This window comes from Rhizobium sp. Root1334 (genome assembly GCF_001426665.1).
Taxonomy (GTDB): Bacteria; Pseudomonadota; Alphaproteobacteria; order Rhizobiales; family Rhizobiaceae; genus Pararhizobium.
On the sequence record NZ_LMEY01000027.1, the window covers coordinates 55724 to 110968 of the forward strand.

The 55245-nt window shown below is 60.1% G+C and carries 59 protein-coding genes and 1 tRNA gene (2 of these 60 only partly in view); 34 read left to right on the top strand and 26 right to left on the bottom strand.

Annotated features, from left to right (window positions below):
• Nucleotides 1-15: the 3' end of a hypothetical protein gene (locus tag ASD36_RS22105; protein ID WP_060506382.1), read on the top strand. 273 nt of this gene lie to the left of the window's left edge; the window shows 15 of its 288 coding nt (coding positions 274-288); its start codon lies off the left edge, out of view; its stop codon occupies nucleotides 13-15.
• A gap of 975 nt (nucleotides 16-990) precedes the next feature.
• Here the strand turns inward: ASD36_RS22105 and ASD36_RS22110 are convergent.
• The 3 genes from ASD36_RS22110 to ASD36_RS22125 all read right to left on the bottom strand — a co-directional run bounded on the left by ASD36_RS22110 (nucleotide 991) and on the right by ASD36_RS22125 (nucleotide 4354).
• Nucleotides 991-1689, bottom strand: a complete 699-nt coding sequence (locus ASD36_RS22110; protein ID WP_060506383.1) for a recombinase family protein — start codon at nucleotides 1687-1689, stop codon at nucleotides 991-993.
• A gap of 1068 nt (nucleotides 1690-2757) precedes the next feature.
• Nucleotides 2758-4179, bottom strand: a complete 1422-nt coding sequence (locus ASD36_RS22120; protein ID WP_060506385.1) for a site-specific integrase — start codon at nucleotides 4177-4179, stop codon at nucleotides 2758-2760.
• 90 nt (nucleotides 4180-4269) lie between these two features.
• Nucleotides 4270-4354 (bottom strand) — tRNA-Leu (locus ASD36_RS22125).
• Between the two features lie 177 nt (nucleotides 4355-4531).
• Between ASD36_RS22125 and ASD36_RS22130 the strand changes: the two genes are divergently transcribed.
• Both ASD36_RS22130 and ASD36_RS22135 read left to right on the top strand, forming a co-directional pair.
• The gene (locus tag ASD36_RS22130) at nucleotides 4532-5119 is read left to right on the top strand and encodes a YqaA family protein (RefSeq protein WP_060506386.1); all 588 of its coding nucleotides are present in this window, start codon (nucleotides 4532-4534) and stop codon (nucleotides 5117-5119) included.
• A 7-nt stretch (nucleotides 5120-5126) separates the two neighbouring features.
• Nucleotides 5127-5648, top strand: a complete 522-nt coding sequence (locus tag ASD36_RS22135) for a disulfide bond formation protein B (RefSeq protein ID WP_060506387.1) — start codon at nucleotides 5127-5129, stop codon at nucleotides 5646-5648.
• Nucleotides 5649-5820: 172 nt separating this feature from the next.
• Here the strand turns inward: ASD36_RS22135 and ASD36_RS22140 are convergent, their stop codons facing one another.
• Nucleotides 5821-6378, bottom strand: coding sequence for an HNH endonuclease (locus ASD36_RS22140; protein ID WP_037125657.1), 558 nt, complete (start codon nucleotides 6376-6378; stop codon nucleotides 5821-5823).
• Between the two features lie 108 nt (nucleotides 6379-6486).
• Nucleotides 6487-7134, bottom strand: a complete 648-nt coding sequence (locus tag ASD36_RS22145; RefSeq protein WP_060506388.1) for a DNA-3-methyladenine glycosylase — start codon at nucleotides 7132-7134, stop codon at nucleotides 6487-6489.
• A gap of 88 nt (nucleotides 7135-7222) precedes the next feature.
• Between ASD36_RS22145 and gluQRS the strand changes: the two genes are divergently transcribed.
• Entirely contained in the window at nucleotides 7223-8110 is an 888-nt protein-coding gene (gene gluQRS, locus ASD36_RS22150; protein WP_060506389.1) for a tRNA glutamyl-Q(34) synthetase GluQRS, read from the top strand.
• On the opposite strand, the gene ASD36_RS22155 is transcribed toward gluQRS, so the two are convergent.
• On the bottom strand, nucleotides 8105-9037 hold the full coding sequence (locus ASD36_RS22155) for a YihY/virulence factor BrkB family protein (protein WP_060506390.1): 933 nt from the start codon (nucleotides 9035-9037) through the stop codon (nucleotides 8105-8107). The genes gluQRS and ASD36_RS22155 overlap by 6 nt on opposite strands.
• 93 nt (nucleotides 9038-9130) lie before the next feature.
• Here ASD36_RS22155 and ASD36_RS22160 point away from each other — a divergent pair, with 93 nt between their 5' ends.
• The 8 genes from ASD36_RS22160 (at nucleotide 9131) to ASD36_RS22195 (ending at nucleotide 16382) form a co-directional block, all read left to right on the top strand.
• Nucleotides 9131-9964 (top strand): SDR family oxidoreductase, encoded by an 834-nt coding sequence (locus tag ASD36_RS22160; RefSeq protein WP_060506391.1) that lies wholly within the window; start codon nucleotides 9131-9133, stop codon nucleotides 9962-9964.
• A 23-nt stretch (nucleotides 9965-9987) separates the two neighbouring features.
• Nucleotides 9988-10185 carry a twin transmembrane helix small protein gene (locus ASD36_RS22165; RefSeq protein ID WP_037099680.1) on the top strand — a complete coding sequence of 66 codons (198 nt, stop codon included), beginning with the start codon at nucleotides 9988-9990 and terminating at the stop codon, nucleotides 10183-10185.
• A 2-nt stretch (nucleotides 10186-10187) separates the two neighbouring features.
• Nucleotides 10188-10766, top strand: a complete 579-nt coding sequence (locus ASD36_RS22170) for a cob(I)yrinic acid a,c-diamide adenosyltransferase (protein WP_060506392.1) — start codon at nucleotides 10188-10190, stop codon at nucleotides 10764-10766.
• Nucleotides 10767-10805: 39 nt separating this feature from the next.
• Nucleotides 10806-11600 carry a rhomboid family intramembrane serine protease gene (locus ASD36_RS22175; RefSeq protein ID WP_060506393.1) on the top strand — a complete coding sequence of 265 codons (795 nt, stop codon included), beginning with the start codon at nucleotides 10806-10808 and terminating at the stop codon, nucleotides 11598-11600.
• Between the two features lie 287 nt (nucleotides 11601-11887).
• Nucleotides 11888-12637, top strand: coding sequence for an electron transfer flavoprotein subunit beta/FixA family protein (locus ASD36_RS22180; protein WP_060506394.1), 750 nt, complete (start codon nucleotides 11888-11890; stop codon nucleotides 12635-12637).
• Nucleotides 12638-12664: 27 nt separating this feature from the next.
• The gene (locus ASD36_RS22185) at nucleotides 12665-13594 is read left to right on the top strand and encodes an electron transfer flavoprotein subunit alpha/FixB family protein (RefSeq protein ID WP_060511836.1); all 930 of its coding nucleotides are present in this window, start codon (nucleotides 12665-12667) and stop codon (nucleotides 13592-13594) included.
• A 230-nt stretch (nucleotides 13595-13824) separates the two neighbouring features.
• Nucleotides 13825-14697 carry a 3-hydroxybutyryl-CoA dehydrogenase gene (locus tag ASD36_RS22190; protein WP_060511838.1) on the top strand — a complete coding sequence of 291 codons (873 nt, stop codon included), beginning with the start codon at nucleotides 13825-13827 and terminating at the stop codon, nucleotides 14695-14697.
• Nucleotides 14698-14786: 89 nt separating this feature from the next.
• Nucleotides 14787-16382, top strand: a complete 1596-nt coding sequence (locus ASD36_RS22195; protein ID WP_060506396.1) for an EAL domain-containing protein — start codon at nucleotides 14787-14789, stop codon at nucleotides 16380-16382.
• A gap of 22 nt (nucleotides 16383-16404) precedes the next feature.
• Here ASD36_RS22195 and ASD36_RS22200 read toward each other — a convergent pair whose 3' ends face one another.
• Complete coding sequence (locus ASD36_RS22200) at nucleotides 16405-16989, bottom strand: glutathione S-transferase N-terminal domain-containing protein (RefSeq protein WP_060506397.1); 585 nt, start codon at nucleotides 16987-16989, stop codon at nucleotides 16405-16407.
• Between the two features lie 34 nt (nucleotides 16990-17023).
• On the bottom strand, nucleotides 17024-17491 hold the full coding sequence (locus tag ASD36_RS22205) for an SRPBCC domain-containing protein (RefSeq protein ID WP_060506398.1): 468 nt from the start codon (nucleotides 17489-17491) through the stop codon (nucleotides 17024-17026).
• Nucleotides 17492-17600: 109 nt separating this feature from the next.
• On the opposite strand from ASD36_RS22205, the gene ASD36_RS22210 reads away from it, so the two are divergent.
• The gene (locus ASD36_RS22210) at nucleotides 17601-18638 is read left to right on the top strand and encodes a helix-turn-helix domain-containing protein (protein ID WP_244482362.1); all 1038 of its coding nucleotides are present in this window, start codon (nucleotides 17601-17603) and stop codon (nucleotides 18636-18638) included.
• A gap of 5 nt (nucleotides 18639-18643) precedes the next feature.
• On the opposite strand, the gene ASD36_RS22215 is transcribed toward ASD36_RS22210, so the two are convergent.
• Nucleotides 18644-19270, bottom strand: a complete 627-nt coding sequence (locus tag ASD36_RS22215) for a TlpA disulfide reductase family protein (protein WP_060511911.1) — start codon at nucleotides 19268-19270, stop codon at nucleotides 18644-18646.
• 84 nt (nucleotides 19271-19354) lie between these two features.
• Between ASD36_RS22215 and argH the strand changes: the two genes are divergently transcribed.
• From argH to ASD36_RS22235, 4 genes are all read left to right on the top strand, one after another.
• Nucleotides 19355-20758 carry an argininosuccinate lyase gene (argH, locus tag ASD36_RS22220; RefSeq protein WP_060506399.1) on the top strand — a complete coding sequence of 468 codons (1404 nt, stop codon included), beginning with the start codon at nucleotides 19355-19357 and terminating at the stop codon, nucleotides 20756-20758.
• Nucleotides 20759-20852: 94 nt separating this feature from the next.
• Nucleotides 20853-21047 carry a lipoprotein gene (locus ASD36_RS22225; protein ID WP_060506400.1) on the top strand — a complete coding sequence of 65 codons (195 nt, stop codon included), beginning with the start codon at nucleotides 20853-20855 and terminating at the stop codon, nucleotides 21045-21047.
• Between the two features lie 12 nt (nucleotides 21048-21059).
• Nucleotides 21060-22328 carry a diaminopimelate decarboxylase gene (gene lysA, locus ASD36_RS22230; RefSeq protein ID WP_060506401.1) on the top strand — a complete coding sequence of 423 codons (1269 nt, stop codon included), beginning with the start codon at nucleotides 21060-21062 and terminating at the stop codon, nucleotides 22326-22328.
• A gap of 144 nt (nucleotides 22329-22472) precedes the next feature.
• On the top strand, nucleotides 22473-25106 hold the full coding sequence (locus tag ASD36_RS22235; protein ID WP_060506402.1) for a TIGR02302 family protein: 2634 nt from the start codon (nucleotides 22473-22475) through the stop codon (nucleotides 25104-25106).
• A gap of 98 nt (nucleotides 25107-25204) precedes the next feature.
• On the opposite strand, the gene ASD36_RS22240 is transcribed toward ASD36_RS22235, so the two are convergent.
• The 4 genes from ASD36_RS22240 to ASD36_RS22255 all read right to left on the bottom strand — a co-directional run bounded on the left by ASD36_RS22240 (nucleotide 25205) and on the right by ASD36_RS22255 (nucleotide 27352).
• Nucleotides 25205-25555: a DUF6719 family protein gene (locus tag ASD36_RS22240; RefSeq protein ID WP_060506403.1), complete on the bottom strand. Its 351-nt coding sequence runs from the start codon at nucleotides 25553-25555 to the stop codon at nucleotides 25205-25207.
• On the bottom strand, nucleotides 25552-25911 hold the full coding sequence (locus ASD36_RS22245) for a response regulator (RefSeq protein ID WP_060506404.1): 360 nt from the start codon (nucleotides 25909-25911) through the stop codon (nucleotides 25552-25554). The genes ASD36_RS22240 and ASD36_RS22245 overlap by 4 nt, the downstream gene beginning before the upstream one ends.
• A 157-nt stretch (nucleotides 25912-26068) precedes the next feature.
• A complete protein-coding gene (gene hpt, locus ASD36_RS22250) occupies nucleotides 26069-26614 on the bottom strand; it encodes a hypoxanthine phosphoribosyltransferase (RefSeq protein ID WP_060506405.1) in 546 nt (181 codons plus the stop codon).
• 69 nt (nucleotides 26615-26683) lie between these two features.
• Nucleotides 26684-27352 carry a hypothetical protein gene (locus ASD36_RS22255; protein ID WP_156393905.1) on the bottom strand — a complete coding sequence of 223 codons (669 nt, stop codon included), beginning with the start codon at nucleotides 27350-27352 and terminating at the stop codon, nucleotides 26684-26686.
• A gap of 277 nt (nucleotides 27353-27629) precedes the next feature.
• Here ASD36_RS22255 and ftsE point away from each other — a divergent pair, with 277 nt between their 5' ends.
• The 4 genes from ftsE to ASD36_RS22275 all read left to right on the top strand — a co-directional run bounded on the left by ftsE (nucleotide 27630) and on the right by ASD36_RS22275 (nucleotide 30975).
• Nucleotides 27630-28289, top strand: coding sequence for a cell division ATP-binding protein FtsE (gene ftsE / locus ASD36_RS22260; RefSeq protein WP_060506591.1), 660 nt, complete (start codon nucleotides 27630-27632; stop codon nucleotides 28287-28289).
• Nucleotides 28282-29292 (top strand): ABC transporter permease, encoded by a 1011-nt coding sequence (locus ASD36_RS22265; RefSeq protein ID WP_060506407.1) that lies wholly within the window; start codon nucleotides 28282-28284, stop codon nucleotides 29290-29292. Before ftsE ends, ASD36_RS22265 begins: the two co-directional genes overlap by 8 nt.
• Before the next feature lie 100 nt (nucleotides 29293-29392).
• The gene (locus ASD36_RS22270) at nucleotides 29393-30088 is read left to right on the top strand and encodes a YdcF family protein (RefSeq protein ID WP_060506408.1); all 696 of its coding nucleotides are present in this window, start codon (nucleotides 29393-29395) and stop codon (nucleotides 30086-30088) included.
• Nucleotides 30089-30180: 92 nt separating this feature from the next.
• A complete protein-coding gene (locus ASD36_RS22275; protein WP_060506409.1) occupies nucleotides 30181-30975 on the top strand; it encodes a 1-acyl-sn-glycerol-3-phosphate acyltransferase in 795 nt (264 codons plus the stop codon).
• Here the strand turns inward: ASD36_RS22275 and ASD36_RS22280 are convergent.
• On the bottom strand, nucleotides 30972-31511 hold the full coding sequence (locus ASD36_RS22280; protein WP_060506410.1) for a gamma-glutamylcyclotransferase: 540 nt from the start codon (nucleotides 31509-31511) through the stop codon (nucleotides 30972-30974). The two genes, ASD36_RS22275 and ASD36_RS22280, sit on opposite strands and share 4 nt — an antisense overlap.
• Before the next feature lie 198 nt (nucleotides 31512-31709).
• Between ASD36_RS22280 and ASD36_RS22285 the strand changes: the two genes are divergently transcribed.
• Nucleotides 31710-32753: a DUF2125 domain-containing protein gene (locus ASD36_RS22285; protein WP_060506411.1), complete on the top strand. Its 1044-nt coding sequence runs from the start codon at nucleotides 31710-31712 to the stop codon at nucleotides 32751-32753.
• Between the two features lie 177 nt (nucleotides 32754-32930).
• Here ASD36_RS22285 and ASD36_RS22290 read toward each other — a convergent pair whose 3' ends face one another.
• From ASD36_RS22290 to ASD36_RS22300, 3 genes are all read right to left on the bottom strand, one after another.
• Entirely contained in the window at nucleotides 32931-33854 is a 924-nt protein-coding gene (locus ASD36_RS22290; protein ID WP_060506412.1) for a prephenate/arogenate dehydrogenase family protein, read from the bottom strand.
• On the bottom strand, nucleotides 33854-34960 hold the full coding sequence (gene hisC / locus ASD36_RS22295) for a histidinol-phosphate transaminase (RefSeq protein WP_060506413.1): 1107 nt from the start codon (nucleotides 34958-34960) through the stop codon (nucleotides 33854-33856). The genes ASD36_RS22290 and hisC overlap by 1 nt, the downstream gene beginning before the upstream one ends.
• Before the next feature lie 79 nt (nucleotides 34961-35039).
• A complete protein-coding gene (locus ASD36_RS22300; protein WP_060506414.1) occupies nucleotides 35040-35810 on the bottom strand; it encodes a class I SAM-dependent methyltransferase in 771 nt (256 codons plus the stop codon).
• Between the two features lie 87 nt (nucleotides 35811-35897).
• Between ASD36_RS22300 and gloB the strand changes: the two genes are divergently transcribed.
• Together gloB and ASD36_RS22310 are read left to right on the top strand one after the other, a co-directional pair.
• Nucleotides 35898-36668, top strand: a complete 771-nt coding sequence (gene gloB, locus ASD36_RS22305; protein WP_060506415.1) for a hydroxyacylglutathione hydrolase — start codon at nucleotides 35898-35900, stop codon at nucleotides 36666-36668.
• Entirely contained in the window at nucleotides 36668-37111 is a 444-nt protein-coding gene (locus tag ASD36_RS22310; protein ID WP_060506416.1) for a cupin domain-containing protein, read from the top strand. Before gloB ends, ASD36_RS22310 begins: the two co-directional genes overlap by 1 nt.
• Nucleotides 37112-37113: 2 nt before the next feature.
• Here the strand turns inward: ASD36_RS22310 and ASD36_RS22315 are convergent, their stop codons facing one another.
• Both ASD36_RS22315 and ASD36_RS22320 read right to left on the bottom strand, forming a co-directional pair.
• Nucleotides 37114-38004, bottom strand: coding sequence for an EamA family transporter (locus ASD36_RS22315; protein ID WP_060506417.1), 891 nt, complete (start codon nucleotides 38002-38004; stop codon nucleotides 37114-37116).
• A gap of 29 nt (nucleotides 38005-38033) precedes the next feature.
• A complete protein-coding gene (locus ASD36_RS22320) occupies nucleotides 38034-38810 on the bottom strand; it encodes a DUF3108 domain-containing protein (protein WP_060506418.1) in 777 nt (258 codons plus the stop codon).
• 370 nt (nucleotides 38811-39180) lie between these two features.
• Between ASD36_RS22320 and rpmB the strand changes: the two genes are divergently transcribed.
• Together rpmB and ASD36_RS22330 are read left to right on the top strand one after the other, a co-directional pair.
• Nucleotides 39181-39477, top strand: a complete 297-nt coding sequence (gene rpmB, locus ASD36_RS22325; RefSeq protein ID WP_037163865.1) for a 50S ribosomal protein L28 — start codon at nucleotides 39181-39183, stop codon at nucleotides 39475-39477.
• A 163-nt stretch (nucleotides 39478-39640) separates the two neighbouring features.
• Nucleotides 39641-40279 (top strand): VUT family protein, encoded by a 639-nt coding sequence (locus tag ASD36_RS22330; protein WP_060506419.1) that lies wholly within the window; start codon nucleotides 39641-39643, stop codon nucleotides 40277-40279.
• 57 nt (nucleotides 40280-40336) lie between these two features.
• Here the strand turns inward: ASD36_RS22330 and ASD36_RS22335 are convergent, their stop codons facing one another.
• The 4 genes from ASD36_RS22335 to ASD36_RS22350 form a co-directional block, all read right to left on the bottom strand.
• Nucleotides 40337-41302 (bottom strand): esterase-like activity of phytase family protein, encoded by a 966-nt coding sequence (locus tag ASD36_RS22335; protein ID WP_060506592.1) that lies wholly within the window; start codon nucleotides 41300-41302, stop codon nucleotides 40337-40339.
• A 161-nt stretch (nucleotides 41303-41463) separates the two neighbouring features.
• Nucleotides 41464-43368 (bottom strand): cobaltochelatase subunit CobT, encoded by a 1905-nt coding sequence (cobT, locus tag ASD36_RS22340; protein ID WP_060506420.1) that lies wholly within the window; start codon nucleotides 43366-43368, stop codon nucleotides 41464-41466.
• A gap of 3 nt (nucleotides 43369-43371) precedes the next feature.
• Nucleotides 43372-44367 (bottom strand): cobaltochelatase subunit CobS, encoded by a 996-nt coding sequence (gene cobS, locus ASD36_RS22345; RefSeq protein ID WP_060506421.1) that lies wholly within the window; start codon nucleotides 44365-44367, stop codon nucleotides 43372-43374.
• 93 nt (nucleotides 44368-44460) lie between these two features.
• Nucleotides 44461-45096, bottom strand: a complete 636-nt coding sequence (locus ASD36_RS22350) for a J domain-containing protein (RefSeq protein ID WP_112834521.1) — start codon at nucleotides 45094-45096, stop codon at nucleotides 44461-44463.
• A gap of 152 nt (nucleotides 45097-45248) precedes the next feature.
• Here ASD36_RS22350 and ASD36_RS22355 point away from each other — a divergent pair, with 152 nt between their 5' ends.
• Complete coding sequence (locus tag ASD36_RS22355; protein WP_037099750.1) at nucleotides 45249-45530, top strand: BolA family protein; 282 nt, start codon at nucleotides 45249-45251, stop codon at nucleotides 45528-45530.
• Between the two features lie 219 nt (nucleotides 45531-45749).
• Nucleotides 45750-47333 (top strand): caspase family protein, encoded by a 1584-nt coding sequence (locus tag ASD36_RS22360; protein WP_060506422.1) that lies wholly within the window; start codon nucleotides 45750-45752, stop codon nucleotides 47331-47333.
• A 19-nt stretch (nucleotides 47334-47352) separates the two neighbouring features.
• Here the strand turns inward: ASD36_RS22360 and ASD36_RS22365 are convergent, their stop codons facing one another.
• The 3 genes from ASD36_RS22365 to ASD36_RS22375 are packed head-to-tail and all read right to left on the bottom strand — an operon-like array spanning nucleotide 47353 to nucleotide 50400.
• On the bottom strand, nucleotides 47353-48687 hold the full coding sequence (locus tag ASD36_RS22365) for an HlyC/CorC family transporter (RefSeq protein ID WP_060506423.1): 1335 nt from the start codon (nucleotides 48685-48687) through the stop codon (nucleotides 47353-47355).
• Complete coding sequence (gene aroB, locus ASD36_RS22370) at nucleotides 48684-49817, bottom strand: 3-dehydroquinate synthase (protein WP_060506424.1); 1134 nt, start codon at nucleotides 49815-49817, stop codon at nucleotides 48684-48686. The genes ASD36_RS22365 and aroB overlap by 4 nt, the downstream gene beginning before the upstream one ends.
• A 4-nt stretch (nucleotides 49818-49821) precedes the next feature.
• Complete coding sequence (locus ASD36_RS22375) at nucleotides 49822-50400, bottom strand: shikimate kinase (RefSeq protein ID WP_037099760.1); 579 nt, start codon at nucleotides 50398-50400, stop codon at nucleotides 49822-49824.
• A gap of 158 nt (nucleotides 50401-50558) precedes the next feature.
• On the opposite strand from ASD36_RS22375, the gene ASD36_RS31055 reads away from it, so the two are divergent.
• The 6 genes from ASD36_RS31055 to ASD36_RS22400 form a co-directional block, all read left to right on the top strand.
• Nucleotides 50559-50708 (top strand): hypothetical protein, encoded by a 150-nt coding sequence (locus ASD36_RS31055; protein WP_037099764.1) that lies wholly within the window; start codon nucleotides 50559-50561, stop codon nucleotides 50706-50708.
• Entirely contained in the window at nucleotides 50705-51661 is a 957-nt protein-coding gene (xerD, locus tag ASD36_RS22380) for a site-specific tyrosine recombinase XerD (RefSeq protein ID WP_060506425.1), read from the top strand. The genes ASD36_RS31055 and xerD overlap by 4 nt, the downstream gene beginning before the upstream one ends.
• 79 nt (nucleotides 51662-51740) lie before the next feature.
• Nucleotides 51741-52694: an acetyl-CoA carboxylase carboxyltransferase subunit alpha gene (locus tag ASD36_RS22385; protein WP_060506426.1), complete on the top strand. Its 954-nt coding sequence runs from the start codon at nucleotides 51741-51743 to the stop codon at nucleotides 52692-52694.
• A 202-nt stretch (nucleotides 52695-52896) separates the two neighbouring features.
• Entirely contained in the window at nucleotides 52897-54567 is a 1671-nt protein-coding gene (locus ASD36_RS22390; protein WP_347360140.1) for a L,D-transpeptidase family protein, read from the top strand.
• Nucleotides 54567-54797 (top strand): sulfurtransferase TusA family protein, encoded by a 231-nt coding sequence (locus ASD36_RS22395; RefSeq protein ID WP_060506428.1) that lies wholly within the window; start codon nucleotides 54567-54569, stop codon nucleotides 54795-54797. Before ASD36_RS22390 ends, ASD36_RS22395 begins: the two co-directional genes overlap by 1 nt.
• Before the next feature lie 171 nt (nucleotides 54798-54968).
• Nucleotides 54969-55245 carry the 5' portion of a YciI family protein gene (locus ASD36_RS22400; protein ID WP_060506429.1) on the top strand. 146 nt of this gene lie beyond the right edge of the window, so 277 of the gene's 423 nt are visible here — the first part of the coding sequence; it begins with the start codon at nucleotides 54969-54971; the stop codon falls past the right edge of the window.

Below are 55245 nucleotides of genomic sequence, written 5' to 3' on the forward strand. Positions count from 1 at the left end.
CATTCGAATTGGTAGAACGTACAACGGAATTGAAATAGACTGCAGCATCCGGCCAGCCTGAAAGCTTTCCTATGGTCGAACCGAGGTGAAGACGCAGCCATGACCCAAGAACGCTCTGGCAATGACCTCGTGTGTTGGAGACCACACGCCACAAATCGTCCGGGGTGATGACCATGGTTCCGCTGTGGTCTGCCTTGGGCTGTCTGTGTAAGAAAGGGGATCGCTGATCCTCCTCTTCCCGGTTCGGAGCCTTGGTCTGGATCATGGAAGGCTCTTGCGTGGGCTCCACGGTGATCACCTGCGAGAGAGGACCACAGTCTCAGTCCGAGGCTCAGGCGCAGGTACAGACCGTGGTTACCTGCAGGGGCTACTATGGTGAAGAGGTGGAGGTGTAGACACCCTCCTCCTGATCAGGGAACCCTAGCCAGACTTCAGTCTACCATAGTTATAACTATAGTAAGGGAACCTCGGCCTACCTACTGTTGTCCCAATTCACCAGCCACGCCATCAGCCGGTGTCCGTCAGGTCATCCAAGACATGATCGATACGCCTCCCGCAACCGATTGAAGGCGGAGAAGCTGATCTCGACAAGCTACATCCTGTCGGCATGGTCTGGCATGGTGGAACGGGCAATGCGTTTGGCTCGGTTCAGTCGCTTCGAACGAAAGACCGACTGACGGCTACAGCCAAGAGCCGTATTGCCATCGAAGTAGGTGACCGCGAAGCAGCGGGTGGGCCGAACTGTGGGGCGCTGCGGTAAACCAGTGGCAGCAGCGGTGGAAGAACGGGCGTTCATCGAGGGCGTTTCCTTGTGAGGGTGACGAGAGGCGAAATCGAGAAATCGAAATCGCTACTGTTGCCCCCTGCTCGGCCCTGCTTCATGACGCCGTGGAAGGCCGCTGAGGGCCTTAGGCGGTTTCGGCTATGTCGGCCCCCGAATTGCTATGAACGCTGTGGATCGGCGCTACCGTATCAGGCAGCGGGGCTCTGCTATACGACCGCAGTTCCCCGCCCCAGCACCCTCGATACCTGCGTAGGCGTCCACTTGCCGCCTCGGGATGTTGGGATGCTCATGCTGTGCAGTGTCTCGGCAATCGAGCTCAGGGTCTGCCCTGCCGCCCTTAACGGGCCGATGATCTTCATGACCTTGGCGGCTTCGGTATCTGCTTTCACTTGGATCGCCTCGTTGCGCTTCATCGTCTTGTCGCGAAGACCACCAATACGCTTGGTATAACCGGGGTCTTTCGACCGTGCATCCTGATGGCGAACCTTGGCCGCTGCGAGTGCCGCCTTGGTCCGCTCCGAGATGAATGTCCGCTCCTGCTCTGCCAATGCCGCGTAGATGTGAAGCTGGAACTTGTCGGCCTGTGGCATCTGCGCGACCCGGAGCTTGACCTTCTTGTCATCCATGAGCGTTGCGATGAACGACATCTTGCGGCTCAGCCGGTCCAGCTTGGCAATCAACAGTTCGGCTCCGGTCTTGCGCACCAGTTCCAGCGCCTTGGTCAACTCGGGCCGGTCGGCATCAGCACCCGACTGGATGTCTTGGAACTCCCCGAGGACTTCGAAGGGAATGTGGGAGAACTTGTCGAGGAAGATGGCGATGTCTCGCTCCTGAGCTTCCAACCCGAGACCGCTGCGGCCTTGGTCCTCGGTGCTAACTCGGGTGTAGATGACGTACTGCTGCATGGTCTTTTCTCCTGCGTTGGAAGGAGCATGTCAGCGACATTATCTAATGTCAACGTTCGTTGTGAATGTAAATTACAATGAAATCAGTAACGTCTTCGATCAACCTAGCGGCGTCCATAGCAGCGACATCAGCAATCGGCCGTGCAGCAGCCACACGCTACGGAACGGGCATCATTCCGCTGATCAGCCAAAGCGCCGCTGCGGTCGCTATCCAAGGGAGACCTGACGACCTGTGATGTGGCAGAACAATTACTGCCCTCTGCAGTAGAGATCGAACGGGGGGGCATGGGGGAAACCAGCCTGTGCTGTTTATCTGATTGGGTCGCGGAGAAATTTCTAACAAACATTCCGGGGCTGTCGATGTCTTCTGCTGGCGATAATCACCATCCCGATGTGAACCGGCACACGACAGCTTGACCAGAACGACTCTCGCCTTCATTCTCAATCGACAGTTGCCTTGGAGGCGCCATGGATTTCCTTTCAGTAATTTTGGCAGCGTTAGGATGGGGCAGAGACCATTCGGCTGAATCTGGCGGTCGAAAGACGGAAGCTTATCGGCTCAATGCTGAGGTGGCGGGGGAGTGCCTTCGGTCCCTGAGTGCGCTTGCTCTAGCAACACCCCCGCTGATCCGAAGGCTAGAAGCATTGTACCCGGGCCAGCCAGAGGCATACAAAAGTTGCGCCGAAGCCCTCGCCACCCTCCAATCGCAGTGCCAGCAGATTTACACGATGGCGGAGACGAACAAAGCGGCGATAGAGAACGCTGGTCGCTGGCACGATTGGGAGAAGGCGCTCAGGGCCTCACATCAATGGAGGGCGACCATCTCGTCTATGTGCCCCCATGTCGAGGGCGTGATAAGACAGCTCGAAGCTGTGGTCACGCAGGAGGAGCAACGGAGAATTGCCGGAACGCCACCAGCCTCACCGACAAGCTTTCTGAGCCAACGCGACCGGGGGTGGGATGCTCCGCCGTTATGAGTCCGCCCCCCCAAAGTTCGTGCCGTCGCTTGTGGCGAACCGCGTCGGCTAAGATGCCCTTCCTGACTACTCCTCGCTGCATCTCGGTCCTCAGGCACCAGTGACCGCAACGGGCTCCTCCACACCGAACGCCCTTTTCATCGCCTTGGTGATCGCTCTGAGTTTGGCCTTCTCGCCGCCATAAGTCCGGCTTCCGACACCACCGAGGGAATGACCAAGAATAAGGTTCTGCTCCATCTCGGCCACCTCTGCCAAGATTAGCCGATCTTTCATGTTGTGACGCAGTGAGTGGACTGCATGGGCCGTGTCCTCGGTTACCTTGCGCACATACTTCATGAGGGAAGCCGAAGCGTTCGTTGGGCCGCTTTCTTTTCCGTACCGGGCGAACAGCATCTTTCGTCCAGCAGCCCCTGCGAGGGCCTCCTTCGCCGCGTCCAAGGCATCGCCCACCAACGGAACCTCCCGTTTGGAAGCATTGTTCTTGATCCTGCGTTCCTCGTGCCACGTCACGACGAGGTGCGGACATTCGTCGTCAAGAACCATGTCCTCGGTTCTGAGGCCAACGACCTCGGCCAAGCGACAACCAGTCCCCTCCAAAAGACGCCAGACAGCCTGAAGGTCATCATTAGCGCTGTTGAGGATCAGGCGCCGGATGGATTGGAGAATGTCGTCGGGTAGCGGATCGCGAAGTTCGTCCTCGGGGTCTTCATTGAGACCAGCAATGGGCAGCTTGGCGAACGGGTTCATACATCCCGCTAGCTGCATTTCGGTGATGATGTGATTGAACATCGCCTTCACGACGTTGAGGTCACGCTTCACTGACGACGGTTTGAGGCTACCGGAAAGCATATCATCGCGCACCAGCTTTGCGTCGGAGCGACTGAATTGTGGGATCGTCGGAGGGCGACCCAAGGCAGCTTCGATATACCCCGTGATGCGGTCAAGGCGCTGGACCTTCTTCTTGATCTCAGTCTCGGTTCCCGTAACCCTCTCGGCAATGTAGAGCTTCTTGGCATCTTCCAGTGTCGGCTCAGGGGCCGGAGGTGCGCCACCGTTGAGCGCTCGCACAACAAACTCATCCAGCCTTGTAACGCCTACAGGGTCACCGGAAGTCGGGTCTCTCATGTAGTCGCCCAAGATCACGTCTGCCACGGAAGTTCGGGCATGGTCCTCCATGACGCTCTCGGGGTCGTCTAGATCGACGGTCGCATCGTGGGGATCGAAACCCATGCGCCGAACCTTGGCGATACCCTCAAGATAAAGATCGAGCTTCGTCAGTATCGGTAAATTCTTCGGGTCGGTCTGCTCTGCGAGAAATCGCTCAGCTTTATGGATGACACCTTCGAACTCTGCGTGAACCTGTGGGTAGGCGCTTAAAGCCTCGGCTCGGGTCTTACCCAGTGCCTTGATAAATTCCTTCTTATCTACGATCGGCTTAAGCAGTTTTGGAACCACGCGGCGATAGCGCCACCCCGACTTAACCTCTTGCGCATAAAACAAAACAAGACCCACGAATGTACTCTCCCTGTACCATCGAATGTACCAAAGGAGAGGCCTAAAGCATTGAAACTGTTGATTTAACTGGATAATTCCAGTGATTAATGGTGCCCCGTGCCGGAATCGAACCAGCACTCCTCTCGGAACCTGATTTTGAGTCAGGCGCGTCTACCAATTCCGCCAACGGGGCACGGATACCTTTCGGGGTAGCAAAAAGCGTTTACACGAACCTTTTCGGAACGGTCAACCGGGATTTTCAAGATCAGCGGGCGGGAATCACAAAACTGTGCAATTCGCATCCGCAGCAAATCATTTACAGCATGGCCAATCCTGCCTAAAAGGCGGGAAGCGAAACTGGAAATCCTTGATGCTTCGACGCCTTTACGACTGGACAATGTCGCTCGCCGCCCGGAAATCCGCCGAAGCGTGGCTCGCCGTCATCGCATTCGTTGAAAGCTCCGTCTTTCTGGTTCCTGCTGACGTGCTCTACCTGCCGATGGCACTTGCCCGGCCGGAACGGGCCTATCGCTACGCGCTGGTGGCGACCATTGCCTCCGTGCTCGGCGGCATTGCCGGCTGGTATATCGGCCACTACGCCTTCGAGGCGCTGGCCAAGCCGATCCTGCATTTCTACGGCAAGCTCGAAGCCTTCGAGACGATGAAGGCATCAGTTGGCTACGAAACGCTCGTGCTTCTGCTTGTCACCTCCGGCCTGGCGCATCTGCCACCGATCAAGGTCGTGACCATTCTGTCCGGTGCTGCCAACATCAATCTCGGGCTTTTCATCGTCTCGGCGATCGTTGCCCGTGGCGCGCGTTTCTTCCTTCTGGCCTGGCTGTTGCAGCGCTATGGCGAAGAGATCCGCGACTTCATCGAAAAGCGCCTGGGACTTTTGGCAGCCGCCGCCGCCGGCTTGCTGATCGCCATCTTCGCCGCCTACCGTTTCCTTGCCTGACATCCCGATGGAGCCCGCCGTGAGCGCAAGCCTGACCCAGCCCCCCCGTGGCCTTCTGCCGTCCGTCCTCGCCACACTCGGCATGACGGGCACTGTCGGCGGCGCGCTCGCCTTCGAGCATATCGGTGGCTATATCCCCTGCGCGCTCTGCCTGATTCAGCGCACGCCCTATTATTGGGGCATTCCAATCGGCATCGTCGCGATTGCCACTTCTGTTCTCAAATTACCCGTTTGGACGACGCGCGCACTGCTTGTGGTCATTGCTATCCTGATGCTGGTGGGGGCCGGAACCGGCATCTATCACGCCGGCGTCGAATGGCATTTCTGGGAGGGCCCGGCGACCTGCGCGACGTCGGCATCCGGCGTTTCCGGCAATGTCGGCGACCTGCTCGGCGATCTCGACAGCAAGCACGGCCCATCCTGCACGGATGCGTCCCTGCGCGTACTCGGTCTTTCCTTTGCCGGATGGAACGTCATTGCCAGCCTCATCCTGGCAGCAATCGCGCTGCGTGGCGCTGCAAAGGCCTAAATCCTGCCACCGGTGCTCCTCGCTTTAATGGCGGGGATTCGGTTGCTCAGACCCTGGAGCAAGCGACCTTTTCACGCGAAAGATATCGCACGGCTGGATTCCTGTGACAGGCGCAGGAATGACGAAAGATGTTGGGGCACCTGCCCTGGCCTGCTCTCAAGCAATGGAATAGCTACGGCTGCAGTTCGACATCCCAGTAGAGATAGTCCATCCAGCTGTCATGCAGATGGTTTGGCGGGAACAGCCGGCCGTTGTTGTGCAGGTCCTGCACCGTCGGATGGAACGGCTTCTGATGCGGGAACATGCCGGCCTGGCGCGGCAGTTTGCCGCCCTTGCGCAGATTGCAGGGCGAGCAGGCGGCAACGACATTTTCCCATGTGGTCTGGCCGCCGCAGCAGCGCGGGATCACGTGGTCGAAGGTCAGGTCGTCGGGCGAGCCGCAATACTGGCATTCGAACCGGTCACGCAGGAACACGTTGAACCGGGTGAAGGCCGGATGACGGGATGGCTGCACGTAGCTTTTCAGGCAGACGACACTCGGCAGGCGCATGGAAAAGCTGGGGGAAGAGACCTGATGATCGTATTCGGCCAGGATATGCACACGGTCTAGGAAAACGGCCTTGATCGCGTCCTGCCAGGACCACAGCGACAAGGGATAGTAACTCAGCGGCCTATAGTCAGCGTTCAGCACGAGCGCTGGGAGGCCGTGTGGTGAGACTGCAATCGTCAAGCCAGTATACTCCTGCTCGATTCGGCACCTGCACCTTCTATATTAGGCCCGTTGCGTCAGGATTGTGAAGCCAAAAGCAAAAACGGAACAAAAGATTCGCTTTTTGACTTAAAGGGCCACCGGCGTGCCGTCCCGGCGCATTTCCGTGGCATAATAAGCCCAGAACAGACGCGCGGCGACACTGCGCCAGGGTGCCCAGAGTTCGGTCAGCGAATCAAGCTCGCGAACCGACGGACGCATCTCCAGCATCAATGCGTGACCGACGGCATTTTGAAGCGCCACGTCTCCAACCGGAAACACATCGGGGTGGCCGGCGCAGAACAGCAGATAGACCTCCGCCGTCCAGCGGCCGACGCCCTTGATCGCCGTCATTTCGCGGATTGCCGCACTGCCTTCGATCGAACAGATCGCCTCCAGATCGAGTTCGCCGGCAAGAACCGCGCGGGCGACAAGCCGAAGCGTGTCGGCCTTGGCGCGCGACAGGCCGACCAGTCGGCAGTCCTCATCGGACATCGCCGTGACACTGGCTGCATCGATGCTGCCGAGCGCCGTTTCCATCCGGTTCCAGATGGCGGCGGCGCTGGCTTTGGAGACCATCTGCGAGACAATGATATTGGCGATGCCACGATATCCGGGATCGGCGCGGCGCAGCGGCACCGGGCCGGCCTTCGACACGACATGCTCCAGCCGCGCGTCGAGCATGACCAGCCCGCTCAGGCCCGCATTGATATCCTCGTGCGTGCGGATGATCCGCATCTCCACCCCTCCGCTGCGCCACCGGCGTCCGGTCTATATAAGGGCAAAATCAATGGCTGGAAGCCCGCTTCCATGCCAAGAAGAAACTATGAACAAAACTGTGTCAAAACAACCGGTGTTCCGGTTCGCGCCAAGCCCGAACGGCCAGCTTCATCTTGGCCATGCGCTATCGGCAATCCTCAATCATGACATGGCAAAGGCAGAAGGCGGACGTTTCCTGCTGCGGATCGAGGATATCGATATTGCCCGGTGCACGCCGGAATTCAAAGCCGGGATCGTCGAGGACCTGGAATGGCTGGGGCTCGATTGGGAAAAACCGGCGCGGAGGCAATCGGAGCATCTCGATCTTTACCGGGAGGCGCTCGGCCAGTTGATAGATAGGAGTCTCGTCTATCCGGCCTTTTTGACACGCGGCGCGATCAAGGCTGCGGTTGCGGAATTCGAGGCGGATGGCAAGAGCTGGCCACGCGACCCGGACGGCGCGCCGCTTTACCCCGGCGAAGAGCGCAAACTATCGGTCGATGCCCGGCAACGTTTGCTTGCCAGTGGCAAGCCACATGCGTGGCGGCTGGACATGGGAAGGGCAATGGCTGAGCTGAAAGCGCCTTTGACTTGGCAGGAGACTGGCGCGGGGCCTAATGGAGAAACCGGCATGATCCCGGCCGACCCGGCCGCCTGGGGCGATGTCGTGCTGTCGCGCTCGGATGCACCGTCGAGCTATCATCTGGCGGTGACCGTTGATGATGCCTTGCAGGGGGTAACCCATGTCGTCCGCGGAAGGGACCTTTTCCACGCAACGGCCGTACACCGGTTGCTGCAAAGATTGCTGAACCTGCCGGAACCCATCTATCATCATCACCGGCTGATCCCAGGGCCGGACGGCCGCAAATTGTCGAAGAGCAACCGGGACACCGGCATCGCCGCATTCCGCGACGCTGGCAAGACGCCTGATGATATCCGGGCAATGATCCTATAGGACGTTTTGCCGGGGGGACTCAGCCTCCTCCGGTGCTGTATCCGCCTTCACCTCCTCCTGCCTGCGCCCCATGATGTGGCGGATCACCATGCGCTTGACCTTGTATTTCATGATCGCCGCGTTGATCTCCGCGCCGAGGATGAAGATGACCCCGACGATATAGAGAAAGACCAGCGCGATCATGATCGAGGCGAGGCCGGCATAGGTGGAGACGTAGGTGGCGAAGGTGGTGATGTAGGACGCAAAGACATAGGCGCCGATCGACCAGGCGATCAGCGTCAGGATGATACCCGGCAGGACGTCCATGATCTTGCGGCGCCCATCCGGCAGCCAGAGATGGCTGACGATGAGACCGGTGGTCAGCATGACAAAAACGCCGACAAGGCTCCAGCTGTCGATCATGGTCAGGAGGCCATTGAACCAGGGGAGATAAGTTCCGGCATAGCGGATGGCGAGCGGGACGGCGACGAGCAGCAGGCTGACGATCGCAAGAACAAGGACGCCAGCCAGAACGAAGGCAAGGCTTGCAACGCGTGTCTTGTACCAGCGACGGCTTTCCGCCACCCGATAGGCACGGTTGAGCGAGACCCGCAAGGCCTCGACACCATTGGACGCGAAATAGGCGGCAGCCAGCACCGACACTGTCAAAAGACCACCACGCGGGATGGTCAGCACCCGCACGACCTCATCGGAAATCGGCTTGGCGATCGATTCAGGCCAAGTATCGAAAATGAAATGGACGGCTGTCGTCGCGAATTGGTCAGCCCCCAGAAAGCTGCCGAGCGCGGTTCCGAAGATCAGAAACGGAAAGATCGCCAGCAGGGTGGAAAGCGCCACATGGCTCGCCATGGCCCAGCCATCGTCTTCACTGAAATGCCAGACGGCATCGAAGACGACCTTCCAGGCTATGCGAATGAAGGCCGGCATTCTCTCTCCAACTGTCTGATCATGCGACTGCGATTGTAACCCGTTCATGAATATGGGAAACCGGGCAGCAATTTCTACAGGAAACGATCCATTATGACCGACCGTCCCTCGATAATCGTCACCGGCTGCTCGTCCGGCATCGGTGCCTGGTGCGCCCGCGCGCTCCTGAAGGACGGCTGGCGGGTCTTTGCCACGGTCCGGAAGGCGGAGGATCTGGCTGCACTCGAAAACGACGGCATCGAAGCCTTCCTGATGGATTATACCAAACCGGACACCATATCCAAACTTGTCGATGACGTGTTTGCCCGCACCGGCGGCAGACTGGATGCCCTGTTCAACAACGGCGCCTATGGCCAGGCGGGTGCCGTCGAGGACTTGCCGGTGGAGGCGCTGCGGCTGCAGATGGAAACGAATGTCATTGGTTGGCACGACCTGACGCGGCGGGTCATCCCGGCAATGCGGGCACAGGGCCACGGACGCATCGTCCAGTGCTCATCCATTCTGGGAATAGTTCCCTATAAGTGGCGCGGCGCGTATAATGCTTCGAAATTCGCCCTGGAAGGCCTGACACTCACCATGCGCATGGAGCTTGAAGGCAGCGGTATCGAAGTGAGCCTGATCGAGCCGGGACCGATCACCTCGCGCTTTACCGCCAATGCGCTGATCAATATCGAGCGCTTCATCGATCTCAAGGGATCGGTTCATGCGGTGGAATACGAAAAGCAGCTGCGGAGGCTGAAGGGCGAGAGTACCCCGGCCAGAGGCAAGCTCGGGCCCGATGCGGTGTATACTGTGCTGAAACGCGCATTGACCGCGAAGAGGCCGAAGCCGCATTACATCGTGACGCAGCCGGCCAAACAGGGTGCGCTTTTGAAGAAACTGCTGCCGGCCGGGCTGTTCTATCGTTTTATCGGCCGCCTCGGCTGAGCTGAAAGGCAAGGGTAAGTCACATGCATAGTTTTCTCACAGGTTTGACACTGCTCGTCATGGGCCTTGTCGCCATCGTTCTCGTCCGCGGCCTTGTCCATATGGCCAAGGGTGGCGACGGCAATACGTCCAACAAGCTGATGCAGGCCCGCGTGTTCCTGCAGGCGGTGGCGATCGTCCTGATCATGCTGACCCTGTGGCTCACCGGCGGCGGCCGCTGAGCATGGTCAAACTCAACAAGATCTACACAAAGACCGGCGACGATGGCACGACGGGGCTGGCCACCGGCCCTCGCCGCCTGAAGAGCGACCTGCGCGTCGAGGCCTATGGCACGATCGACGAGACCAATTCCTTCATCGGGCTGGCACGCCAGCATACCCAGGAACTTGCCACGCTCGACGCGATGCTGATGCGCATCCAGAACGACCTGTTCGACCTCGGCGCCGACCTGTCGACGCCTGACACCGGCGAGACGCTGGCCTATGAGCCGCTGCGGATTATCGCAGCGCAAGTGACCCGGCTGGAGACCGAAATCGACGAACTGAACGCCGATCTCGATCCGTTGCGCTCGTTCGTCCTGCCCGGCGGCAGCGGTGCCGCAGCCACCTTGCACATCGCCCGCACCGTGGCGCGGCGGGCAGAGCGGCTGATGGTTGACCTTGCCCGGATGGACGGCGAGATCGTCAGCAGCGAAGCGCTTGCCTATGTCAACAGGCTCTCGGATTTCTTCTTCGTCGCCGCCCGCTGGACCAACGGCAAGGGTAAATCGGATGTGCTTTGGGTTCCCGGAAAAAACAGATAAGCTTGACGCTCATCACCGTTTCGAGAGACTGACGCGCCTATGTTCATACCGCTGCACGACGCGAATTCCCTCAAGCATATCAAGGTCCAGTATGTCACGATCAGCCTGATCGCCATCAATACGCTCGTCTGGTTGCTGACCGGGCCGCTGCTGGTACCGGAAGAATTCACCAATGCCGCAACGATGGGCCTTGGTTACATTCCCGCCATCGCCTTCGATTATGCGCATCTGGCGCCCAACCTCGTGCTGGTTCCCGATGACGTCACCTACCTCACCTACTCCTTCCTGCATGGCGACTTCTGGCATCTGGCCGGCAACATGCTGTTCCTCTGGGTCTTCGGTGACAATGTCGAGGATGCGCTGGGGCATTTCCGTTTCCTCATCTTCTATCTTCTCTGCGCAGCCGCCGGTGCCCTCACGCACGGTCTGATCAACACGGAATCGCAGGCGCCACTGATCGGCGCATCAGGCGCCATTTCCGGCGTCGTCGCCGCCTATTTCCTGCTGCATCCGAAAGTGCGCGTCTGGGTGCTGGTGCTGTTCCGCATTCCCCTGCCCCTGCCCGCCTTTATTCCACTGGCATTCTGGATCGGCCAACAGTTTTTCATGGTGCTCATCGATCCGGAAGGAGACGTTTCGTGGGGCGCGCATGTCGGCGGCATCATTGCCGGGTTGATCCTGGTGGTCATTTTGCGACGCCGCGACGTACCGCTGTTCGACCGTACGATCGTCACGCCGCGCGCCGTGCGGCATGTTGAAGCAGCAACGACGGGGGCGCCACCCGCTGTTGCCGAGACGATCAAGAAGCCCACGCCTTGGGGCAGGCCCACCTGATCTTAACCCGACAGACGCCAAAAGACTGAGGTTATTGATTGAAAACAGCGCATTAGTCGAGCAAGCACAACAGCAAGCCATCGAGGCCCTGCAGAAGATGATTGTATTCTTCCAATTAATTATTGACGCGCACGTAAACGTTAGTATTTTTCCCATGGCAATCTTGCGGGGGAGCAATGGGCAAAGATTGTAATTGGAGAAAAAACGCGTATCGATGTCGCCAACCGACAATCAGGCCGCTGCGTTAAAGCGCATTTTCTCGCAAACGTTTCGTAAGGAAGGACATCATGAAAGTTCTGGTCACCGTCAAGCGTGTCGTCGATTACAACGTGAAGATCCGGGTGAAGCCGGATGGCACGGGGGTCGAGCTTGCCAACGTCAAGATGTCGATGAACCCATTCGACGAAATCTCGGTCGAGGAAGCGCTGCGGCTGAAGGAAGCCGGCAAGGTCGAGGAAGTGGTCGTCGTCTCCGTCGGACCGGCCAAGGCCGAGGAAACGTTGCGCACCGCTCTTGCCATGGGCGCCGACCGGGCAATCCTGGTCGAGACCGACGATGCGGTCGAGCCTTTGGCCGTTGCCAAGATCATCAAGGGCGTGGCGGAAGCCGAACAGCCCGGCCTGGTCATTGTCGGCAAGCAGGCGATCGATGACGATAGCAACCAGACCGGCCAGATGCTGTCGGCGCTGCTCGGCTGGGCCCAGGGCACCTTTGCCTCGAAGATTGAACTCGGTGACGGCAAGGCTGCGGTCACCCGCGAAGTCGATGGCGGCCTGCAGACCATCGAGATCAAGCTGCCAGCGGTGGTGACCACCGACCTGCGCCTGAACGAGCCGCGTTATGCCTCGCTGCCAAACATCATGAAGGCTAAGAAAAAACCGCTCGACAAGAAGAGCCCGGCCGATTTCGGCGTTGACACCGCACCGCGTCTGAAAGTTCTGAAGACCGAGGAGCCCTCGGGCCGCAAGGCCGGCATCAAGGTCAAGACGGTTGCCGAGTTGGTTGACAAGCTCAAGAACGAAGCCGGCGTCCTTTAAGACATCCAGAATAAGGAGACTAACATCATGGCCATTCTTCTTCTGGCTGACCACGACAATGCAACGCTTTCCGACCAGACCGCCAAGGCGCTGACGGCTGCTGCCAAGATTGGTGGCGACGTGCATGTGCTGGTGGCAGGCTCGGGTGCCAAGGCTGCAGCCGATGCAGCTGCCAAGCTCACCGGCGTTTCCAAGGTGCTGCTCGCAGACAGCAGCGATCTTGCCAATAATCTGGCCGAACCGCTGGCAGCCCTGATCGTGTCGCTGGCCGGTTCCTACGACACCATCATCTCGGCCGCCACCTCGACCGGCAAGAACGTTCTGCCGCGCGTTGCAGCCCTGCTCGACATTGCCCAGATCTCGGAAATCACCGAAGTGGTTTCGGCCGATACGTTCAAGCGGCCGATCTATGCCGGCAACGCCATCCAGACGGTTCAGTCCGGTGAAGCCAAGAAGGTGATCACAGTGCGCACGGCCTCGTTTGCCTCGGCAGCCGAAGGCGGCTCGGCATCGGTCGAGACCATCTCGGCCGCCGCCAATCCGGGCCTGTCGACCTTCGTCAAGGACGCCCTGTCCTCGTCGGACCGTCCGGAACTGACATCGGCCAAGATCATCATTTCCGGCGGCCGCGCACTCGGCTCCTCGGAAAAGTTCCAGGAGGTCATCCTGCCTGTCGCCGACAAGCTCGGTGCCGCCGTCGGCGCCTCGCGCGCTGCCGTTGACGCCGGTTACGCGCCGAACGACTGGCAGGTCGGCCAGACCGGCAAGGTCGTTGCCCCGCAGCTCTATATCGCGGTCGGCATCTCCGGCGCCATCCAGCATCTGGCCGGCATGAAGGACTCCAAAGTCATCGTCGCCATCAACAAGGACGAGGAAGCCCCGATCTTCCAGGTTGCAGACTATGGCCTCGTCGGTGATCTCTTCACCATCCTGCCGGAGCTTGAAAAAGCGCTCTAAGCGTTTCGAGAATACAACCAACGGCCGCGCAACTCTGCACGGCCGTTTTTCGTTTTAGAAGCAATGCGTTTCCTTAACTCACAATGACCTCCACCTCGAATAAAGGCTGGAAAATTGGGCGCGATGCCTTTATCACTGGCATCTAAATACCTCGCCCCAACGGGCGCTTTGCTTTTTGCACGAACGGAAGCGCAATCGCCCTTTCGTATGGATGATGGAAAATCGGCTCGATGATCAAGAATGTCGGAATTGTTGGCGCTGGACAAATGGGCTGCGGCATTGCCCAGGTATCGGCTTCGGCCGGCTACAAGGTGCATATCTACGACATTTCGGCCGACCGCGTTGAAGCCGGTCTTGCGACCATCAACGGTAACATGGCGCGTCAGGTTTCCTCCGGCAAGCTGACAGACGAGGAGCGCAAGAAGGCGCTGTCGCTGATCAAGGGCTCGGCCGACCTTAACGATCTGTCGCCGATGGATCTGGTGATCGAAGCTGCAACCGAGGACGAAAGCGTCAAGCGCAAGATCTACGGCCAGGTCTGTCCGGTGCTGAAAGCCGACGCCATCCTTGCCACCAATACCTCTTCCCTGTCGATTACGCGGCTCGCGTCCGCGACCGACCGGCCGGAACGCTTCATGGGCATCCACTTCATGAACCCGGTTCCGGTGATGAAGCTGGTCGAACTGGTCCGCGGCATTGCCACCGAGGAAGGCACCTTTGCCACCGCCAAGGAATTCGTCGCAACGCTCGACAAGACGATCACCGTTGCCGAAGACTTTCCGGCCTTCATCGTCAACCGCATCCTCTTGCCGATGATCAACGAGGCAATCTACACGCTCTATGAAGGCGTCGGCAGCGTCGATGCCATCGACACGGCGATGAGGCTCGGCGCCAATCACCCGATGGGACCGTTGCAGCTAGCCGATTTCATCGGTCTCGACACCTGTCTGTCGATCATGCAGGTGCTGCATGATGGCCTGGCGGATTCCAAGTACCGCCCCTGCCCGCTGCTGGTCAAATATGTCGAGGCCGGCTGGCTTGGCCGCAAATCCGGCCGTGGTTTCTACGACTACCGTGGCGAAGTTCCTGTCCCGACACGCTAACCTGCGATCGCCACTAAATCAGCAGTAGAACATTCAAGCGATCTTAACCTGTTTCCGTCACGGTCCAGACCTCACAAAAAGGCCGGGCCATGACAGTTCAGCAGAAACTTCGCTTCGCAGCCTTCATGCTGTGTTTTGCCGGCCTGTTTGTCGGCGTTCTGTATTACGTTCATTCGGCTTTCATCACCTCGTGGAACGAGAAGCAACTGCGCCAGATCGCCACCGACACGGTGGTGCGCACAGAACTGGCAATCGATTCCGCCACCATGAAAATGAGTGACGTCATCGTCAACCGCAGTACATCCTGCGCAACCGTCGATCCGGCGGCGATGACCAAGGCGCTCTACGGCTCCAGCATCATGAAGAACATCCGGCTGGAAACGAAGGATGGCATCTGCTGGAGCCATGATGAAAGGGACGAGGCGCTCGAACAGTCGATCACGAACGCAAAGCCCAACCGGACCAACAGTCCCGGCTACTCGCTCTTTTCGCTTGGTTTTCCGGGGTGGGCAGGTCTCGGCGTTCGCTGGCAGTATGGCGAGCACGAAAATATCGTCGAGGTTCTCGCAACAGGCGGCTTGCTCTTTGGTATCCTGCCACAGGAACTGCGTGAAAGCGCGCTGATGCAGTTGACCCTTGAAGATGGCTCCTCCTTTGCCACCTATCGCCCCGAGCGCAAGTGGTCCACCGAGAGTGCCGGTCTCGTCACCTTCACTGAGACGTCCACCAAGTATCCCATCTCCTTGAGCATGAAGATCGATGCCGCCGCGCTGGGCCATTGGAACCAGACGCTATCACCACAGATGATCGCCGCTGCAGCGGCCTTCGGCCTGGGTTTCGGGTTTCTTGCCGCCCGCGGCATGATGCGCAACACATCCATCCTCGACAACCTCGACCGGGCCTTGTCGAGCGGTCAGATCCAACCCTATTTCCAACCGATTTTCGGTCTTGAGGACAGGGAGCTTCTTGGCTTCGAAATGCTGGCGCGCTGGATCAAGCCGGACGGCACGATGATCCCGCCACTGGCCTTCATTCCGCTTGCCGAAAGCAGCGGCCGGATCGAGCGATTGACCATGGAACTGCTCAGACAAGCGGGAGAGCAGCTTGGCGGGCTTCTCGAAGTACAAACACAACTCAAGCTGACCTTCAACGTCACGCCTGACCAGTATCTGGCTGATGATTTCGTCACGAACCTGGTCGCCAACACCACCCGCTTCAACCTTCCCCACCGTGCGCTTGTGGTCGAGGTAACCGAACGGCAGGCCATTGCCGACAAGAAACGGGCAGCGGTCGTCACCGGCAAACTGAACGATGCGGGCCTGCGCGTTGCCATCGATGATGCGGGCACGGGTCATAACGGGCTTTCGGCAATCTATGCGCTCGGTGCCAACTACCTGAAGATCGACAAATTCTTCATCGACGGGGTCACGCTCGATCGGAAATCGTCGGAACTGGTGGAGATGCTGGCCGGGCTCGCAACGAAATTCGGCATGATTGTCGTTGCCGAGGGTATCGAGACGGAAGAACAGATCACTGCGCTTCTGCAGCTGGGCATCCGGGAGGGACAGGGATTTGTCTATTCCCGCCCGGTCCCGGCCGCAGCGATCCTCGCGATGGCGGCGAAGGACATGGCTGCGCCCGGGCCAAGAAAAAAGAGCCGCGTCACTTTCCTCATGAGCGCCTGAGCGAGCTCTGGCGAGAGCAAGTCTATAGCAACCCCTCCGCCCGCAATGCGCGCTGAACTGCAGGCCGGGCCTCCACATCGGCGACATAGACAAGCAGTCTTTCAGGAACCGGCATCTCGACCATCCGCGCCCAGCGCAAGGTGACATAGAGCAAGGCATCGGCCACGCTGAACCGGTCTCCCAGCAGATAACGCCCGGCGATCTGTCCGGCAATCAGGATGAAGCGCTCCTCGACCATGCCACGCAGCATCGCGACCGCTTCGTCGCCCGGCAGGAAGAAGGAGAAGGCAAACGGCCTCTGCACTTCGGTCGACAGAAACGCCAACGTCTCGATCAGCCGGTGCCGCTCCATTCCTCCTGCTCCTTCGTGGCCAGTAGTGTGCTGATCGATCCAATCGAGGATCGCCACGGTTTCCGTCAGCGGCACGCCGTCTTCGATTTCAAGCAGCGGCACATAGCCCTTCGGATTGACGGCGAGATAGTCTCCCGGACGCTCCAGCGTCCGCGTCATGATGTCGACCTTGACCAGCACCGGCTCAAACCCGGCTTCAAGAAGGGCGATGTGGCCTGCCAATGCGCTGGTGCCCGGAGAGAAATAGTACTTCATCTCAAAAATCCTTCCATGTTGAACGACGCGGGATTCAGGCTGCAGCAGTGCGGCCAAGATAGGCGACCAAGCCTTCGAGCATCGCGCCCCAACCTTCCTTGTGCCCTTCCGGGCTATCCCCATCGAAATAGAAACCGCTCTCGGTCAGCCTCAGATCCGTACCGTTGGCCGCCGGGGCCAGTTCCAGCAAGACCGTACCGGCGAAAAGCATGCCGTTCTCATGCGACACGGTGCTCGAAGAGAGGACGAATTGATCGGTGCGAATGGCATGATAGTGGACCGTGTTGACATACGGCTTCGCGCCAGACGGGCCGAAGGTCAGGACATCGGTATGACCAGCGCGAAATTCGAAGACCTGATAGGCCATCTCCCACCCGTCCCCCGGTGCGCTCCAGTCAAGAAGTGCCTCGCGGCTTGACCAGGCAGCAAAGACCTCTGCCGGTGCCGCGGCAAGAGTGCGTTCAAAAACGATGGTTGCGTGATCGATATGCTGAATTGTCATGGGCTTGCTCTCTGTGCGGTGTTGAATATGCGGGAACCCTAGCTGCTTACAGTGGCGCCCTTTAGTGGCAGGATGGACAAAACCGGGGCATACGTGCCAAATTGCCATCATGTTTCCAAAACAGTTCACGCCCCCGCCGCTGCGCATCAGTATTCTGGTTTTGCCGGAAACCGCGCCGATGGCCGTCTACGGGCTCTATGAAGTGCTTGGTTCGGTTGGAAAAATCTGGCCGCAATTGACCGGCGAGACGGAGAAGGTCCGCGGCATCGTCCCCCGCATCGTTGCAAAGACTGCAGAGCCTTTCCAATCCGTCATCGGCGTTCCCATCACACCGCAGGCATCAATCAGCGACGACAATGACGCCGATGTGGTAATCGTCTGCGATATCGAGTTGCCGCTGCGAGGTAGCCCTGAGGGCCGATGGGCGGAGGAAATTGCCTGGGCGCGCGCAGCCCTTGCGAGAGGTGCGCTGGTGTGCTCGACCTGCAGCGGGTCCGTTCTGCTGGCCGAGGCTGGCCTTCTCGACGGATGCGACGCCGCTTCGCACTGGAGTGCGGCAGAACTGTTTCGCGACCGCTATACGCGCGTTCGCTTCCGGCCCGACCGTATTCTTTGCGACAGCGGCCATGAGGGCCGGCTACTCACCGCCGGTGGCGCATCCTCCTGGCAGGACCTGTCGTTGTACTTGATTGGCCGCTATTGCGGATCCGCAGAGGCCATGCGTGCCGCAAAGATCTTTCTGATCGGCGATCGCAGTGGCGGACAACTACCCTTTGCCGCGATGACGCGTCCGCGCCAGCATGACGATGCCGTGATCGCTGAAAGCCAGACCTGGATTGCCGATCATTATCCGGAGCCAAACCCGGTGACGAGGATGGTCGCGCAATCGGGTCTTGCCGAACGCACCTTCAAGCGGCGGTTCACCAATGCGACCGGCTATACGCCGGTCGACTATGTGCAGGCGATCCGCATCGAGGAAGCCAAGCAGATGCTGGAAACCACCCGTGACAGCATCGACGGCATTGCCGCCGAGGTCGGCTACGAAGACCCGACGTTCTTCCGCCGCCTGTTCAAGCGGATCACCAGCCTCAGCCCGGCGCAATACCGGCAGCGGTTCCAGACCGCTGGCATCCGTCAGGGTGCTTGAAAGGCCTAAACCCCGCCGGCGGCGGCCTTGATCAGCGCCCTGGCATCGTCGCTATCCCATGCGGCCGGCCCGTTCATCGACGAGATCAGGCAACCCTTGTCGTCCATCAGCAGCGTGACAGGCAGGCCAAAGGCCAGGCCTTCCTTCTTCAGCGAATTGAAAACGCCCATCGATGCATCACGGTAATAGCCGAGGTCATGCACGCCGGTTTCGTTGAGAAATGCCGTCGGCTTCTCATCGTCACCGATATCGATATTGACGGCAACCACCTCGAACTTGTCGCTCCCCGCAGCCTTTTGCAGCGCATTGAGGGCCGGCATCTCTTCGCGGCAAGGGCCGCACCATGTCGCCCAGAGATTGAGCAGCACGGTCTTGCCGCCAAAATCGGCAAGCGTCAGATCCTTGCCATCCTTGCCCTTGAAACTGAGGCTGGACATGGAGCGCGGCTCGCTGACCGGCGCCATCGCGGCGACCTGGCCCTTGAGGAACGGTGTGATGGCCGCAACCTTGCCTTTTGCCGCTTCGCAGATCTTGGCGTCTGCGGTTTCCACCGCCACACCATTGCCAGACCCGCTTTCCCTGACGTATACCGCTGCCGCACCGGCGATCACGCCTCCAAGGGCAGCGATCATTACCAGTCTGGCAGGAGGAAAGCGTTTCTTCTTGTCGTTTACTTCATTTTCCAAAACGGGTCATTCTCCAGGGCGGGCATCTTCATGGCTGACGGCACTTCTGAAACCAAAAGCTCCAACCAGATGTGGGGCGGTCGCTTTGCTCAAGGACCGGCGGCGATCATGGAGGAGATAAATGCCTCGATCGGCTTCGACAAGAAGCTTTTCGCCCAAGACATCCGCGGCTCAATGGCGCATGCGACCATGCTGGCGCATCAAGGCATCATTTCGGCCGATGATAAAGACAAGATCGTTCACGGCCTGAGCACGATCCTGTCAGAGATCGAAAGCGGCCAGTTCGAATTCTCCCGCCGGCTCGAAGACATCCATATGAACGTGGAAGCACGGCTTGCAACCCTGATCGGCCCGGCCGCCGGACGCCTGCACACAGCGCGCTCGCGCAACGACCAGGTGGCGCTCGACTTCCGCCTGTGGGTAAAGGAAGAGTTGCAAAAATGCGAGGGAATGCTGACGAGCCTGATCGCGGCCTTCCTCGACCGCGCCGAAGAGCACGCCGAGACGGTGATGCCAGGCTTTACCCATTTGCAGACGGCCCAGCCGGTGACCTTCGGCCATCACTGCATGGCCTATGTCGAAATGTTCGGCCGCGACCGCCAGCGCGTGCGCCACGCCATCGAGCATATGGACGAAAGCCCGATCGGTGCTGCAGCACTCGCCGGCACCGGCTTTCCGATCGACCGCCACATGACCGCCAAGGCGCTTGGTTTCCGCGAGCCGACCCGCAATTCGATCGACACCGTTTCGGATCGCGATTTCGCGCTGGAATTCCTGTCAATCGCCTCGATCTGCGCCGTGCATCTGTCGCGGCTGGCCGAAGAAATCGTCATCTGGTCGACACCGCAATTCGGCTTCGTGCGCCTGTCGGATGCGTTTTCGACCGGCTCCTCGATCATGCCGCAGAAGAAGAACCCGGACGCTGCCGAACTGGTACGCGCCAAGACCGGCCGCATCAACGGCTCGCTGATCGCGCTTCTGACCGTGATGAAGGGCCTGCCGCTCGCCTATTCCAAGGACATGCAGGAAGACAAGGAACAGGTCTTCGACAGCGCCGAGAGCCTGGAACTGGCAATTGCAGCGATGACCGGCATGGTCCGCGACATGACCATTCGTGCTGACCGGATGAAGGCCGCTGCAGGCTCCGGCTATTCCACCGCTACCGATCTTGCTGACTGGCTGGTGCGCGAAGCGGGGCTTCCCTTCCGCGACGCCCACCACGTCACTGGCCGCGCCGTGGCGCTGGCCGAACAGAAGGCCTGCGAACTGGCTGAACTTTCTCTCGAAGACCTGCAGACGATCCATCCGGATATCACCGACAAGGTGTTCGGCGTGCTGACGGTCGAGGCTTCGGTTGCCAGCCGCACATCATTTGGCGGCACAGCGCCGAGCGAAGTCAGGAAGCAGATTGCCTGGTGGCGGACCCGCAACTGAGAATACGATTCAGGGTGCACAATGCCCCGAAAAGCCGTTATGAGTTTTGGCGAATTTGCGAAGAAGGGCTGATTGCCCGGACCGGGAACCATCGATGCTGTCACGAAACACCACCATTCTGCTTGCAGTCCTTGCCATTGCCGGCCTGACGCTGTCCGGCTGCGGGCGCAAGGGCGACCTCGATCGTCCGGGCTCCTCCGCTCCGATCAACACCAAGGCGGTACCCGGCAGCGTTGAAAAACAGGACGAAGCGCGCGGCAAGCCCTTCTTCCTTGATCCCCTCCTGTAACAGAGCACACTCGTGAACCATTTCGAATATCGTGACGGCATTCTGTTTGCTGAAGACGTCTCCGTCATCGACATCGCCAAGGCGGTGGGAACCCCGTTCTACTGCTATTCTACCGCAACGCTGGAACGGCACTACTCGGTCTTCTCCAAGGCATTTTCCGATATTGACGCCATGGTCTGTTACGCCATGAAGGCCAATTCCAACCAAGCCGTACTGAAGACGCTCGGCCGTCTGGGCGCCGGTGTCGACGTGGTATCCGGCGGCGAACTGCGCCGGGCGCTGGCAGCCGGCATCCCGGCCAGCCGCATCATGTTTTCCGGCGTCGGCAAGACCGCCGCCGAAATGGACCTGGCGCTCGACGCCGGTATCTACTGCTTCAACGTCGAATCCGAGCCGGAGTTGGAAGTGCTCAATGCCCGCGCCGTGCGCGAAGGCAAGAAGGCGCATGTGTCCTTCCGCATCAACCCGGATGTCGACGCCAAGACCCATGCCAAGATTTCGACCGGCAAGAAAGAAAACAAGTTCGGCATCGCCTATGAGCGCGCCCGCGCCGTTTATGCCCATGCCGCGACCCTGCCCGGTATTCAGGTGACCGGCATAGACATGCATATCGGCAGCCAGATCACCGAGCTGCAACCTTTCGCCGACGCTTTCAAACTGTTGCGCGAGCTGGTCGATACCCTGCGCGCCGACGGCCACAACATCGATCACGTCGACGTTGGCGGCGGCCTTGGCGTGCCCTACAAGCTGGACAACAACCCGCCGCCCCTGCCCGACGCCTACGCGACGATCGTCAAGGACCAGCTGCGCGAACTCGGCTGCAAGATCGTCATGGAGCCCGGCCGGCTGATCGTCGGCAATGCCGGCATAATGGTGACGGAAGTCGTCTACGTGAAGGACGGCGGCTCGAAGACCTTCGTCATCGTCGATGGTGCCATGAACGACCTGATCCGCCCGACGCTCTACGACGCCTATCACGAAATCCAGCCGGTGCGGATTTCCGCCGCCAACGCGCCGCGTATCAAGGCCGACATTGTCGGTCCGGTCTGCGAGACCGGCGATTATCTGGCGCTCGACCGGGAAATGGCCATGCCGAAGCCCGGCGACCTGATTTCGATAGGTACCGCCGGCGCCTATGGTGCGGTGCAGGCAGGCACCTATAACAGCCGTTTGCTGGTGCCCGAGGTTCTTGTCAACGGCGATCGCTTCCACGTGATTCGTCCGCGCACGACCTATGAGGACCTGATCGGGCTGGATTCCGTGCCTGACTGGCTCGACTGACGGCCTTTCAGCAGCTCCCGGTCCGGCGTTGTTGATAGCACCGCGGCGGACCACCGAAATCGATCACGATTGCGTTGCCGCCCTCGTCTTCGCCACAAAGAGTGTTATCCTTCGCGGTACGTTTCAAACGTTGAAAGGGAACGGATGACGGAAATCCGGCGGGACAGCTCGACGGCGGCGGCAGGCTTCATGCGAAGCCTTGCGGTCAAGCGGACGCTTGCGCGTATCGTCCTTATCGCCGAACAGATGGCGCCCCGCGCCCTGCCGCTCATTGCCATCGTCTTGCTGTTTCTCTCCGCCGCCTGGTTCGGTTTCTTCCGCACCGCCCCCGGCTGGCTGCATGTCACCGCCCTGATAGCCTTTGCCGCTGCCTTCGTCGCCGTATTGATCCCGCTGCTGCGCATCCGCATTCCCGGCAATACCGAGGCCGACCGGATGCTGGAGGAGCGCAACCACCTGCCGCATCAGGCAATCCGAGTTCAGGACGATCAACCGGCCACCAGCGGCGCCTTCGGCCAGGCGCTCTGGCAGGAGCATCAGACCCGCATGGCGCGGATGATCGGTTCGCTACAAGCTGGACTGCCCAAACCGGACATCGCCCGCACCGACAGCTATGGCCTGCGTGCGGTTCCGGTGCTGCTTGCCTGCGTTGCCTTTGCCTATTCCTACTCAAACCGCGCCGGTCTGATTTCCGATGCCTTCCGCCCGCCGCAGCAGATCGCCGCGATACCCGATGTGCGCATTGATGCCTGGGTGACGCCGCCTGCCTATACTGGCAGGGCGCCGGTTTTTCTGACGGACAGGCAGGGCGCTGAACAGATTGCCGGCAGCGCAGAGCCGCTGCGTATCCCGCAGTTCAGCGAATTGACCGTGCGCATCACCAGCGGCGGTGAAGGCACGCCCGTCACGTATCTGGAAGACGGCGCGGCCCAACCGCTGGTAATCGCCGCACAGGCGGCCAAACCCGGCAAGGACGGCAAAGTACCTGTGGTAGCTGCTGCTGCCGATCCGGCAAAACCCGGCAGCGACACCCATATGATGAAGATCACCAAGGACGGTTCGCTCTTTGTTGGTGGCGAACAATGGGCCTTCACGGTGATCCCCGACAGCGTTCCGGATATTGCCTTCGACGGCATTCCGCGCACTACGGTCAACGCTGCGCTCGAAATTGGTTTTGCAGCCAAGGACGATTACGGCATCCAGGATGCCTGGGCCGAAATCGTCCCTCTGGACAAGCAGGCTGCCGATGCGCGGCCGCTTTATCCCCTGCCGGAATACCGCCTCGATCTGCCCAAGCGCAACGCCCGCGAGGCCAAGGGGCTGACCAGCCGCAACTTGAGCGAACACCCGCTTTCTGGAAAGCGCGTCCGCGTCACGCTGGTTGCCAAGGATGCCGCCGGACAGGAAGGCCGCAGTGTGCCACAGGACATGATTCTGCCCGCCCGTCCCTTCTTCGAACCTTTGGCCGGAGCGGTCGCCGAAGAGCGGCAGGTGTTTGCGCTCAATGCCAACGATCTGCCACGCGCGATTGAACTTAACGACGCCCTCTCGGTGCGGCCCGACGAAACCATCCCGAACCTGACGCACTTCCTGCTTCTGCAATCGGCCCGAACCCGCATGGCGCTTTCGCGCAATGACGACATGCTGCGCGATGCAGCAGCCTATCTCTGGGATATCGCACTCGGCATCGAAGGTGGCGACATGGCGCTGGCCGACAAGCGGCTGCGCGATGCTCAGCAGAAGCTGTCCGAGGCGCTGGAAAGAGGCGCATCGGACGAAGAAATCACCAAGCTGATGCAGGAACTGCGCGACGCCATGAAGGACTACATGGAGGCGCTGGCCAAGCAGGCGGCAAAGAACCCGCAAGTGGCGGCCAACCCCAACCAGAACAACGTGCTGCGTCAGCAGGATCTGGAAAAGATGATGAACCAGATCGAAAACCTCGCCAAATCCGGCGCCAAGGATCAGGCGCGCCAGATGCTGTCGGAAATGCAGCGCATGATGAACAATCTCCAGGCCGGCCGGCCTCAGCAACAGCAGCAGGGCCAGGAAAACAGCGAGATGCGCAAGCAGATGGACAAGCTCGGCCAGCTGATGCAGGAGCAGCAGCAACTGATGGACGAGACGTTCAAATACGATCAGGCCCTGCGCGACCGCATGCAGCGCGGCGATCCGCTGGAGGGAGAGGACCATGAACTCTTCGACCAGGAGATGCCGCAGGAACCCGGCCAGCAGCAGGATCAAAATGCCCAGCAGCCCGGCCCGCTCGACAATATGACGGCGGAAGAACTGAAGCAGGCGCTAAAAGACATGCAGGCGCAGCAGGACCAGCTGGGCAAGCAGCTTGGTGAATTGCAGAAGGGCCTTGAAGGCATGGGCATCAAGCCCGGCAAGGGTTTTGGCGAGGCTGGCCGCGAAATGAAGGGCGCTTCCGGCGCTCTCGGCAAGGGCCAGGGCGAACAGGCTGTCGGTAGCCAGGGCCGCGCATTGCAGGCGCTGCGTGATGGCGCGCAGGACATGATGCAACAGATGCAAAGCCAGGGCCAAGGCCCCGGGCAAGGCCAGGGCGTGCCGCAATATGGCCAGAACGGCCGTGACCCACTGGGCCGCCGCCAGCAGAACGCTGGGCCGGACTTTGGCGATCAAGTCAAGGTGCCTGATGAAATCGATACGCAGCGCGCCCGCGAAATCCTCGACGAAATCCGCCGCCGCCTTGGCACCAACTCGTCGCCGGAGACGGAGCGGCAATATCTGGAAAGGCTGTTGGATATTCGGTGAAGGCCAGCTCCCAAACGCGCCGCATCAAGATGCGGTGCCGCTCCACAGCCAGAGCGGCGCAAGAACAGGCCTAAAGCACCGACATTTTCGCCGGCTTCTCAGAATGGCTTGCTGATACAGGCGTATTTCCGGTCCAGGCCCAATCTCATATTTCCGCCGGTCACCTGTTTGATTTTACCCGCGCCACACGAGTTATCATCAACCAGAACCTTGATCCCGCTTTGAATTTTCCCGGGACGGGGTTCCGTTTGGTATATTTTCGGGCCTTTGTGGCCGGTTGCCTGCGTACATCCCACCAAGAAAAACGGAAATAGAAAAAGAACCATAGCTTTCTTCATCACGCCCCTCAGCAACGAACCATTAATAAAGCATCTCACTTTAATAATTTTAGGGATAATGAAAACAAGAAAAATTGTGAGACCGGAAAGTCTAAAGCCGACGCCGCTCAAGCCGCCAATGCAACGGCAACGGCCTTGCGAATATCCGGCAGCGAAAACGGCTTGGAGACCACATCGATAACCTTGCCGGTCAGATTGTCGGCCCGCTCGCGCTGTTCGGCATAGCCGGTCATCAACAGGATCTTCAATGCCGGAAAGGCGGCTGATGCCTGGTGGGCAAGCTCGATACCGTCCATCACGGGCATACGGATATCGGAAAGCAGCAGGTCGAATCTATCGCCCTGAAGGCAGGCAAGGCCCTCGGCGCCATCGGCAGCCTCGACGGTCTCATGACCATCCAGCTGCAAGGCGCGGGCAACGAAACGGCGCAGGCCGTCCTCATCTTCGGTAATCAGGATTTTCGCCATCATGGCCTCCGTTTCGGCAACAGCTCTGCCGGGACGTTTGCCATGACGGCATCCGGTCCCTGACCCGCAGCACAGGCTGCGGGTCAACACCACCAGAGTTTTGTTTGTTTTCCGTAAACGCGGATGGCCAGATCAGGGACTGTCCACAGGCGGATGATTATTCGGCATCGCCAGTGACAATGCCGACGAACGGCAGCTCGCGGAAAGCATAGGCCACATCCATACCGTAGCCGACGACAAAATAGTCGGGGCATTCGAAACCGACATAATCGGCTTCGAGATCGGTCTGGCGCTTGACCTTTTTGTCGAGCAGAACGGCGATTGTCACCGATTTTGCGCCGCGCTCCAGCATCAGTTCCTTGGCGAAGCGCAGCGTGCGGCCCGACTCAAGAATGTCATCAATCAGCAGAACATCGCGGCCATGCACGTCGCTGTCGATGTCCTTGATGATCTTGACGCCCTGCGACACCGTGCCTGTGCCATAGCTGGACAGCGTGATGAACTCGACTTCCGGCGCAAGGCCGACGGCGTGCATCGCGCGGATGAGATCGGCGGCGAAGATGAACGAGCCCTTGAGGACGGCGATGACCAGGAGGTCATTGAGCGGTCCCTTGGCAATTTCTTCCGCCATTTCAACGTTTCGCGCCGAAATGACCTCGGCAGTATAAAGCGGATCGATGTTCTTTCCACGAACGACGGGCATGGGAATGGTCTCCAGAAATAAAAATGGAGACTGCGTTTTATGCCTCCGGAACCTAGCCGCTTAGCACAGTCAGGGCGCCGAATCACCCGGTTGGCCGAAGGAAACGGCCACGCCCGGCAGTTTTCCACCTGTGTGTAGGAGACGGGTCGAGAACGGGCGGCTCTCGCCGGGGGCCAGAACAGCCTGGCCTTGCTCAATCCGCGTGGCCGTCCGCCGATGTCCATTGGCAACCACATCGACCAGGAGTGGGGGAACCATCTTCGGTGCATCGGATTGATTTTTGACTGCACCATAGACCGACAGGATCTTCATGCCGTTGGCATCATTGAGCGATGTGGTGACATCACTGATCGACAATGCCTGTACAGGGGCAATATCGGGCTGGTACTGGGGCAGGCTGGCAAACAGCACGAAGACCGGGGCACACAGGCAGGTGACGAGGACGGCAAATGCCTTGGGGGATGCCGTCTGGAGCAGGCGCTCGAAATGGTTCACCACTCGCCCGAACCCAGATGCTACACGATGCGGGTTCTGGTTCGCCGGGACTGCAGTGCGCATCCGATTGTCGTTGAAGACGGGATAGACGTTACGCCGGCCATTTGCCGTCACGGTTTCGAATTCGGCATCGACGATATTGGTGCGATCGGGCATGCCCCTTGCGGGCGTGGCCCGCCCCCGCCGCTCAGGCGGCAGAAAATCCATGCGGGTTGCGGTGCCGTTGGAACGGAAAGCGTTCATCGTCTCTCCTTCGCAGCCACGCTGGCCGCGCCAGAATGCCCGGGGCATCGACAGGCCAGAATCGGGCATTGAAACAAACCTTTCTCAGACGTAAACCTAAATGGTTAATGCTTCGAAAACGGCGCTGCCAGAGTGCGTGTTTTCACGCTAAATTAACTACTGTTTAACCATGTTGGCGCTGTAACAGCGAATATCGCGCCATATGCTGCAACAAGGGCCATCAGCCTGCCGCGAACAGGTGGCATGCTGGATTGAAGAGAAGCTGGACACTGACCCGTTGATTCATTTTGAAAATGTCGGATTGCGCTATGGAATGGGCCCGGAAATTCTCCGCGACCTGACCTTCGACATTCCCAAGAAATCATTCCAGTTCCTGACCGGCCCTTCGGGTGCCGGCAAAACGACGCTGCTGCGGCTGCTGTTTTTATCGCTGCAGCCGACACGCGGCTTGATCCGCATGTTCGACCGCAACATCTCGACCATTCCCCGCGACGAATTGCCAATGCTGCGCCGCCGCGTCGGCATCGTTTTCCAGGATTTCCGCCTGCTCGATCATCTGACGACATACGAGAACGTCGCTCTACCGTTGCGCGTGCGCGGCAAAGACGAATCGTCCTACCGCTCCGACGTTCTCGAACTGCTTGGCTGGGTCGGACTTGGCGAGCGCATCAATGTTTTGCCGCCAGTTCTTTCCGGCGGAGAAAAACAGCGCGCAGCCATTGCCCGCGCGCTGATCGACCGGCCGGAAATTCTGCTTGCCGACGAACCGACCGGCAACGTCGACCCGCCGATGGCGCGCCGCCTGCTCAATCTGTTCCTCGAACTCAATCGGCTCGGTACCGCTGTCGTCATCGCCACCCATGATCTTTCGCTGATGGATCAGGTCGAAGCGCGGCGGATGATTCTTTCCCAAGGGCGGCTCGATATCTATGAGTGAAGCGCCCGCCAGCAATCACGCCGGTCAGACCGCGCCGCAGGAGCGCAAGGCATCGCTGCGTGTGCGTCCAACGGCGCCGATCGTCCCGCCCGCAAACGTCTCCGGCAATGCGCTGGTGCTGGTCATCGCCATCATGGCCTTCCTCGCCTGCCTAACGCTCGGTGCCGTCAGCATGGTGCGCTCGACGGCGCAAAGCTGGGAAAGCCAGATTTCCCGCGAGATCACCATTCAGATCAAGCCGGACGAAAAGCTCGACATGGAAAAGGCGCTGGCCGACGCCCGCGACCTTGCCCTGACCTTCGAGGGCACCACCAACGGCACCATCGTCGACAAGGCAGCGACCGCACGGTTGCTGGAGCCGTGGCTGGGAGCCGGGCTCGATCTTGACGACCTGCCGGTGCCACGCCTCGTGATCATCACCATCGACGAGCAGAACCCGCCGGACTTTGCGGCGATGCGGACGATGCTGACGGAGACCATTCCGCAAGCCTATCTCGACGATCACCGCACCTGGGTCGACCGGCTGGTGGCGATGGCGCATACAACGGCCCTGATCGGTACCGGCATCCTGGTGCTGGTGTTTTCCGCGATGGTGCTGACCGTGATCTTTGCCACGCGCGGGACGCTGTCGGGCAACCGGCACATCGTCGAGGTCTTGCATTTCGTCGGCGCGGAGGCCGGGTTCGTCGCTTCCGAGTTCCAGAAGCACTTCTTGAAGATCAGCCTGAAGGGCGCAGGCGCAGGCGGGCTTCTGGCAGCGGCCTGTTTTGCGATCGCGGGCTTCTGGCAATCGCGCTCGCTGGCCACCCCGCAGAGCGACCAGACGACGGCCATGTTCGGCAGCTTCTCCATCGGCTTTACCGGCTATCTTGGCATTGCCGCCATCATGATTGTCATCGCGCTGCTCACGACGCTCACGGCCCGCTTCACGGTGATGCGGACCATCGACGAGATCGATCTGATCCGGTCGGACCCGGCTCGCATCGACGGCAATCAGACCTGATCGTCATGATTGCTTTGTCCTGCATCCATCCGTTGCCGCAATCTGCTTCTATGGAAGAATCGGAAGCGGTCCTGATTCTAGCGGAGCAGCCGGAACAGCAATGAGCGACAACGGCGAAACACGGCGGAGGGGAGCGCTGGTGCGACGGCATGTAAGCCTTCGCCGCAGGATCGTGCGCGTAACGTTTTATGTGCTGCTGCTGATTGCCGGTCTTGCCGCAGCCAGCTTTCTCTATTTTGCCGATTCGGTCGCCTCGCTGCAACCGCCAGCCAACCCGAAGGCCGATGCGATCGTTGTTCTGACCGGAGGCTTCCAGCGGATCGACCAGGCTGTCGAGCTGCTGCAGACTGGTGCCGGAAAAAGGCTGTTGATCTCGGGCGTCCACCCGTCGACGACAGGCGGCCAGATTCGCCGCAACACCCAGAGTTCGGCAGATCTGTTCAAGTGCTGCGTCGATATCGGCCATGATGCGATCGATACGATCGGCAATGCCAACGAGACGGCGAACTGGATCCGCGACAACGGCTACCGCAGTATTCTGGTCGTCACCAACAACTACCATATGCCGCGCAGCCTGCTGGAACTGCGCCGGGCCAATCCGGGCATCGAATTCATCGCCTATCCCGTCGTCAATTCCGACCTGAAAAGCACCAACTGGCTGGCAAATCCGATGGTGTTGAAGACGATCCTGCTGGAATATCTCAAGCTGACGATCGCGTCGGCGCGCGATGCGCTGGGCGCTCATCCGGCAAGCGGACTGCGCACCGAAACGAAAGACGCCGGTAGCAAGCAATAGACATCCTGCCGGATCTCGCGAACCCAGCTGTTTTCCTTGCCGGAATATTCGTGTAGGCAGCGGGACAACCTTTTTGCTGCGAAAGCCTGCCGATGATCATCCTGCGTTCAGTCCTGTTCAACATCGTGTTCTACATCAACCTGATCCTCCAGATGGTCGTGATGACGCCGTTCTACTTCCTGGCGCCGCGCAAGACCTCATGGTTCGTTCCGAAAAACTGGGCGCGCAGCAATCACTGGCTGTTCAAGGTCATCGTCGGCACGACGTTCGAGATCGAAGGCCTGGAGAACATTCCCAAGGATGGATACATCTTTGCCCCCAAGCACCAGTCGTTCTGGGACGTTTATGCGCTCCTGCCCTGGCTGTCCGATCCCTTCTTCATCTTGAAGCGCGAGCTTGTCTGGATCCCCCTCTTTGGTTGGTACATCCAAAAGCAGCGCATGGTCCCGGTCGATCGCGGCGCACGCGGCAAGGTGATGGCGGCGGTAATGAAACGCGCCCATGACGAGATGGCGACAGGCCGTCAGCTGATCATCTACCCCGAAGGTACCCGCCGTCCGCCCGGCGCTCCACCCGAGTACAAATATGGTATTGCGAGGCTCTACCGCGACCTGAAAATGCCCGTCGTGCCCGTTGTCATGCATCCGGGTCTGTTCTGGCCGCGCCGCAAGTTCCTGCGGTATCCCGGCCATTTCAAGGTGCAGATCCTGCCGCCGATCGAAGCAGGGCTCGATCCGGACGTGTTCCTGAAGAGGCTCGTTGACGTGATGGAAACTGCCAGCGATGCGCTGCTGGTGGAGACGGTGAAGAACAATCCGCACGTCCCGCTGCCGCCGACGGCCGTCCAGCGCCTGAAAGAGCTCAAGGAGTTGGGCGCTCAAGCCTAATGCTTCGTCCTCTCGATGAGAGCAGCCACCTCTTCCAACCAATGATCGCGAATGCCCATTTCCTTCAGGTGGGCAAGCGTGTTGACCAGATAATCCGTATTGGGTCCTGATTTCCCATGGGAAACGGCCACGGTCGCGGCTGCGTCCTCGGCGCTCAGCGCGCCGGCATATTGCGCATGACCGCGGTCGATCGTGTAGGTGAGAGCTGCGACGCGGCGGCCGTCTGCAAGCAAGACCGGCATGGTGCGCTCGAGATAAACATGGGTGACCAGTTCACGCTCGCGCAGGTAGCCGATAACGTCTTCCTTGTCCTTCAAGGCCACCTTGAATGCCATGCCGCGGCAGGAACCGCCATGGTCGAGACCGAGCACGAGACCGGGGCGTTCCGGGGTTCCCCGGTGCACGAAAGAGCGGACACAGAGCGAGCGCCGATAACCGAACGCCCGGGCTGTCATCTTGTCCTCGAAGGCAAAGCCGGGGTTCCACATCAGCGAACCGTAGCCAAACACCCAAAAATCGTCCATATCCACTGCCATTCACATCCATGCCATTCCGGCGCCACAAACCACGGCCAGGAGCGGCGGACAGTCCACTCTGATGTTTTCCTAGCGCATCTGCCCGGCAATCGGAATCGATTTCCTCCACGCTTTTGAAGCACGGCGGCGGTAAACGGCCAGAGCGGCAGACCAGAAATTCTCGTGCCGCAGCGTCGCGGACGAACGACGGAGCAGACCATGACCGCAGCAGATATCGCCGCCCCCTCCGCCGGCAGCCGGAAAATCAGACGGCTGGCGATCGGCGTCGTGCTGTTCCTCATCGTCTATGCCGGCGCGTGGTTTTTCGCGGCCAACCAGATCGAGACGCGGCTGGCCGCCTTTCTGACAGAGAAGAAGGCCAGCGGCTCATCGGCGGAATGCGACGATTTGAGCGTGCGCGGCTTCCCCTTCCGTATCGGCGTGTTCTGCGACAGCGTCCGCCTCGATAACATTTCACGCGGAGCATCGGCCTCCTTCGGCGCGCTGCGCTCGGCGGCACAAGTCTACCGGCCGGGCCATGCCATCATCGAACTCGACGGTCCGGCCGAAATCCGCTTTTCGCCCGGCATGACTGTCTCTGCCGATTGGGAATTGCTCCACGCCAGCGCGAACGCAACGCTATCCGGCCTCGACCGCACATCGCTCACCTATGACAAGCTGGCTGGCACGGCGATGCTACCGTCCTTCGACGACGACGCTGCACCGGGTGACATGCACAAATTCATCTTCAATGCCGGACATGGCGAGGCGCATTTTCGCCAGAACGGCGCTGATCTCGACGCGGCCCTCAGTGTCGATCAATTCGATCTGAAGCTGGACAAGGGATTAAGCCTGCTGCCCCTCCTTAACGCCAGCGTCGACATGACCTTCGCCGATCGCGCCAATCTGATGCAGCGTGGCGGGTGGAAGCCGGATGCCCTGCGCGGCAGCAAGGGCGAGATGCGCAACCTGACGCTCGATCTCGGCAACGGCATGGTGACATCAGCGTCCGGCCCGTTCACCGTCAACGACCAAGGGCTGATCTCGGGCGAATTCAGCGTCACCATGAAGAATATCGAGGGCTGGCGTCAGAACCTCGTCAAGGTCTTCACCGACGAGGATGGCACGGTGATGGTCAACAATATTGCCAACATGCTGACGGCCCTGGCCGACGGCAAGAACGAGGCAACGGTGAAGCTGAATGTCCGCGACGGGATCGCGTTTCTGGCGTTCTTCCCGATTGGGGAACTGCCGCAGCTTTGAGGTTGGCTGGATAAAACCAAAGCAAGCCTCCCAGCGTCACACGCCCCTCATCCGCCCTGTCGGGCACCTTCTCCCCGTAAACGGGGCGAAGGGATATGCGGCTCACTCCGTCGTCCTCTCTCCCTGCTTGCGGGGAGAGGGCTAGAGTGAGGGGCAAAGCGGAATGTTTGCTGCCACCTACTTCTGATCCATCGCATGCCGCCCGAAATCGGCCATATCGGTATCCTGACCGGCCTGGACGATCGAGCGGCGGATGGCGCGGGTGCGGGTGAAAAGGTCGAACAGCTTGTCGCCGTCGCCCCAGCGGATCGCCCGTTGCAGATAGGCCAGATCCTCGGAAAACCGAGCCAGCATTTCCAGGATCGCATCCTTGTTGTGCAGGCAGACGTCGCGCCACATGGTCGGGTCTGACGCCGCAAGACGGGTGAAGTCGCGGAAACCCGAGGCGGAATATTTGATCACTTCCGATTCGGTCACCGCTTCCAGATCATCGGCCGTGCCGACGATGTTGTAGGCGATGATATGCGGCAGGTGCGAGACGATCGCCAGAACCTTGTCGTGGTGCTCCGGATCCATGTCATCGACCATGGAACCCAGCGTTTCCCAGAAGCCTCGCAGCTTCGCTTTGGCCGTTTCGTCCGTATCGGGCAGCGGTGTCAGGATGCACCAGCGGCCCTTGAACAGGCCGATAAAGCCCGCATCCGGACCGGAATATTCGGTGCCGGCAATCGGATGGCCCGGGATGAAATGGACACCTTCCGGCATATGCGGCGCCATCTGGGCGATGACAGAGCCTTTGGTCGAGCCGACATCGGTGACGATCGCACCGGGCTTCAGATGCGGAGCGATTTCGGCGGCAACCGCGCCGGAGGCACCGACGGGCACGGAGACGATGACCAGATCGGCATTCTTGACCGCATCGGCAGCCGACGTCGTGTAGCGGTCGCCGAGGTTCAGCGCCTCTGCCCGCTTCAACGTCGCGTCGCTGCGCGTCGAGACGGTGACGGAACCTGCAAGGCCCTTGTCCTTGATTTCGCGAGCGATCGACGAGCCGATCAGGCCGATGCCGATCAGCGCGATGGTTTCAAACTGCTTTGCCATCACGCCCGGCCCATGAACTCGGTGAGCGCGGCAATCACGCCTTCATTGGCTTCCGCCGAGCCGATGGTCATGCGCAGCGCATTGGGAAGGCCATAGCCCCGCACCGCCCGAAGGATGAAACCGCGGCTGGTCAGGAACTCGTCGGCTTCCGGCGCGCGCTTGCCGTCGGTATCCGGGAAATGGATCAGCACGAAGTTGGTGACCGACGGCGTGACGCGCAGACCGAGCGAAGAGAAGGCATCGGTCAGCTTGCCGAGCCAAAGCGAATTGTGCTCGACGGCTGTGGCCGCAAAGGCCTGATCGCGGATCGCGGCGGCACCGGCAGCGATGGCAGGTGCGTTCATGTTGAACGGGCCGCGCACACGGTTCAGCGCGTCAATAATGGCAAGCGGCGCATACATCCAGCCGATTCTGAGCGCTGCAAGCCCGTGGATCTTCGAAAACGTGCGGGTCATCACCACGTTCTGGTTGGACGACACCAGTTCAAGGCCCGCTTCATAATCGTTGCGGCGGACATATTCCGCATAGGCGGCATCGAGAACCAGAATGACATTCTTCGGCAGACCGGCCTGCAGGCGGCGGACTTCATCGACAGGCACATAGGTGCCGGTCGGATTGCCCGGGTTGGCGAGGAAGACCATTTTCGTCTTCGGCGTTACCGCAGCAAGGATCGCATCGACGGTGACCTGGCAATCGTTTTCCGCAACGGTGACCGGCGTCGCACCGGCGCCCATGATCTGGATCTTGTAGACCAGAAAACCATGCTCGGTGATGATGGCTTCGTCGCCGGGGGCGAGATAGACGTGGCAGAGCAGGCCGAGCAGCTCGTCGGAGCCGTTGCCGCACATCAAGTTGGCCGTGTTCAGGCCATAGACGGAGGCGATGGCTTCACGCAGTTCAATCGCCTGGCCATCGGGATAGATTTCAAGCTTGGCGGCAGCCTTCTGGAAGGCCTCGATCGCTTTCGGGCTCGCTCCCAACGGCGTCTCGTTCGAGGAAAGCTTATAAACCTTGGCCACACCCGGCGCATGCTCCTTGCCCGGCACGTAAGCGGCAATATCGAGGATACCGGGGCGTGGGGTTGGGCTCGTAAGGTCTGTGCTCATGGGATCAGCTTTCGGCGACAGGGAAAATGACGCTCTGGCAATACCGGTGCAGCGGGTTTTTGTCGAGTGTGGCGCGACGTCACAAATCGATTCGATGCGCTGGCCGCAATGGCTTTTCCCGCGTCGTCGGCACGCCTTGTGGAGCGAGCACCGGCACGAAGACGCGGCGCGAGGCGCGGGCGGCGACAGGCAGGCCCTGATAGAGCCGCTTCTGCGCCTCGACGATGATGACGCCTGAGAATACCGGCCAGAGCGAGCGGCCGATGCGCTCGAAGGCCTGGCGCATTTTCAGGATCAGTTTCAGCTTCGAGGGCGGAAAGAACAGGGCATCGGCGGAGGCGCCCGGAGTGAAATTGGTTTCGCGCAACAGCGACGTCAACTGCCCGCGTGAATAGGGACGGCCGGAACCGAAGGGCGTGTGCTCCATCCGCGCCCAGACGCCGCGGCGATTGGGGACCACGATCACCAGACGGCCACCCGGCGCCAGAACACGCCAGAGTTCCTTCATCGTCTCACGCGGGTTTTCAGCGAATTCGAGGGAATGGACCATCAACACCCGGTCGATCGACGAATCGGGCAGCGGCAATTCCTCGTCGAAGATCAGCGCTGTCGAGGATAGTTCGGCAACCGGCCAGTTCACCGCCCCCTGCCCCGCCGGCATGAAGGCAAACGTGCGCTCGGTATCGGCGCGAAAGCGATCGAGATAGGGGACCGCATAACCAAGCCCGACCAGCCGCTCTTCGGGCAGCTTGGCCCAGACAGACGACAGCGCCATGCTGATCGATTGCTCGGCAAAGCGGCCGAGGCGGGAATGATAGAACTGGCGAAGGTCGACGATATCTGCGTGCATGCCCTCATGTTAGACTGGAACGGGTGGACTTCAAGGCGGCGCTCACTACATTCGCCACAACGACGTGTCCTCTTCAGGAATTCCATCATGGCCAAGCTCGATATCGAACTCTTCCCGTGCCGCACCGATAATTTCGGCGTGCTGATCCACGATCCGGCAAGCGGCGCCACCGCCTCGATCGACGCACCGGAGGAAGCAGCCATTCTGGCGGCGTTGAAGCGCCGGGGCTGGACACTGACCCATATCCTGACGACCCACCATCATCCGGACCATGTGGACGCCAATCTGGCGCTGAAAACACGCTACGATGTGACGATCATCGGCCCCGAAAACGAAGCATCGAAAATTCCAGGCATCGACAAGACGATCGGCGATGGCGGTGATTTCGAATTCGCAGGACACCCGGTGCATGTCTTCGAAACGCCTGGGCATACGGCCGGGCATATCTGCTTCTACCTCCCCAACGACAAGCTGCTGTTTTCCGCCGACACGCTGTTTGCGCTCGGCTGCGGCCGCCTGTTTGAAGGTACGCCGGCGCAGATGTGGACCTCACTGCAGAAACTGATGGCACTCCCTGATGATACCATCGTCTATTTCGGTCACGAATATACGCTGTCCAATGCGCGCTTCGCAGTGACTGTGGATCCGGAGAACGCGGCGCTGAAGGCCCGTGCTGCCGAAATCGACGCCCTGCGCGCCAAGGGCGTTTTCACCGCGCCGACAACGCTTGGTCTCGAAAAGGCTACCAACCCCTTCCTGCGGCCGCATGATGCCGCCATAAGGGCACATCTTCAGATGGACAACGCATCGGACGCCGAGGTCTTTGCCGAAATCCGCAAGCGTAAGGACAATTTCTGATGGACGTTCAACTGCCGCTGTCGGCGCAAGCCATCATTGAAACACTGAAAATGGAGCGCCATCCGGAAGGCGGCTGGTATATCCAGACCTTCAAGGACACAGCGGGCGGTCCACGCGGCCACTCGACCGCTATCTATTATCTTTTGGAGCGCGGCGAGCGTTCTCACTGGCACCGCGTGCGCGATGCGGTCGAGATCTGGCATTTCTATGCCGGGGCGCCGCTGGCACTGAGCATCGCCGAAGACGGCAAACCGGGCACCACCGTCACGGTCGGCTCGAACATCCTGACCGGCGAGAGGCCGCAGGCAATCGTCCCCGCCAACTGGTGGCAATCGGCAACGTCGCTCGGGGCATGGACGCTGGTCGGCTGCACGGTTGCGCCGGGCTTCGATTTTTCAGCGTTTGAAATGGCTCCGCCCGACTGGCAGCCGCCGGCAGCCTGAACCTATTCAGCGGGCTGTGCGGCTCTGGAGCGGCCACGGAAAATAACGTCCTTGGCCGCCAGAACCGCGCCGCCGGTCACGAACAGGCAGGCGAGCGCAATCCGCCAGGACGGCTCGGCGAAACCGAATGCGATCAGGATCAGCGTCGAGAGAACCGGCGCCGCATAGCTGGCGACGCCGAGGATCTGGATATTGCCGTTCTTGACGCCGTAATCCCAGGCGTAGAAGGCAGCGCCGACCGGCAACAGGCCGAGACCCGCCACCGCGATCCACTGTGTTGCTGTTTCAGGCCAGACCGTCGTTTCGAGGCCAAGGTGGCAGAGGAAGGACAGGGCCGCCGTTGCCAGGCAGAAGCCGGTGACGACATCCGTCGAGACGGCTTCGAATCGCCGCGTCAGCAGCGAATAGCCGGACCAGGTGAAGGCACAGGCCAGAGCCGCACCATAGCCCATGACATAGGCGTCATCGAACTGAACGCCATTGCGCGCCACGATCAGGATCGTGCCGGCAAGTCCGCAGATGGCCCCGGCGACATGATACCAGCGTAGCCGCTCACCCGGCAGAAGCGCGGAACCGACAACGATCAGGAGCGGCCAGAGATAGGCAATCAGTCCGGCCTCGACCGCAGGCGCATTGCGAAGAGCGGTGAAATAGAGAAAGTGGTAACCGAACAGCCCGGCAATCCCGACGATCCAGACCTTTGCGGGCTGCTTCAGCAGCGCCAGCCGCTCAGGCTTCAGCGCCAGGACAACGAGGCCGGGAATGCTGCCGATGGAAAAGCAGATGGCAGACAGCTGGAAGGGCGGCATGGTGCCGGAGGCTGCCGTGAACAGCGCCAGCAGCGACCACATCAGGATCGCCGAAAAGCCGATCAGCGTTGCCTTGACTTTCATGCACATGCCCCCCGGCCCGAATGGAAATATCAGCTTCCGAACCGCGTCGCCCAGATGGTGACAGGGCCATAGCTGGTCGGGATGCGGACGTAGACCGGAGCATATACGTTCACAGTGTCAGCCTTGGCAAACCAGATTTCCATGGTTTCCAGCTTGCGCAGGTAATCGACGTCGTCGCGCCCTTTGCGATAACCGGATTTCGGCACGAACTTGATGCCGCAGACGATGACGTCTCCCTGAAAACCTTCCGTCTTGAAGGGCCGGGTCCCCTTCGGCGACAGCTTCAGGTCCATGCGCGATTCGCCGTCGAAGATCGGTACGCTTTTCGGGCAGACCCGCGTATCGGCCGGAAAGATCAGGCCCGAGAGAGGATCTACAACATTGCGCATATCCGCCTTGGTGACCGGCACCCAGTTCTTCGGAATCTTGCGCGGCGGCTTCATCGAGGCGGACACGACATCGCCGTCGCGGAACTGCACGTCGATCGCACGGCCCTTCTTGCCGCTCTGATACTTGACCCGATATTCCGAGGCGCTCAACTGGTCACGCCCGACGACGCCGGAGACCGAGGTCTCCCCTGAGGTCTTCGCGAAAATATCGGCAAGACCAGCGGAGTTCATCGTCCCGGAAATGGTGTAGCGCTTGTCATTCAATTCTGTGTGGAACGAGGCCTTTGCAATTGGCAGGCCGGCAAGCGAGATGCTGTAGTCCGTCGTGTGCGTCACATCGACGGCATAGGCCGTGCCTGTGGAAAACGTTGCCGTGGCCAATGCCAGAAGCGCCGAAAAACCGTTGCGCCAGTTCATTCCAGTTGCCCTTCCATTTTCGCTGACGCGACACGTCCGTTCACTTAATCTTAGGCGATAGGGCGGGTTTGCGGCATTTCTGCGCCGGAAAACCCGCTTTTGCCACAAGGCTTAACCCATGGAGCAATAAAGTGGAATTGGTCGCAGTAAAGATGTATAGGCACGGAAAGAATCTGAACCGAACGGTATCTCCGGCTTGATGGACCCCGCGTTTCTCAAGAGTTTTTCCCGGAAAACGAAGGTTTGGCTTGACGCCGCGGCTCTCGCTGACTATAGAACCGCAACTTTCCAATCATGGCCAACGGAATGCGGCCTGGGCTTACGGCCCGCCAACGCATGGACCGAAGGCGAAAAGAAAAATAGGTGCATCATGTCCCGTAGTTGCGAATTGACCGGCAAGGGCGTCCAGTCGGGCAACAATGTGAGCCACGCAAACAACAAGACCAAGCGCAAGTTCCTGCCGAACCTGTGCCAGGTTACGTTGATTTCCGACGTGCTCGGCCAGCGTTACCGTCTGCGCGTTTCGGCCGCAGCCCTGCGTTCGGTTGAACACCGCGGTGGTCTCGACGCATTCCTGATCAAGGCTGACGAAGTAGAGCTGTCGATGCGCGCTCGCCTGCTGCGCCGCCAGATCGTCAAGAAGACGGCTGAAGCTGTCGCCGCTTAATCGGCACTCTTGGCTTTACAGATTAAAAGGCTTGCCAGGGAAACCGGCGAGCCTTTTTCTCGTGCAAGATTGACGCTAAACCGTTCGCGGTCTACCGGGTGCAAACCACGGCAAACTGCGGGCTTAGATGACTCCAACTGGTGGCATACCCCAGGATAAAAAAATGCTGACAAACCGCACGTTCCTAACTTATGTCGCGCTGATGACCCTCGTGGTCGTGGCCTCCAATTTCCTGGTCCAGTACCCCCTGCCCGGCTCGATTGCCGGCATGCAGCTGGGTGATCTCCTGACCTTCGGCGCCTTCAGCTATCCGATCGCCTTTCTCGTCACCGATCTCACCAACCGCCAGTTCGGCCCCCGCACCGCCCGCAAGGTCGTTGTCGCCGGTTTCGCGGTGGCGGTCCTGCTATCCGTGCTGGTGGCCAGCCCCCGCATCGCGATCGCGTCCGGCTCCGCCTTCCTGCTCGGCCAGCTTCTGGATATCTCGGTGTTCAACAAGCTGCGGGCACAGAGCTGGTGGCGCGCGCCGCTGGTCGGCTCGCTGTTCGGCTCCTTCCTCGACACGGCGATCTTCTTCTCGTTCGCTTTTGCCGCGTTTTTCGTCTTCTTCGGCCCGAACGAGCCTTTCGCGCTCGAAAGCGCGCCGATCCTCGGCATAATGACCGCAGAGGCGCCGCGCTGGATCTCCTGGGCGCTCGGCGACCTCAGCGTCAAGATCATCGTCGGCCTGGTGATGCTGCTGCCCTATGGCGCGTTGATGAACGTGATCAAGCCGATGCCGGGGGTGAAGGCAAACGCCTGACTCAGAAAACCGGATGACAGAATCGAACCCGCATCACCCCGTGGTGCGGGTTTTTTCTTATGCCGGATTCTGTTCCAGCAACCGGAACTCCAGCATCAGGTTGCGCTCGAGAATGGAGTGATTGTCGTCGGAAACGATGATGAGGCGAATATCGCCGCCAGGTTCGACGATAACGTCCAGGCCTTCCATATTGTCGATCTGGTAGCCCATATCGGCGTTGAGCAGGACCTCTCCATCGACCACGGCACCGGGCTTGATATCGTCAGCCTTGATGCGGCGGATCTGCATGCCGATACCTTCGGCGAAGCTGAAGCGGCGCTCCAGAATCAAAAAATCGCCATTGGGCAGGAACGCGCCGTCAGTCACCGCGAACGGGCCTTTGCGAACAACACCGAAAATACCCTTGCGGGGACCATCGAGGACGGCGGCCAGGAGATGCCCATTGCTGTCAAAGCTCAGCTCGGAAACCACAGTGACGCCGCCCGCAAGCGGGCTGTCCTTCGGTGAAACCGCGATGGTTTCAAGACCGCGATTGCCCCGCAGCGCGGTGGTCGGGATAAGAAGCGGCAAGCTCGCCAGCGGCCCTGATTGGGCAAAGCCGGGATCTGGATAGACATCGACGCGGTGGAGCCCCTCATAGCTTGCAAGGACCATACCATCGCGCAACGCCACGCCTTCACAGTCCATGCGCTCCTTGACCTGTTCAGACCGCCCGTTGGCATCGATCATCGAAGTGACCGTCAGATCGCTCGTGCCTGCCAGCCGGCCTTGCTGGTCACGCTCGATTGCACCTTCGACCCAATGCCCCGTGTCCATAATCGCAAGAAAGGATTTCCGGTCCGGGCGAAAGCGGATCGATGAGATCGCGCCAAGCAGCGCGTTCGACGACGACATCTCGATACCGCCGATAAATTCCAGCTTGCCGAACAGCTTCTGGTCTGAACCGATCTTGAAGTTTTCAATCTGCCGGCTCTTTACCGGAACGATTTCCGAGGGCGCCAACGGTGCCGCAACCGATGGCATGACGGCCAGAAGCAGGGAAAAGGCGGCTGCCTGAATCAGTGTCGCTTTCAAAAGACGTCCTTCCGGCAGGCCGGCATGGAGCGCAAAGCAGCTCCGGAAAAATCAAAGAATATGCAAAGCAAGACCGGGGCGCCACGCGACGCACCGGTCAGACAATATTATCAGCTCGCACGCCGCCGCGCAGGCGCGGCCCGGCGGCGGGAACTCTCGTCGTCGAACAGCGAAGCAAGCTGCTCGGTCATCGCGCCGGCGAGCTCGTCGGCATCGACGATGGTCACGGCCTTGCGGTAGTAGCGCGTCACATCATGACCGATCCCGATCGCCAGCAACTCGACCGGTGAGCGCGTCTCGATCTGCTCGATGACGGCACGCAGGTGCCGCTCGAGATAGTTGCCCGGATTGACCGACAGGGTGGAATCATCGACCGGCGCACCATCCGATATCATCATCAGGATGCGGCGCTGCTCAGAGCGGCCGAGCAACCGGTTGTGTGCCCAGATCAGCGCCTCGCCGTCGATGTTTTCCTTCAGCAGGCCTTCACGCATCATCAGGCCGAGATTGCGGCGCGCGCGGCGCCACGGGGCATCTGCGGACTTGTAGATGATGTGGCGCAGATCGTTGAGGCGGCCCGGTGTCTGCGGCTTGCCGCTGGCCAGCCATTTTTCACGCGATTGCCCGCCCTTCCAGGCCTTGGTGGTGAAGCCGAGGATCTCGACCTTGACGCCGCAACGTTCCAATGTACGGGCCAGAATGTCGGCACAGGTGGCGGCAACCGTGATCGGCCGGCCGCGCATCGAGCCGGAATTGTCGATCAGCAGCGTCACGACCGTATCGCGGAAATTGGTATCCTTTTCCCGCTTGAACGACAGCGGCTGCATCGGGTCGATGATCATGCGCGTCAACCGCGCTGAATCGAGATAACCCTCTTCCAGATCGAATTCCCACGAGCGGTTCTGCTGCGCCATCAGGCGGCGTTGCAACCGGTTGGCAAGACGGCCAACGGCACCCTGCAAATGTGCCAGCTGCTTGTCGAGGAACGCCCGTAGACGGTCGAGCTCGGCCTCGTCGCAAAGCTCCTCGGCCGTGGTGGTTTCGTCGAATTCCTCGGTGAAGACGCCGTAATCGACTTTCTCGTTGAAATCGTCGAAAGGATGGTTCGGCCGCTTGACCTCGCCAGGCGTTTCGCTGTCGTCCTCGCCGTCATCCGACATCTCCTCTTCGGAGATTTCGGCGCCGTCCATTTCGCCTTCGTCCATCTGCTCGTCGGCAGATTCGTTCTCGTCGGCGGGCGCTGCGTCGGAACCGGCATCCTCGTCGGAGCTGTTTTCATCCTGATTCTGGCTGCGCGGCTGATCTTCGTCGGTCTGGGTTTCCTGGTCGTCCGGCTCGACATCCTCGTCGCCGTATTTCTCGGCCATCTCCATCGATGTCAGCATGTTACGCACGACACGGGCGAAAGCCTGCTGGTCGTTGACCGCAGCAGACAGTTCCTTCATGTCGCCGGCAGCTTTTTCCTCGATGAAATCGCGCCAGAGATCGAGCACCTTGCCGGCCGACGCAGGCGGCTTCTGGCCGGTCAGTTTTTCACGCACGATCAGCGCAACGGCTTCTTCCAGCGGCGCATCCGCCTGCCGGTCGATATTGCCGAAATTGGCGCGGGCGTATTTTTCATCCAGCATCGAGGTGAGGTTGCTGGCAACGCCGGTCATGCGCAACGAACCGATCGCCTCGACGCGCGCCTGTTCGACGGCATCGAAGACGCCGCGCGCATCAGCCCCCTGCGGGGCCATGGTCGCGTGGATGCGGGCATCGTGGCAGGCCTTGCGAAGAGCCATCGAATCGCCAAGCCCGCGGGTGACGGCGAGTTCCTGGCGTGTCGGCCGCTTGGAAATTTCGGGCAGCCGCATGCGCTCGCCGGAAAGGCCCGGGCGCTCGTTGGCAAACACGACCTCGATTTCCGAATCCCCGGCAATCGAGCGGATGCAACCGGTCAGTGCGCGGCGGAATGGCTCCACATCCACGACACCGGCCGGCCTTGCTTTCGAATTATCGCCCCGGCCTGCCATGGATCAGGCCGTGGCTTCGAGCACGATATTGGCAGCACTTTCCTTCAGCTCTACACCGAAGGCGCGCTGATAGTGTTCCGCCACCAGCGCACGCTCAAGCTCGTCGCACTTGTTGAGGAAGGTAACGCGGAAGGCAAAAGCGATATCGCCGAAGATATGTGCGTTTTCAGCCCAGGTGATGACGGTACGCGGGCTCATGACGGTCGACAGGTCGCCGTTGATGAAGGCCGCGCGGGTGAGATCAGCAACGCGAACCATCTTCGAGACGGTTTCGCGGCCGCGCTCCTTGGTGAAGCCCTTGACCTTGGCGGCGACGATATCGACTTCGTTGTCATGCGGCAGGTAGTTCAGCGTGGTGACGATCGACCAGCGGTCCATCTGCGCCTGGTTGATCTGCTGCGTGCCGTGATAGAGGCCGGTCGTATCGCCAAGGCCGACGGTGTTGGCCGTTGCGAACAGGCGGAAAGCCGGGTGGGGGCGGATGACGCGGCTCTGGTCGAGCAGCGTCAGGCGGCCGGATGATTCCAGCACGCGCTGGATGACGAACATCACGTCCGGGCGGCCGGCGTCGTATTCGTCGAAAACGAGCGCCACATTATGCTGGTAGGCCCAGGGCAGGATGCCGTCCTTGAATTCGGTCACCTGCATGCCGTCCTTGACGACGATGGCATCCTTGCCGACGAGATCGATACGGCTGACGTGGCTGTCGAGGTTGACGCGTACGCAGGGCCAGTTGAGTCGGGCCGCGACCTGTTCGATATGGGTCGACTTGCCGGTGCCGTGATAGCCGGAAACCATGACGCGGCGATTGTGCGCAAAGCCGGCGAGAATGGCGAGCGTCGTCTCGCGGTCGAAGAGATAGTCGGGATCGAGATCAGGCACATAGGCATCGGCCTTCGAATAGGCCGGCACGCGCAGATCGGTATCGATACGGAAGACGTCACGGACGGAAACTGTCGTATCGGGGAGGTTGGAAATGTCGAGGTCTACCTTGCTCATCATGTCTCCAGCACGGTAAAGCCCCTTGACTCGATTAGCGGGGGCGTTCCCGTCTATGCCTTTATAAATGTGTGACCGTAATAAGACGGGTTCCTAGCAGAAGCCAGCCTGTTTTAACAATTGATATGCTTGGATCACGGCGCGAAAACGCTCTTCCGATCCCCTGTCTCCGCCATTTGCATCGGGGTGATGCTTTTTTACCAGCTCTTTGTAAGCCGATTTCACATCTGCCGCAGTCGCATTGGCATGCAGACCGAGCGTTTCGAAGGCCTTGGCCTCCAGCGTTTTCAGTTTGCGCAGCCGCGGCTCCTGCCGGTTGGCGCGGGCGCGTGCCTGATCGACGAAGCCGAAGGGATCGCGCATGCGGGCCTGCGCACCGGCGGAACCGGAGCGCTGATGCGATTGTTGCGGCGCATTCTTGGCATTCTTGTTGACGCCGACAGTCCAGGTCGGCCGGTGGCCGGTGATGGCTTCCTTCTGATAGCGGGCAATCTCGTTATCAGACAGGCCGGAAAAGTAGTTGTAGCCCTTGTTGTATTCCTTGACGTGCTCGAAGCAGAACATGAAAAACTCGTTTTCCGCGTGGCGGCCCACGGGTGCACGATGAACAGCATTCTCCTCGCACCCGTCCCATTGGCATTTGGGTGCCATCGGCTCGGGTTTCTGGGTCACCCTGCGGCGCGTCCGTATCCCGTCGAAGTATTTTGAATCGAGTTTCATGGCGCTAATTATGGGGCGTGGCGGACGCCACAACAAGAATTGACAAATCGGAATGTTGCAGGCTTTGTGAACCCATTTTGCACCGCGCAAAAAGCAATCCCGCACAGGTTGCCCGATCGAGATCGGAACCTACGGAAAAGCCAGAGAAACGGGGCTAAAACATGTCACTTCAAAGCCGCATCGAAACCAAGCTCACCGCGGCCTTTTCTCCCGAACGATTGATTGTTGTCAACGAAAGCCACCTGCATGCCGGCCACCATCCCGATATCGACGGCACCGGCGAAACCCATATGCGGGTGCGAATTGTTTCCAGCGCTTTCATCGGCATGAGCCGCGTCGCTCGCCATCGAGCCATCAATGATGTCCTGAAGGCCGAAATCGACGCGGGATTGCATGCGCTCGCCCTTGAACCGGCTGTTCCCGGGGAAACAACCCGCTGGTAAGGATAGCGATAGCGTTTAGTGAAGCAACGAACCGGGATCGAAGGGTCTAATTCGTGCTGAATTGACGAAATTGTGGCCAACATCTACAATTGCAGATGGGACGACAGAATAGTCGGATCGTACGATCCGTTCCTTTATTACGACATACAGAAAATTTTCATCACAGGCGGAGCCGGTTCAAGGTTGTCCGGTGAGCCCTCTATTTTTGAGGTCAAGACGATGCTCAGGAGGTTTGGGCTTGTCGCGGCGTTCGTCGCCGCGTTTCTATCATTCAGCGAGGTATCGGCAGCAACGCCGTCCGGTAAAAAAGTAGCCCTCGTCATGGGCAACAGCGCCTACAAGCACGCAGTCGAGTTACCAAATCCGAAAAACGACGCCAAACTGATGGCGGAAACGTTCCGCACGGCAGGCTTCACCGTCATCGAAGGCGAAGATCTCGACAAGACGGCGATGAGCGCATTGGTCGATCAGTTCACCGAGATCGCCTATGACGCCGACATTGCCGTTGTCTACTATGCCGGCCACGGCCTGCAGGTCGATGGACGCAATTATCTCGTGCCGGTCGACGCACAGCTGGAAAAGGCAGCTCAGTTGCAAACGCGCACCGTCCCTGCCGAAAAGTTCCTGGCCGCCCTGCCGCCGGACCCGGCCGTCAGCATCATCATCCTCGATGCCTGCCGCGACAATCCGCTAGCGCGTTCCTTGGCAAAGGTGATGCCAGCCAGCCGCTCCGCCTCGATGGGCGTGGGGCTGGCGCCGGTACAGGCCAACAATCAGGCAGCCGGCGCGGGCGGCCTGCTCATCGCCTATGCAACCGATCCCGGCGCCGTTGCGTATGACGGCAAGGGCATCAACAGCCCCTATACCACTGCCCTTGCGCGGCATCTGACGACGCCGGGCCTTGAAATCCAGAGTGCACTGACGCGGGTTCGCGCCGATGTTTCGGAAGCGACCGGCGGCGCGCAGCATCCCTGGCACAACGCCTCGCTGTCCCGCGAAGTCTTTATCGGCGGCGATCCGGCAGCGCAGGCCGCTGTTACCATCCCCTCCGAAGCAAAGCCTTCCGGTGAAACGGCTTCCGCCGGCGCCAACGACGTCAATTGGACCGTCGAGCAGAAATTGTGGGAAGAAGCTTCCAAGCGCAACACCGTCGCCCATTACGAGCTTTACCTGCAGCAATATCCGAGCGGCAATTTCGCCACCCTTGCCAAGCTCAATCTCGACCAATTGAAAGCAACGGCGACCACGCAAATTGCTTCCATTGCCCCTGCCGGCGAGGCAGCAGCCTCGGCTTCGCAGGTCCGTACCGCGGTTGCCATGCCTGATGATGTCAAGCTGAGCATCGGAACGCCGGAAACGGAAACCACGCTCAACCTCGACAAGGAAGGCCGGATCGATCTGCAACTGCGGCTCGGCGCACTCGGTCATGTCACCGGTGGTGCGGATGGTGCGCTCGGCGCCCGCTCTCGCGCAGCGATCGGGGCATGGCAACAGCAGAACGGCATGGTTGAGACAACCTACCTGACGCAGCAGCAACACATGTTCCTGGTCGTGCAGACCGATCCGATGATGCCGCAGATCCGCGCGCAGTACGAAGCGCAGAAAGCTGCCATCGCGGTTCGCAAGGCACAGAACCCGGTTCGCCAGAAAGTGGCTGGGCAGCGCGTCAAGCGGCAGCACGATGGCGCAACCCTGGAAGGTCCTGTCGAACGACAGGGAAATAGCAGCATGGATCCGGCAGGCGCGGCCTTTGCCGGTGGCCTGCTCGGCGGCGCCCTTGGCGGTATCATCGGCAGCCGCTAGGCTTAACGCAGCCTGCCAATCATTCGATGCCTTCGCTCTTCACCGCGAGCGAGGGCATTGTTACATCATCGGCCGGCCGGATCCGCAGCCGCGTGATCCGGTTTTTCACCCGCTTCATCACGGTGAAGCGCTTGCCGTAAAACGTGAACGCCTGCCGTTCTTCGGGAATCGTTTTGGATTCGTGGATCACAAGACCAGCCACCGTGGTTGCCTCCTCGTCCGGAAGGTTCCAGTCGAGTGCGCGGTTAAGGTCGCGGATCGGCACGCTGCCATCAACAACGACCGAACCGTCCGCCTCCTGCCGCACGCCCTGGATTTCGATATCATGCTCGTCGGAGATATCACCGACGATTTCTTCCAGAATATCCTCCAGCGTCACCAGACCCTGCACCTCGCCATATTCATCGACGACGATGGCGAAATGCACCTTGCGGCGCAGGAAGGCATTGAGCTGCTCTTTCAAATTGGTGGTTTCGGGCACGAACCACGGCTTTTGCGCAATCCGGACAATATCGAGATTTTCCGGCTCGACATCCGGTTCAGCCAGGGCCCGCAACAGATCCTTGGCATGCACGACACCAATGATGTTGTCGGTCGATCCGCGCCAGACCGGCATACGGGTGTAGGGGCTTTCCAGCACCGCGCGAACCGCCACTTCCGGCGCATCGTCGGCATTGATGCCGCGCATCGACGTGCGGTGGATCATGATGTCGGAGATTTCGAGTTCGCCGAGATCAAGAACGCCACCAAGCCGGTCGCGGTCAGCCTTGATGACGGACCCTTCGCGATGCAGGAAATCGACAGCCCCGCGCAACTCTTCATGCGCCGTCAGCATCGGCATTTCCGAAGACAGGTTGATGCCGAACAGGCCGAGAATGCGCCGGACGATCCAGTTCACCAGGCTGGAGACCGGACCGACAATGCGAACGACGATATCGACCGCCCGGGCAACGACAAGCGCAAACCGGTCCGGCGATGCGATCGCCCAGCTCTTCGGCAACACTTCGGCGAAGATGACCAGAATGACCGTCATCGCCAGCGTCGCATAGGCAACGCCGGACGCTCCGAAGAAATGCAGGAACAGACTGGTTGCGATCGACGACGACAGGATATTGGCCAGGTTATTGCCGATCAGCAGCACACCGATCAGCCTGTCGCGGCGCTCGATCAGGCGGTTGACCAGTCCAGCGCGCTCATCACCATTGTTCTCCAGCGTGTGCATGCGTGACCGGGACGCAGCCGTGAGCGCGGTCTCCGAGCCCGAAAAGAACGCCGATAGCAGGATCATCGCGACAATGATCAGGATGCCCGGACCGTAGTCAGCCAGAAACAGTGTGAATGTCTCGTTGCTCATCCCGGATGCTTTTCCTTCAGAAAGGCGCTGACTTCCGATCCCGGAACGTCATCGGCGACAAACGACTGGCCGATGCCGCGCGTCAGGATGAAGGTAAGCTTGCCACCGCTGACCTTCTTATCCTGGGCAATCGCATCCATCAGTTTGTCCACAGGCGGCAGGGTGCCAGGGATTTCATCCATGCGCGTCGGCAAGCCGACCGTCTTCAGGTGCGCTTCCACACGTTTGGCGTCGTCCGGGCTTGCCAGATTCATGCGCGCCGAGAACTGATACGCCAGCACCATGCCGATCGCCACGCCCTCGCCGTGCACCAAGCGCGTACCATCATACAGTGTCGCTGCCTCCAGCGCATGCCCGAATGTGTGCCCGAGATTGAGCAGCGCACGGCGGCCATTCTCGCGCTCGTCGGCCGCAACCACATCGGCTTTCGCCTGACAACTGATGGCGATCGCCTCGATACGGGCGTCGCCACCGGCAAACACGGCCTGCCAGTTGTTTTCCAGCCAGATAAAAAAGTCCGGCTTGTCGATCAGCCCGTATTTGGCGACCTCGGCATAACCGGCCCTGAACTCGCGCTCGCTCAGCGTATCCAGCACGTCGGTATCGGCGAGCACCAGGTCGGGCTGATGGAAGACCCCGATCAGGTTCTTGCCGTGCGGCGAGTTGATGCCGGTCTTGCCGCCGACGGAGGAATCCACTTGTGCCAGAAGCGAGGTCGGGATCTGGATGAAGCGCGAGCCGCGCCGGGCGATCCCGGCGGCAAAACCGGTGAGATCGCCGATGACGCCGCCACCGAGCGCGATCACCGCATCGTTGCGCTCGATACGGGCGCCGAGGATCGCCTCGCAGACGGGGATCAGATGTTCAAAACTCTTGGTCTTTTCACCCGCCGGCAAAACCAGCGACACGGCCGTGATGCCCTTTTCCTTCAGGCTATCCATCAGCGGCTCGAGATAGAGCGGCGCGACATTCTCGTCGGTGATCACAGCCATGCGCCGCCCCTTCAGCCGGCCGGCGATCTCGTCCGCGGCGGTGGCGATCAGGCCGGGGCCGATCAGAATATCATAGGAACGGTCGCCCAGGTTGACGCGAACGGTTTTACGGGCGGCGGACAGGCTGGCAGTGGTCATGGCTTCACTTCTTCGGCATGGCGGCAAGAGCGGCGAGAACCTCTTCCACCATCACCTCTTTCTTCACATCACGGGACAGCACGGTCAGATCCGCCTGTGCATAGATCGGATAGCGGGCGTGCATGAGGTTTTCGAGCGTCTGCTTGGGGTTTTCAGTTTTCAGCAGCGGGCGGGTGTCGCGCTTGTTGACGCGCTCCCACAGAACGTCGAGTTCGGCATTGAGCCAGACAGACAGGCCGTGCCGCTTTATATGCTTGCGGGTGCGCTCGTTGATATAGGCGCCGCCGCCGGTGGAGACGATGCGCGGGCCGGTGTTCAGCAGCCGCTTGATGACGCGGGCCTCCAGCGCACGAAACTCGTCCTCGCCATAGGCTGCGAACAGTTCGCTGATGGTCATGCGCGACACGCGCTCGATCTCATGATCGGAATCGACGAAGGGAACCCCGAGCGCCGACGCGGTCATCCGGCCGATCGCCGATTTTCCGGCCCCCATCAGACCGACGAAGACGAGGTTTCGTCGCCCGAGCGCGGCCTTCGCCCGCTCGATCAGCGCTTCGGAAACCGGTTCAATCACGTCGCTCATGCAGTTTCAATTTCCCCGTTCCGTTCCGGTATCGACAAATCAGCCGGAAGCGTCAAGACTTCACGGCATACAAGGCAACCGGAATCCGGTGCGATACAGCGGTTCTTGCACTTGCAAACAGGCATGGTCATATAGACCCCTGACCCTAGGAGTTGAAAATGCCCAGCCTGTTCCGGTTCCTGTTCATCTGCGCCCTGATCGCCGGCGTGATCTATGGAACGATGATCGCGCTGGTAACCTTCGTCAATCCGGTGGAGCGCGACGTGACCATCCGCATCCCTTCCGAGCGGGTCAACAAACCGCAATGATCGATCTCTCAGCCGCCCATATGGAATCCTTCCTGGAGATGATGAGTGCCGAGCGGGGCGCCGCAAACAACACTCTGATCTCCTATGAGCGGGATCTGGAAGACGCCTATTCCTTCCTCAAGCAGCGCGGCGTCAAGCCGACGGATGCCGCCTCCGAAGACCTGCGTGCCTATCTCCAGCATCTGGCCCAGCAGGGGTTCAAGGCCTCGTCGCAGGCACGCCGGCTGTCGGCATTGCGGCAGTTCTACAAATTTCTCTATGCCGAGGGGCTGCGCACCGACGATCCGACCGGCGTTCTCGACGCACCGAAAAAAGCCCGGTCGCTGCCGAAGGTGCTGAGCATCGACGATGTTTCAAAGCTGATCGGCCAAGCGGAGCAGGAAGCAGCGCAAGGCGGCAACGATCCTGTTGCCCGCCTGCGCATGCACGCCCTGATCGAGCTGCTCTATGCCACCGGCATGCGCGTCAGCGAACTGGTTTCGCTGCCAGCCTCGGTGCTTGCCCAGAATGGACGTTTTCTTGTCGTGCGCGGCAAAGGCAACAAGGAGCGCATGGTACCGCTGTCGCATGCGGCGATCCGGGCGATGCAGGCCTATGGCGCGGCGATGGCCAGCAACAATGCCGCCCAGGAAACCCCACCGCCGGAAAGCCCGTGGCTGTTCCCCTCCTCCGGCAAGGCGGGATATCTGCCGCGTCAGGTTTTTGCCCGCGACCTCAAGGATCTCGCCGCCCGCGCCGGCATCCGCGTTGCAGCGATCTCGCCGCATGTGCTGCGCCATGCCTTTGCCAGCCATCTTCTGGCCAATGGCGCCGACCTTCGCGCCGTGCAGGAACTTCTCGGGCATTCGGACATTTCAACGACACAAATCTATACACATGTACTGGAAGAACGGCTGCATCAGCTGGTCCAGAACCATCACCCTCTTGCCAAACAGGCGAAAAAACAGGATTAGGAGCGCCAGAACCCTTGGCAGGGACGACGGGATCGTCATGTCCGAAGCCACTGACGCAATATGATCGGAAACGCATCACATGCACAATTATCTCGATTTCGAAAAACCAATCTCCGATCTCGAAGGCAAGATTCACGAGCTGAAGAAGATTGCCAGCGAGGACGAGAGCATCGACACGGCCGACGAGGTCGAGCGTCTGGAAGTCCGCGCCCGCGAGGCGATGGCCGAAATCTATTCCAAGCTGAACCCCTGGCAGAAGACGCAGGTTGCGCGCCATCCGCAGCGCCCGCACTTCCAGGAATATGCCGCCAATCTGTTCACCGAATTCACGCCGCTCGCCGGCGATCGGAAATTTGCCAATGACGAGGCGATCCAGGCTGGTCTGGCGCGCTTCCGTGGCACCCCTGTCGCGGTCATTGGCCAGGAAAAGGGCAACGACACCAAGTCGCGCATCAAGCACAATTTTGGTAGCGCCCGTCCCGAAGGTTACCGCAAGGCGATCCGCGTCATGGAAATGGCGGACCGTTTCGGCCTGCCGCTGATCACCCTGATCGACACCGCCGGCGCCTATCCCGGAATCGGCGCCGAAGAGCGCGGCCAGGCGGAAGCTATCGCCCGTTCGACGGAAATGTGCCTCAACATGCGCGTTCCGATCGTCTCCGTCGTCATCGGCGAAGGCGGTTCCGGCGGGGCGATTGCCATTGCCACCGGCAGCCGCGTCTATATGCTGGAGCATTCGATCTACAGCGTGATCTCGCCGGAAGGCGCTGCCTCTATCCTCTGGCGCGACTCGACGCGTGCCAAGGAAGCTGCGACCAACATGAAGATCACCGCCGAGGACCTGAAGTCGCTGGGCATCATCGACGGTATCATCGGCGAACCGGTCGGCGGCGCACATCGTGATCCCGATGCCGTGATCGAGAAGACCGGCACGGTCATCGCCGACGCACTCAAGGAGCTTTCGGGCCGCACGGGCGACCAGCTGCGCTCCGACCGCCGCCAGAAATACCTGGCCATCGGGCGTCAGCTCTAATCACATTTGCCGGTTTTGGACAGTCCAGAGTGAAAACGGAGCGCGCGGTCCAACCTTGGCCATATTCGTGCGCTCTGGAACGCTTGCGGTAAGGCGCTTTTCTAGGGTTAATATTTTGTGAAGTATAAGGGAATATTGATTCCCTGTGGACTGCCGAAGCGGGAACGCCACGTTCGACAATTTTCTTGATGGACCTATGCCGATGCGTTTGACACATCTTGTTGCCACAGCCGCCATCGCTGCGCTGCTCGCGAGCTGCACCGCCAATGAGGCGATGGACACAGTCGACGTCGACCTGAAGAAGGTTTCCAGCAAGGTCAATTACCAGCTCTCCGGCAAGATCGTCCAGAAGATGCAGGCAATGAGCATGGCGAAGGACTCGCCGATCATGCTGCGCATCTTCAAGGAAGAAGGCGTTCTCGAAGTCTGGAAGGCCAATACGTCCAACCGTTTCGAGATGCTGCGCCAATACAAGATCTGCGCCTGGTCCGGCAAGCTCGGCCCCAAGGTCAAGGAAGGCGACCGTCAGGCGCCAGAAGGGTTCTATCCGATCTCCCCCGGTCAGATGAACCCGAATTCCAGCTATTACCTCGCGATCAATACCGGCTTCCCCAACCGTTACGACCAGGCCAACGGCCGCTACGGCACCAATCTGATGATCCACGGCGCCTGCTCCTCGTCCGGCTGCTACTCGATGACCGACGAGCAGATGCAGGAAATCTTTGCGCTATCGCGTGACGCCTACAAGGGCGGCCAGCAGGCAATCCAGCTGCAGGCCCTGCCCTTCCGCATGACTGCGGAGAACATGGCGCGCCACAAGAACAGTCCGAACATCGACTTCTGGAACATGCTGAAGCCCGGCTATGACCAGTTCGAGATCACCAAGCGGCCGCCGGAAGTCAACATCTGCGAGAAGAAATACGTCTTCAACCAGCAGACCGACGGTAAATTCTCGCCGACCGGTCAATGCCCGGCGCTGTCGACGCCAGCGGCAATGCAGGGCGCACTGGCGAGCTACAACAAGAAATACAACGACGACTACGCCAAGGCGACGAAGAAGCTTGACGGTCTGGTCTGGTATGAGCCCACTGAGGCCGAGCGCAAGGCGATCGTCGCCAAGCAGCGTGTCGGCAAGGAACTGGCTTACGCACCGACCGGTACCTCGCTCGACGCCGGCAAGCTGATGAAGGTTGCCGATCTCGAAAAGCAGGAAGCCCGCCGGGCCGAACTGGAAGAAGCCAAGAAGGCGATCGAAATCCAGCAGGCCGAGCTCGCAAAATCCACCCGCGGCGGCAAGAGCGTGCCAGTACCGGCCGAGAACCCGTTGCCGCGCCCGGTTGAGACGGCATCTGTCGGACAGGCGGCGGCCAAGAAGGGTTTCTGGGGAGGCCTGTTCTCCAAAAGCGCTGATAACGCGCAACAGCTGCAGCCAGCCGCTGCCGCACCTGTCGATACGGCCCAGCAACCGGCAATCGTAGCTGCAGCCCGGACAAACGGCGCGGAAGCCGTGCAGAAACCGTTGGAAGCCGCAAAACAGGGAGCCGCCACAATCCAGACTGCTCCTGTGGCCGAGCAAATTGCCGAGCCGGCGCCTGCAAAGAAGGGGTTCTGGGGCAGCCTGTTTGCAAAGGGCGGCAATGGCGCCCAGACATCTCAGCCTGCAGCCGTGACGGCCGCCAACGTTGCCGTTCAGCAACCTGTCGTCCAACAGCAGGTCATAGCCTCGACAAAGCCCGCCGCCACCGAAACGGCGAAAAAGGCCACGGAAACTGCCGCACAGACAGTGGCCAGCACCGAGGTTGCGCCAATCGCCGAGCAGGCCGTTGCCGAGCAGTCGAAGAAGCGTCCGTTCTGGAAACTCTGGGGCAATTGATGCCTGACAGCCTGGTCTATGACCTCAAGGGGCTGAAATGCCCCTTGCCGGTCTTGCGAACCCGCAAGCGCATGCTGACCGTTGCTCCTGGCACGCTGATCACGGTCGAGACGACCGATCCGCTTGCCATCATCGACATCCCGCATTTCTGCAATGAAGACGGCCACAGCCTGGAGCAATCCGAGACGCTGGCGGGCGGCCATCGTTTCGTCATCCGCAAGAAGGCTTGAGCGCTACCGCTTGGCCTCAAACCCTGTCTGGCGGCCCGCCCCATGCTATCCTGCCGATCGCGTTCTGAAAAATTCTTCAAAAAAATTTGAATTGATGTCGATCGGACCACAACTCGTTCGTCGTATGATCAGGAAGGCCAATCCGGCGTCCTTCACCCAAGGGAGAATACGATGCGTGTCATGGTTATTGTAAAGGCGACGAAGGACAGTGAAGACGGCATCATGCCGACGACCGACCTCTTGGAAGCCATGGGTAAATACAACGAGGAACTGGTCAACGCCGGCATCATGATGGCCGGAGAAGGCCTGCATCCCTCGGTCAAGGGCAAGCGGATCGCCTTCGATGGGCCAAGCCGTACCGTTATCGACGGCCCTTTTGCCGAAACCCGCGAGCTGATCGCCGGTTTCTGGCTCTGGGAAGTCAAAGACATGGCGGAAGCCATCGAAT

Coding starts and splice junctions, on each gene's coding strand:
- ASD36_RS22110 (WP_060506383.1), bottom strand. CDS start 1,689: ATGCAGCAGTACGTCATCTACACCCGAGTTAGCACCGAGGACCAAGGC.
- ASD36_RS22130 (WP_060506386.1), top strand. CDS start 4,532: ATGCTTCGACGCCTTTACGACTGGACAATGTCGCTCGCCGCCCGGAAA.
- ASD36_RS22135 (WP_060506387.1), top strand. CDS start 5,127: ATGGAGCCCGCCGTGAGCGCAAGCCTGACCCAGCCCCCCCGTGGCCTT.
- ASD36_RS22145 (WP_060506388.1), bottom strand. CDS start 7,134: ATGCGGATCATCCGCACGCACGAGGATATCAATGCGGGCCTGAGCGGG.
- gluQRS (WP_060506389.1), top strand. CDS start 7,223: ATGAACAAAACTGTGTCAAAACAACCGGTGTTCCGGTTCGCGCCAAGC.
- ASD36_RS22155 (WP_060506390.1), bottom strand. CDS start 9,037: ATGCCGGCCTTCATTCGCATAGCCTGGAAGGTCGTCTTCGATGCCGTC.
- ASD36_RS22160 (WP_060506391.1), top strand. CDS start 9,131: ATGACCGACCGTCCCTCGATAATCGTCACCGGCTGCTCGTCCGGCATC.
- ASD36_RS22165 (WP_037099680.1), top strand. CDS start 9,988: ATGCATAGTTTTCTCACAGGTTTGACACTGCTCGTCATGGGCCTTGTC.
- ASD36_RS22170 (WP_060506392.1), top strand. CDS start 10,188: ATGGTCAAACTCAACAAGATCTACACAAAGACCGGCGACGATGGCACG.
- ASD36_RS22175 (WP_060506393.1), top strand. CDS start 10,806: ATGTTCATACCGCTGCACGACGCGAATTCCCTCAAGCATATCAAGGTC.
- ASD36_RS22180 (WP_060506394.1), top strand. CDS start 11,888: ATGAAAGTTCTGGTCACCGTCAAGCGTGTCGTCGATTACAACGTGAAG.
- ASD36_RS22185 (WP_060511836.1), top strand. CDS start 12,665: ATGGCCATTCTTCTTCTGGCTGACCACGACAATGCAACGCTTTCCGAC.
- ASD36_RS22190 (WP_060511838.1), top strand. CDS start 13,825: ATGATCAAGAATGTCGGAATTGTTGGCGCTGGACAAATGGGCTGCGGC.
- ASD36_RS22195 (WP_060506396.1), top strand. CDS start 14,787: ATGACAGTTCAGCAGAAACTTCGCTTCGCAGCCTTCATGCTGTGTTTT.
- ASD36_RS22200 (WP_060506397.1), bottom strand. CDS start 16,989: ATGAAGTACTATTTCTCTCCGGGCACCAGCGCATTGGCAGGCCACATC.
- ASD36_RS22205 (WP_060506398.1), bottom strand. CDS start 17,491: ATGACAATTCAGCATATCGATCACGCAACCATCGTTTTTGAACGCACT.
- ASD36_RS22210 (WP_244482362.1), top strand. CDS start 17,601: ATGTTTCCAAAACAGTTCACGCCCCCGCCGCTGCGCATCAGTATTCTG.
- ASD36_RS22215 (WP_060511911.1), bottom strand. CDS start 19,270: ATGATCGCTGCCCTTGGAGGCGTGATCGCCGGTGCGGCAGCGGTATAC.
- argH (WP_060506399.1), top strand. CDS start 19,355: ATGGCTGACGGCACTTCTGAAACCAAAAGCTCCAACCAGATGTGGGGC.
- ASD36_RS22225 (WP_060506400.1), top strand. CDS start 20,853: ATGCTGTCACGAAACACCACCATTCTGCTTGCAGTCCTTGCCATTGCC.
- ASD36_RS22235 (WP_060506402.1), top strand. CDS start 22,473: ATGACGGAAATCCGGCGGGACAGCTCGACGGCGGCGGCAGGCTTCATG.
- ASD36_RS22245 (WP_060506404.1), bottom strand. CDS start 25,911: ATGGCGAAAATCCTGATTACCGAAGATGAGGACGGCCTGCGCCGTTTC.
- hpt (WP_060506405.1), bottom strand. CDS start 26,614: ATGCCCGTCGTTCGTGGAAAGAACATCGATCCGCTTTATACTGCCGAG.
- ASD36_RS22255 (WP_156393905.1), bottom strand. CDS start 27,352: ATGAACGCTTTCCGTTCCAACGGCACCGCAACCCGCATGGATTTTCTG.
- ASD36_RS22265 (WP_060506407.1), top strand. CDS start 28,282: ATGAGTGAAGCGCCCGCCAGCAATCACGCCGGTCAGACCGCGCCGCAG.
- ASD36_RS22270 (WP_060506408.1), top strand. CDS start 29,393: ATGAGCGACAACGGCGAAACACGGCGGAGGGGAGCGCTGGTGCGACGG.
- ASD36_RS22275 (WP_060506409.1), top strand. CDS start 30,181: ATGATCATCCTGCGTTCAGTCCTGTTCAACATCGTGTTCTACATCAAC.
- ASD36_RS22280 (WP_060506410.1), bottom strand. CDS start 31,511: ATGGCAGTGGATATGGACGATTTTTGGGTGTTTGGCTACGGTTCGCTG.
- ASD36_RS22285 (WP_060506411.1), top strand. CDS start 31,710: ATGACCGCAGCAGATATCGCCGCCCCCTCCGCCGGCAGCCGGAAAATC.
- ASD36_RS22290 (WP_060506412.1), bottom strand. CDS start 33,854: ATGGCAAAGCAGTTTGAAACCATCGCGCTGATCGGCATCGGCCTGATC.
- hisC (WP_060506413.1), bottom strand. CDS start 34,960: ATGAGCACAGACCTTACGAGCCCAACCCCACGCCCCGGTATCCTCGAT.
- ASD36_RS22300 (WP_060506414.1), bottom strand. CDS start 35,810: ATGCACGCAGATATCGTCGACCTTCGCCAGTTCTATCATTCCCGCCTC.
- gloB (WP_060506415.1), top strand. CDS start 35,898: ATGGCCAAGCTCGATATCGAACTCTTCCCGTGCCGCACCGATAATTTC.
- ASD36_RS22310 (WP_060506416.1), top strand. CDS start 36,668: ATGGACGTTCAACTGCCGCTGTCGGCGCAAGCCATCATTGAAACACTG.
- ASD36_RS22315 (WP_060506417.1), bottom strand. CDS start 38,004: ATGAAAGTCAAGGCAACGCTGATCGGCTTTTCGGCGATCCTGATGTGG.
- ASD36_RS22320 (WP_060506418.1), bottom strand. CDS start 38,810: ATGAACTGGCGCAACGGTTTTTCGGCGCTTCTGGCATTGGCCACGGCA.
- rpmB (WP_037163865.1), top strand. CDS start 39,181: ATGTCCCGTAGTTGCGAATTGACCGGCAAGGGCGTCCAGTCGGGCAAC.
- ASD36_RS22330 (WP_060506419.1), top strand. CDS start 39,641: ATGCTGACAAACCGCACGTTCCTAACTTATGTCGCGCTGATGACCCTC.
- ASD36_RS22335 (WP_060506592.1), bottom strand. CDS start 41,302: ATGCCATCGGTTGCGGCACCGTTGGCGCCCTCGGAAATCGTTCCGGTA.
- cobT (WP_060506420.1), bottom strand. CDS start 43,368: ATGGCAGGCCGGGGCGATAATTCGAAAGCAAGGCCGGCCGGTGTCGTG.
- cobS (WP_060506421.1), bottom strand. CDS start 44,367: ATGAGCAAGGTAGACCTCGACATTTCCAACCTCCCCGATACGACAGTT.
- ASD36_RS22355 (WP_037099750.1), top strand. CDS start 45,249: ATGTCACTTCAAAGCCGCATCGAAACCAAGCTCACCGCGGCCTTTTCT.
- ASD36_RS22360 (WP_060506422.1), top strand. CDS start 45,750: ATGCTCAGGAGGTTTGGGCTTGTCGCGGCGTTCGTCGCCGCGTTTCTA.
- ASD36_RS22365 (WP_060506423.1), bottom strand. CDS start 48,687: ATGAGCAACGAGACATTCACACTGTTTCTGGCTGACTACGGTCCGGGC.
- aroB (WP_060506424.1), bottom strand. CDS start 49,817: ATGACCACTGCCAGCCTGTCCGCCGCCCGTAAAACCGTTCGCGTCAAC.
- ASD36_RS22375 (WP_037099760.1), bottom strand. CDS start 50,400: ATGAGCGACGTGATTGAACCGGTTTCCGAAGCGCTGATCGAGCGGGCG.
- ASD36_RS31055 (WP_037099764.1), top strand. CDS start 50,559: ATGCCCAGCCTGTTCCGGTTCCTGTTCATCTGCGCCCTGATCGCCGGC.
- xerD (WP_060506425.1), top strand. CDS start 50,705: ATGATCGATCTCTCAGCCGCCCATATGGAATCCTTCCTGGAGATGATG.
- ASD36_RS22385 (WP_060506426.1), top strand. CDS start 51,741: ATGCACAATTATCTCGATTTCGAAAAACCAATCTCCGATCTCGAAGGC.
- ASD36_RS22390 (WP_347360140.1), top strand. CDS start 52,897: ATGCGTTTGACACATCTTGTTGCCACAGCCGCCATCGCTGCGCTGCTC.
- ASD36_RS22395 (WP_060506428.1), top strand. CDS start 54,567: ATGCCTGACAGCCTGGTCTATGACCTCAAGGGGCTGAAATGCCCCTTG.